The organism is Dyadobacter frigoris, assembly GCF_005280585.1.
Taxonomy (GTDB): Bacteria; Bacteroidota; Bacteroidia; order Cytophagales; family Spirosomataceae; genus Dyadobacter; species Dyadobacter frigoris.
On sequence record NZ_SZVO01000019.1, the window covers coordinates 57,672 to 115,342 of the forward strand.

The 57,671-nt window shown below is 39.7% G+C and carries 43 protein-coding genes (2 of these 43 cut by a window edge); 12 read left to right on the plus strand and 31 right to left on the minus strand.

Translation table 11 applies throughout. The features are described 5' to 3' along the window. Positions 1-1,921: the 3' portion of a response regulator gene (locus tag FDK13_RS29545; protein ID WP_137343627.1), read on the plus strand. Its footprint begins 2 nt before the window's first position; only the last 1,921 of its 1,923 coding nucleotides appear in the window; only part of the start codon is in view: it crosses the left edge, with 1 base visible at position 1; its stop codon occupies positions 1,919-1,921. A gap of 147 nt (positions 1,922-2,068) precedes the next feature. Continuing rightward, entirely contained in the window at positions 2,069-2,836 is a 768-nt protein-coding gene (locus tag FDK13_RS29550) for a hypothetical protein (protein ID WP_137343628.1), read from the plus strand. Between the two features lie 62 nt (positions 2,837-2,898). On the opposite strand, the gene FDK13_RS29555 is transcribed toward FDK13_RS29550, so the two are convergent. The 7 genes from FDK13_RS29555 to FDK13_RS29585 form a co-directional block, all read right to left on the minus strand. After that, positions 2,899-4,161, minus strand: coding sequence for an SAM-dependent methyltransferase (locus tag FDK13_RS29555; RefSeq protein ID WP_137343629.1), 1,263 nt, complete (start codon positions 4,159-4,161; stop codon positions 2,899-2,901). A 22-nt stretch (positions 4,162-4,183) separates the two neighbouring features. Next, a complete protein-coding gene (locus FDK13_RS29560) occupies positions 4,184-4,996 on the minus strand; it encodes a DUF1365 domain-containing protein (protein WP_137343630.1) in 813 nt (270 codons plus the stop codon). A 24-nt stretch (positions 4,997-5,020) separates the two neighbouring features. Next, a complete protein-coding gene (locus FDK13_RS29565) occupies positions 5,021-6,295 on the minus strand; it encodes an NAD(P)/FAD-dependent oxidoreductase (protein WP_137343631.1) in 1,275 nt (424 codons plus the stop codon). Next, complete coding sequence (locus FDK13_RS29570; RefSeq protein WP_137343632.1) at positions 6,292-7,425, minus strand: alpha/beta hydrolase; 1,134 nt, start codon at positions 7,423-7,425, stop codon at positions 6,292-6,294. The genes FDK13_RS29565 and FDK13_RS29570 overlap by 4 nt, the downstream gene beginning before the upstream one ends. Positions 7,426-7,427: 2 nt before the next feature. After that, a complete protein-coding gene (locus tag FDK13_RS29575; protein WP_137343633.1) occupies positions 7,428-8,459 on the minus strand; it encodes an SAM-dependent methyltransferase in 1,032 nt (343 codons plus the stop codon). A gap of 97 nt (positions 8,460-8,556) precedes the next feature. After that, a complete protein-coding gene (locus FDK13_RS29580) occupies positions 8,557-9,348 on the minus strand; it encodes a DUF1295 domain-containing protein (protein ID WP_137343634.1) in 792 nt (263 codons plus the stop codon). Further along, a complete protein-coding gene (locus tag FDK13_RS29585) occupies positions 9,341-9,676 on the minus strand; it encodes a DUF1475 family protein (protein WP_137343635.1) in 336 nt (111 codons plus the stop codon). Before FDK13_RS29585 ends, FDK13_RS29580 begins: the two co-directional genes overlap by 8 nt. 213 nt (positions 9,677-9,889) lie before the next feature. Between FDK13_RS29585 and FDK13_RS29590 the strand changes: the two genes are divergently transcribed. After that, positions 9,890-11,737: a chloride channel protein gene (locus FDK13_RS29590; protein ID WP_137343636.1), complete on the plus strand. Its 1,848-nt coding sequence runs from the start codon at positions 9,890-9,892 to the stop codon at positions 11,735-11,737. Between the two features lie 88 nt (positions 11,738-11,825). On the opposite strand, the gene FDK13_RS29595 is transcribed toward FDK13_RS29590, so the two are convergent. The 6 genes from FDK13_RS29595 to mgrA form a co-directional block, all read right to left on the minus strand. Continuing rightward, positions 11,826-12,665, minus strand: a complete 840-nt coding sequence (locus FDK13_RS29595; protein WP_137343637.1) for a DUF4097 family beta strand repeat-containing protein — start codon at positions 12,663-12,665, stop codon at positions 11,826-11,828. Between the two features lie 4 nt (positions 12,666-12,669). Next, positions 12,670-13,536, minus strand: a complete 867-nt coding sequence (locus tag FDK13_RS29600; RefSeq protein WP_137343638.1) for a DUF4097 family beta strand repeat-containing protein — start codon at positions 13,534-13,536, stop codon at positions 12,670-12,672. A 24-nt stretch (positions 13,537-13,560) separates the two neighbouring features. Further along, positions 13,561-14,382 carry a HEAT repeat domain-containing protein gene (locus FDK13_RS29605; protein WP_137343639.1) on the minus strand — a complete coding sequence of 274 codons (822 nt, stop codon included), beginning with the start codon at positions 14,380-14,382 and terminating at the stop codon, positions 13,561-13,563. Further along, positions 14,372-14,914 carry an RNA polymerase sigma factor gene (locus tag FDK13_RS29610; protein WP_137343719.1) on the minus strand — a complete coding sequence of 181 codons (543 nt, stop codon included), beginning with the start codon at positions 14,912-14,914 and terminating at the stop codon, positions 14,372-14,374. Before FDK13_RS29610 ends, FDK13_RS29605 begins: the two co-directional genes overlap by 11 nt. Positions 14,915-15,354: 440 nt before the next feature. After that, complete coding sequence (locus tag FDK13_RS29615; RefSeq protein WP_137343640.1) at positions 15,355-15,708, minus strand: hypothetical protein; 354 nt, start codon at positions 15,706-15,708, stop codon at positions 15,355-15,357. A gap of 90 nt (positions 15,709-15,798) precedes the next feature. Continuing rightward, positions 15,799-16,785, minus strand: coding sequence for an L-glyceraldehyde 3-phosphate reductase (gene mgrA, locus FDK13_RS29620; protein ID WP_137343641.1), 987 nt, complete (start codon positions 16,783-16,785; stop codon positions 15,799-15,801). A gap of 353 nt (positions 16,786-17,138) precedes the next feature. Here mgrA and FDK13_RS29625 point away from each other — a divergent pair, with 353 nt between their 5' ends. Genes FDK13_RS29625 through FDK13_RS29640 form a run of 4 tightly spaced genes read left to right on the plus strand, consistent with a single transcriptional unit; the run spans position 17,139 to position 20,587 of the window. Beyond that, positions 17,139-18,509, plus strand: coding sequence for a sensor histidine kinase (locus FDK13_RS29625; RefSeq protein ID WP_137343642.1), 1,371 nt, complete (start codon positions 17,139-17,141; stop codon positions 18,507-18,509). Between the two features lie 34 nt (positions 18,510-18,543). Further along, positions 18,544-18,924 carry a response regulator gene (locus FDK13_RS29630; protein ID WP_137343643.1) on the plus strand — a complete coding sequence of 127 codons (381 nt, stop codon included), beginning with the start codon at positions 18,544-18,546 and terminating at the stop codon, positions 18,922-18,924. After that, positions 18,914-19,960: an adenylate/guanylate cyclase domain-containing protein gene (locus tag FDK13_RS29635; protein WP_137343644.1), complete on the plus strand. Its 1,047-nt coding sequence runs from the start codon at positions 18,914-18,916 to the stop codon at positions 19,958-19,960. Before FDK13_RS29630 ends, FDK13_RS29635 begins: the two co-directional genes overlap by 11 nt. A gap of 42 nt (positions 19,961-20,002) precedes the next feature. Further along, positions 20,003-20,587 carry an HD domain-containing protein gene (locus FDK13_RS29640; RefSeq protein ID WP_137343645.1) on the plus strand — a complete coding sequence of 195 codons (585 nt, stop codon included), beginning with the start codon at positions 20,003-20,005 and terminating at the stop codon, positions 20,585-20,587. Positions 20,588-20,705: 118 nt separating this feature from the next. Here FDK13_RS29640 and FDK13_RS29645 read toward each other — a convergent pair whose 3' ends face one another. After that, positions 20,706-23,939, minus strand: a complete 3,234-nt coding sequence (locus FDK13_RS29645; RefSeq protein ID WP_137343646.1) for a cyclic nucleotide-binding domain-containing protein — start codon at positions 23,937-23,939, stop codon at positions 20,706-20,708. 180 nt (positions 23,940-24,119) lie between these two features. Between FDK13_RS29645 and FDK13_RS29650 the strand changes: the two genes are divergently transcribed. Then, positions 24,120-24,488 carry a VOC family protein gene (locus FDK13_RS29650; RefSeq protein ID WP_137343647.1) on the plus strand — a complete coding sequence of 123 codons (369 nt, stop codon included), beginning with the start codon at positions 24,120-24,122 and terminating at the stop codon, positions 24,486-24,488. A gap of 163 nt (positions 24,489-24,651) precedes the next feature. Here FDK13_RS29650 and FDK13_RS29655 read toward each other — a convergent pair whose 3' ends face one another. The 9 genes from FDK13_RS29655 to FDK13_RS29695 all read right to left on the minus strand — a co-directional run bounded on the left by FDK13_RS29655 (position 24,652) and on the right by FDK13_RS29695 (position 39,881). After that, positions 24,652-26,136 (minus strand): mandelate racemase/muconate lactonizing enzyme family protein, encoded by a 1,485-nt coding sequence (locus tag FDK13_RS29655; RefSeq protein ID WP_137343648.1) that lies wholly within the window; start codon positions 26,134-26,136, stop codon positions 24,652-24,654. 56 nt (positions 26,137-26,192) lie between these two features. Next, positions 26,193-27,125 (minus strand): RraA family protein, encoded by a 933-nt coding sequence (locus FDK13_RS29660; RefSeq protein WP_137343649.1) that lies wholly within the window; start codon positions 27,123-27,125, stop codon positions 26,193-26,195. A gap of 81 nt (positions 27,126-27,206) precedes the next feature. Next, positions 27,207-28,751: a SusD/RagB family nutrient-binding outer membrane lipoprotein gene (locus tag FDK13_RS29665; RefSeq protein ID WP_137343650.1), complete on the minus strand. Its 1,545-nt coding sequence runs from the start codon at positions 28,749-28,751 to the stop codon at positions 27,207-27,209. Between the two features lie 18 nt (positions 28,752-28,769). After that, a complete protein-coding gene (locus FDK13_RS29670) occupies positions 28,770-32,186 on the minus strand; it encodes a SusC/RagA family TonB-linked outer membrane protein (protein ID WP_137343651.1) in 3,417 nt (1,138 codons plus the stop codon). Positions 32,187-32,449: 263 nt separating this feature from the next. After that, on the minus strand, positions 32,450-33,532 hold the full coding sequence (locus tag FDK13_RS29675) for a FecR family protein (protein ID WP_137343652.1): 1,083 nt from the start codon (positions 33,530-33,532) through the stop codon (positions 32,450-32,452). Positions 33,533-33,714: 182 nt separating this feature from the next. Further along, complete coding sequence (locus FDK13_RS29680) at positions 33,715-34,326, minus strand: RNA polymerase sigma factor (protein ID WP_137343653.1); 612 nt, start codon at positions 34,324-34,326, stop codon at positions 33,715-33,717. A gap of 176 nt (positions 34,327-34,502) precedes the next feature. Next, complete coding sequence (locus tag FDK13_RS29685; protein WP_137343654.1) at positions 34,503-36,497, minus strand: plastocyanin/azurin family copper-binding protein; 1,995 nt, start codon at positions 36,495-36,497, stop codon at positions 34,503-34,505. Positions 36,498-36,541: 44 nt separating this feature from the next. Continuing rightward, complete coding sequence (locus tag FDK13_RS29690; protein ID WP_137343655.1) at positions 36,542-38,266, minus strand: 3-keto-alpha-glucoside-1,2-lyase-like domain-containing protein; 1,725 nt, start codon at positions 38,264-38,266, stop codon at positions 36,542-36,544. 292 nt (positions 38,267-38,558) lie between these two features. Then, positions 38,559-39,881, minus strand: a complete 1,323-nt coding sequence (locus FDK13_RS29695; RefSeq protein ID WP_137343656.1) for a sugar porter family MFS transporter — start codon at positions 39,879-39,881, stop codon at positions 38,559-38,561. Positions 39,882-40,590: 709 nt separating this feature from the next. On the opposite strand from FDK13_RS29695, the gene FDK13_RS29700 reads away from it, so the two are divergent. Both FDK13_RS29700 and FDK13_RS29705 read left to right on the plus strand, forming a co-directional pair. Then, positions 40,591-41,499, plus strand: a complete 909-nt coding sequence (locus FDK13_RS29700) for a LysR substrate-binding domain-containing protein (protein WP_137343657.1) — start codon at positions 40,591-40,593, stop codon at positions 41,497-41,499. Between the two features lie 67 nt (positions 41,500-41,566). Next, positions 41,567-42,757 (plus strand): threonine synthase, encoded by a 1,191-nt coding sequence (locus tag FDK13_RS29705; protein WP_137343658.1) that lies wholly within the window; start codon positions 41,567-41,569, stop codon positions 42,755-42,757. A gap of 116 nt (positions 42,758-42,873) precedes the next feature. Here the strand turns inward: FDK13_RS29705 and FDK13_RS29710 are convergent, their stop codons facing one another. The 3 genes from FDK13_RS29710 to polA all read right to left on the minus strand — a co-directional run bounded on the left by FDK13_RS29710 (position 42,874) and on the right by polA (position 51,328). Next, positions 42,874-44,454, minus strand: coding sequence for a SusD/RagB family nutrient-binding outer membrane lipoprotein (locus FDK13_RS29710; RefSeq protein WP_137343659.1), 1,581 nt, complete (start codon positions 44,452-44,454; stop codon positions 42,874-42,876). A 23-nt stretch (positions 44,455-44,477) separates the two neighbouring features. Then, the gene (locus FDK13_RS29715; protein WP_229216272.1) at positions 44,478-47,831 is read right to left on the minus strand and encodes a SusC/RagA family TonB-linked outer membrane protein; all 3,354 of its coding nucleotides are present in this window, start codon (positions 47,829-47,831) and stop codon (positions 44,478-44,480) included. Between the two features lie 617 nt (positions 47,832-48,448). Continuing rightward, positions 48,449-51,328, minus strand: coding sequence for a DNA polymerase I (gene polA, locus FDK13_RS29720; protein WP_137343660.1), 2,880 nt, complete (start codon positions 51,326-51,328; stop codon positions 48,449-48,451). A gap of 160 nt (positions 51,329-51,488) precedes the next feature. Here polA and FDK13_RS36460 point away from each other — a divergent pair, with 160 nt between their 5' ends. Together FDK13_RS36460 and FDK13_RS29730 are read left to right on the plus strand one after the other, a co-directional pair. Next, on the plus strand, positions 51,489-52,037 hold the full coding sequence (locus FDK13_RS36460) for a hypothetical protein (protein ID WP_137343661.1): 549 nt from the start codon (positions 51,489-51,491) through the stop codon (positions 52,035-52,037). Between the two features lie 103 nt (positions 52,038-52,140). Then, positions 52,141-54,291, plus strand: coding sequence for a S9 family peptidase (locus tag FDK13_RS29730; RefSeq protein ID WP_137343662.1), 2,151 nt, complete (start codon positions 52,141-52,143; stop codon positions 54,289-54,291). 57 nt (positions 54,292-54,348) lie between these two features. Here FDK13_RS29730 and FDK13_RS29735 read toward each other — a convergent pair whose 3' ends face one another. The 5 genes from FDK13_RS29735 to FDK13_RS29755 all read right to left on the minus strand — a co-directional run. Beyond that, positions 54,349-54,945 (minus strand): beta-class carbonic anhydrase, encoded by a 597-nt coding sequence (locus FDK13_RS29735; RefSeq protein ID WP_137343663.1) that lies wholly within the window; start codon positions 54,943-54,945, stop codon positions 54,349-54,351. A 171-nt stretch (positions 54,946-55,116) separates the two neighbouring features. Continuing rightward, complete coding sequence (locus FDK13_RS29740; protein ID WP_137343664.1) at positions 55,117-55,671, minus strand: NADPH-dependent FMN reductase; 555 nt, start codon at positions 55,669-55,671, stop codon at positions 55,117-55,119. A gap of 19 nt (positions 55,672-55,690) precedes the next feature. Beyond that, positions 55,691-56,656: a hypothetical protein gene (locus tag FDK13_RS29745; RefSeq protein WP_137343665.1), complete on the minus strand. Its 966-nt coding sequence runs from the start codon at positions 56,654-56,656 to the stop codon at positions 55,691-55,693. A gap of 56 nt (positions 56,657-56,712) precedes the next feature. Continuing rightward, positions 56,713-57,006, minus strand: a complete 294-nt coding sequence (locus FDK13_RS29750; protein WP_137343666.1) for a DUF3861 domain-containing protein — start codon at positions 57,004-57,006, stop codon at positions 56,713-56,715. A gap of 41 nt (positions 57,007-57,047) precedes the next feature. After that, positions 57,048-57,671, minus strand: partial view of a helix-turn-helix transcriptional regulator gene (locus FDK13_RS29755; RefSeq protein ID WP_137343667.1) — the 3' portion only. It continues 327 nt past the right edge of the window; the window shows 624 of its 951 coding nt (coding positions 328-951); its start codon lies beyond the right edge, outside the window — the gene reads right to left on this strand; it ends in the stop codon at positions 57,048-57,050.

Here is a 57,671-nt window from a genome sequence, read left to right on the forward strand (position 1 = left end):
GGAAAAAACTAAAATTCTGCTTTTAGACGACAGAGAAGAAAATCTAATCTCTCTGAAAGCTGTACTGGACAGAGATGATATATCCATTTATTCCACCACTTCTCCGAATGAAGCTTTACGCATTGTCTGGGAAAATGAAATTGCCGTGGCTTTGGTTGACGTTCAGATGCCGGGAATGGATGGATTTGAATTTGCCGAAACGCTTGCTTCAAATCCTAAAACGAAGGATATTCTGATAGTTTTTGTAACTGCTATTTCCAAGGAAACGACTTACGCTGTTCGGGGACTGAAAACCGGTGCGATTGATTATTTATACAAACCGCTGGATCCCTATATAACAAATGCCAAAGTTGATTCCCTGATCAGGCTTGCCAGAAGTCAGCGGGAAATTCGTGAGAAAAATAAACTGCTTGAAAATTATGCAACCATTGTTACGAATTCTCCGGATATTATAGCAACAGTGGAGGCAGACTCCGGGCGGATTTTGTCCATCAATCCATCTGTTTTTATAATACTTGGATTGCATCCGTCCTCGCTGTTAAATGTTTCCATGCTTGATTTGCTGGTGGAACCTAATCGTTCAGGTTTGCAGGGAGTTTTGGTCGACCAGACTTATATGGGCGGAGAAACGATCGTTGTGGAAGACCGGTTTCATGGAAAACTTCATCAGCCGGTTTGGCTTGAATTACGGATTATGTATAAAAATAAACTTTTGTTTATCAATCTGCACGATATTGAAAAACGTAAAGCGCATGAACTTGCTCTGGTAGAAGCACGAAGCCTGGCCGATAAATCCCGGAAAGTGAAAGAGGCGTTTCTTGCTAATATGAGCCATGAAATCCGTACGCCTTTGAATGGAATAATTGGTATCGGTAATTTGCTGGAAGCTACGGAATTAGAACCCAATCAGAGGGAATTGCTCGACATGCTGCTACATTCTTCTGGTTCTCTGCTCAATATTCTGAATGATATTCTTGATATATCCAAAATCGATGAAGGTAAATTTTCCATACTTCCCACGCCCACTAATTTACAAGCATTAGGAAAAGGAATTATTGACCTGATGCGTTTTAAAGCCGACGAAAAGCGACTGGAGTTATCATTGATTGTAGCAAAAGAAATTCCTGAAAGCGTTTTGGTAGATGGTATGCGCCTGAATCAGATACTGATGAATCTGGTTGGGAATGCTTTGAAATTTACACATACAGGTTATGTTAAACTCCGGATAGAATACGGGGGCGTGGAAGGAGTTCACCATCGGATAAGATTGGCGGTTGAAGATACCGGAATTGGAATTTCAGAGGATCGTCTTCAATTTATCTTTTCAGAATATGGACAGGCTACTGCCGAAACCTCACATAATTATGGAGGCACAGGTTTGGGGTTGACCATTTCTCAAAAACTAGTTTTGCTTATGGGGAGCGAGTTGAAGGTTACCAGCCAGTTTCACAAAGGAAGTGAGTTTTATTTTACTTTGCTGGCGAAAGATGTGAATCAGAAAACAGAAAAGAAGAAGCCGGTTGTTTCTTTCAAAACGCTCAGCCCGTTTTTTGGAAAAAGATTGCTGGTGGCTGAGGATAATCAAATCAATGCATTGCTGATCAACAAATATCTTACAACCTGGCTGATTGATACAACTTTGGTAGTAAATGGAAAAGAAGCCGTTGAAGTCCTTCAAAAAGAGGAATTTGATCTGATTGTTATGGATACCCGGATGCCCGAAATGGACGGTTATGAGGCGGCGCAACGTATAAGGAAATTGGGTATTAACACGCCAATTCTTTCACTTTCGGCAACGGTATTAGAGGAAGATACCAGGCAGGCGATAGATTCAGGCATGAATGATACTTTATCAAAACCGTTTGAGCCGTCGAAACTTCATGAGAAAATTGGTGAGCTGCTCGCTCAGCAGGTTTATTGACTAAATAATCAGGATTTACAGTGTCTAATTTAAAAGTTGATTGTATTAAAGTATCATTAGATGCAACGAATTTTTCTAATTAATCGTAATGATTTATAAATGATTTCGTTTAATTAAAGTCGAAATTTAGTGTACTTAAATAATAAAATGAAAAGTAAATCAAACCGCTGGTTTCTCCTCTCGTTAGTAGTGCTGGCAGGGTGTAGTTCATCCAAAACTATTCCTGTTGAATCAAAATGGAATGCCCCTTTTACTTATGTTGACGAAATAAAACCGGATCATAAAGACCAGGCGTCCAGACTTGCCTATGGCATAATAAACGATGATCACTATCTCTATTTGACCATGTCAACACGCGATCCGCAAACGATTCAGAAAATTCTGGGTAGCGGATTGAAAGTTTCTTTTACTCCTGAGGGACAGAAAAAAGATTCGTATTCCTTAATGTTTCCGGTTGTTTTAAAAGAAGATCGGAAGGCTTTGCGCCGTATTGATACAGATCTGCCAAACAGTCTTGGACTTAATCTGCTGATGGATTCTTATAACAAAGAAGCCGTTTGGAAGGATAAACAAGGTCAGCATTTTATTAATCTGGTTGAAGCCGATGGTAGCATCAAATCTCGTATCAGTATGGATCAAAACGGTGAACTTACCGAGCAAATTGCAATTCCTTTTAGTCTTCTGGCTTTAAACACAAAGGAATCTTCAATGCTTGGCATTAATATAAAGATAGACGGCGCCTCATCTCAATCGGGATTTTCACCAAGAATCGGGATTGGTTTGGGCGGTGGCATTGGAATGGGAGGCGGAATGGGTGTTGGGATTGGTACCGGAAGCGGTTATGGCCGTTACGGCAATGCTGATCGCGGTGTGGATATCCGTCTGGCAGTTCAGCTTGCCCGTGGAAACGGTTGAAAAATAAAAGACATAAAAATTTAATAAACATGCCCGCTGGTTAAATTCGGCGGGCATGTTTATTATAGCAAATTTGAATTATTGGGTCTGGTATAAACCAGCTGCATTACACTGATGTTCCGGCTTGCAAAAGCTGCTTCGCAGTAACATAGATAGTAAGTCCATTTACGGACAAATGAATCATCAAAACCGAGCTGCTTTATTTCTTCAAGTCGCTCGATGAATTTGCCGTACCATGCATTTAGTGTGTACGCGTAATGCAGTCCCAGCTCTTTCAGATCCACCAGGCTCATTTCACTGGTTTTGTTAACTGACTGATTTATAGCGGCCACAGAAGGAAGTAATGATCCCGGAAAAATATATTTTTGAATCCAGTCGACGCCGTTTCTTAAACTATCATAACGTGAATCCGGGCAAGTAATTACCTGAATAGCCAGAATTCCATCCTTTTTCAAAAGTGAATTACATTTGCTAAAATATAGGTCAAGATATTGGTGGCCAACGGCTTCCAGCATTTCAATCGAAACTATTTTATCAAATTGCCCCTGAACGTCACGATAATCCATTAACAATACCTGAACCCTTTCAGATAAACCGGCTTCCTCTATACGTTGTGTCGCAAGTTGCTGTTGTTCTGTGGATAAGGTCAGAGAAGTTACTTTGCAGCCATAATTTCTTGCCATATAAATCGCATTCCCTCCCCAGCCGCTACCGATTTCCAACACATGGTCGGAAGGTTGTAAATGAAGTTTTTGACAAAGACGATCATATTTTTCCAATTGGGCATCTTCCAGGCTCATTCCTTCATGCCGGAAATAAGCACCGGAATAAGTCATTGTTGTATCCAGAAAAGTAGCAAAAAAATCATTGTTCAAATCATAATGCTCCGAGATGTTTTTTCTTGATCCTTCCAGCGAATTGGATCTCATGCCGTGCGTCACTTTGTTAAATAATCTCAAAATATTTAAAGCAAAATTTTGAGATTTACTGCCTGAAACGCCCGGAGCATTTTCAACATTTAAAAGTACCCAGCTGATTACATTGGTGATATTGTCCGTTTCCCAAAGCCCTTCAACATAAGCTTCGCCAAACCCAATATCGCCAAATAGAGTCAGTTTTTTGAAAAAATCAGTGTGTGTAATGGTGATACAGGCAGTCACATCATGACTTCTGTCACCGAAGAATTCTGTCTTGCCATCTGGCAAAGTCATTTTTAGTTGACCCAAAGTCATTTTCCTTAACTGACTGAAAACGAGTTGCTGATATAAGCCAGGTTTTGCGTCAGCCAGTTGTGTGCGATTTAGTTCTGAGCGGGTTCTTAGCATAATGATGATAGTGTCTGGCCTATTAAGATTTATATGGTCTGAAAACTTCCGTTTGCAATTCAGGGTTATTTGCTTTTTTGTAATATTTGATTTTTTTCGACCACAGCTTAAATGCTTGCCAGTGTATCAAAAAAGTTATCTTTATGGTAATCAGCGGTATACTGAAAAAATATCGAATCATATTCCTGTCTGTCAGCTCTTCCCGTTTGCCGAAAAGTTTACTTAGAAAAAATAGTTTACCCAATTCATTATGGTCATTAACGGCAATATTTAAATTCTCCTGAGGGATTTTTAAATTAAAATCAAAGTAATTATCAAGCTCCGTAAACGGTGAAACGTAAAACTTCTTAAAGGTGTAAAGATGAAAATGATCCTTATTGAAAGTTTCCGCCCCCATGAAATACAATTTAATTTCCTTATAGGTATTACAAATTTCTGCAACAGAACAAACGGGATTGTCATTTTCATCAAAACAGAAATAAAAACAAACCGGATTAAACTGATAACCCAAAGTACACAAATTGGTAAGAAGCATAATTTTACCGATACCGATTTCAACTCCGTTTTCCGACAAAAACCGGGTAATATGTTCTCTCGTACTTTTGCTTTTATCAGGCTTTTCGCGCGGTAGCTGCATGTGATCGTTGTCCCTGAAATTGAACAGGTTAAAACGATTATAGCTCAGCCATTTGAATTTTGCAGTAATCACATCCAATTCAGCAAGGTCAAGGTAAAACATAAAAATGTCATACTTGAACTGATGCTTTTTCGGAAGAATCCTGTGATGCATGACACTAGCCCTGTACATGCAGGAATTTAGCGTATCCTGTTTCATACAAGGATATACGACAAAATAATTTCAATAGATTGTCGTGCCCGAAATTTTTACCTTCTTCAAGCTATCACACAATTCTACTGCACTGGTATATGCGTCTTCGTGGAAACCATATTTGAAATAACTGCCGCAGAAATAAACCGGCCCGTTTTCGTTTAACAATTTCAAACAAGCCTGGGCATGAATAGCAGGCACGTCAAAAAGCGGATGGTCGTAATCGATTTCTCTGATTATTTTTTTCTCATCAAGATCGTCATGCGGATTGATCGAAACGAAATAATTTTTCTTTTCAGAAACCTGTTGAAGCATATTCATCCAATATATAGTGCTTGGGATCAGCTCATTATTTTTTTTCTGAATATGATAATTCCAGCTGCTCCAAGCCAGTTTTGCTTTCGGCATAATGCTTTCATCGGTATGCAAAACCGCTTTGTTATATTGATATTTAAATTTTGATAAAATATCCTGTTCCAGATTCGACGGATTTTCCAACATCAAAAGCGCCTGGTCAGCGTGACTGGCGATTATAACGCGGTCAAATATTTCGGAAGATCCATCCGCTGAATAAACCGTTACTTTATCATACTCACGGCACACTTTTACCGCTTTTCGGTTTAAATGAATTTTATCTTTGAATGGTTTGATTAGTATTTCTCTATAAGCCTGGCTGCCTTTATCCAATGTATACCATTGATGCTGTGTATCCAGCCCCAGAAAACCATGATTTTTGAAAAAACGTATCAACGTTACAGCGGGAAAATCAAGCATTTGTTCCATAGGTGTGGACCAAACCGCCGAGCTCATCGGAACCAGATATTTCCAAAGCATATCCTCACTAAACCGGAACTCTTTAATGTACTGTCCGATAGAATAATTGGCGTAATGCGGATCATCCAGAATTTTAATACTTTCCTTATTAAATCTTGAAATCTCCGAAAGCATTTTCAGATAAGAAATATTGAAAATGTTTTTTCTTTGGGCAAACAAATGATTCAGGCTTGATCCGCTGTATTCCAGTCCGGTAGGTTTGTGCTGAACACTAAATGACATATCCGTTTTTTTGATCGGAGCGCCAATTTCTGTGAATAATTTGCAAAGATTAGGATAGGTTTCAAAATTGAAAACCATAAAACCTGTATCGATATAAACCGGTTTGCCGTCTTCATCAACGGTCACCGTATTGGTATGTCCGCCAACGTAATCGTTTTGCTCATAAAATGTAAGGTCATGTGTTGAATGCAAAAAATGGCCGCAGCCCATTCCTGCAATGCCTGTTCCGATAATTGCTGTCTTAGTCATGGCTGTTCTGTTACAGATTTTAAAAAATACATGATAGCGTATGTAGAAATTTGTCCGCCGGGGCCGTACAAATTATAATCAAAAGCATGTGTTGCCCAAGGAAGCGTTATCAAATAATGCTTGACACCATTTTCTTCAAGCTTTGCATTTAACCGCTTACTATGCTCGTAGGCGACCAAAACATCGTTTTTCCCATGAATCAGAAGCGTAGGTGGCGATTGTTTTGTTACAAAAAGAAGAGGAGAACTCTTCTCGAATTTTTCCGGATGTCCGCTGTAACCTCCTCCCAAATAATCCTCCATTACCTTTCTGGAATCCATAATGAGTGGATTTGAAGGAATGGAATATCCCCAAACCATATCTGCCGGGCCATATAAATCTACAATGCCTTTCAGTCCCGGTTCTTTCAAAGAATATCCGGCGAGCAAAGCGATTTGTGCACCAGCGGAACGACCCAGCAAAATAAAATTAGTGGTATCAATATTCCACTCAGTTGATTTTTCTTTCAAAAAACGAAATGCATTACTAATATCTTTTACCGGCGCGGGACTTTGAAATTCGGGAGCCAGACGATAATTAATAGCTGCTACATGGTAACCGTTTTTAGCCAGATAGCTGTTAAGTTCTGGTAATTGCTGGCTGTCACCACTTTTCCAGGAACCGCCATGAACAATTATTACGCACGGTTTTTTACCTTTTATTTGTGAAGGATAGAAATCAAGCTTTAGATCTGTTTTGCCATTTTTGTAATAACTAACAGATTGACAAGGCGTTTTTTCTTTTGGTTTAAACATTTGCGTATATGAAAACGGACGGAATTCAAACGCACCTTTTTTAATTTCTTTACCGAAAGCAACCGCCAGGTTTTTCTCTAATTCCCTTCCCACCAAATAAGATCTGAACACGGGCGAAAGGTATAAGCCAAGTGAAATGATAGCCAGAATCATCGTTGGCAACTGATATGATGACGACCTGAAATTTATAAAAATAATGACCAGAATAATGGCAGCGAAAATCCAGGGGAATTCATCAACCGCAATAGCAAGCAACCATAAATAGAATGCGGGAGCCGGTAAAACGGTCAGTAACGAAATCAAAAAAAGGATAATCGTTAAGATAAGCTTTACCATATTTATGGCGTTTTATGGAAAAGATAATGGCTTACCATCCACTCGTTACCATGATTGAAATTCCATAATTCTGCGCACGACATGAAGAATATACGCCAGTAAACCCACCATTTTACAGCCTGATCTTTTCCGTAAGTTGTTTCAAAAAGAGGTATTATTTCTGCTTTGTGTGCATCCATGTTATCCAGCCAGGCTTCGGATGTTTTGGCATAATGCGTTCCATTTACCAGCCATTGCTGTTCGATCTGCATATCTTCATTAAAATAAAGAAACAAATCGTTGCTTGGCATAACCCCTCCCGAAAAGAAATATTTACTCATCCAGTCGGTTTCATCTTTTACTTCAAAAAGATAGGCATATTGTTTGTGTGTGAAAATGTGAACAAACAACTTTCCATCATCTTTGAGGAAAGAAGCTACTTTTTTCATAAGCAGCTGGTAATTACGCATGTGTTCAAACATTTCGACAGATACCACGCGATCGAATTTTTCATCGATCTCAAAAGTATTCATATCCGCCGTGATCACTTTCAGGTTTTTGATATTTCTTTCAATCGCCTGCTGATCAATATATTCTTTTTGGGTACGCGAATTGGAAACGACTGTGAAAGAACTTTCAGGATATTTTGCCGACATGAAAAGTGACAACGAGCCCCAGCCGCAACCCAATTCCAGCACTTCCTGACCGTTTATGAGTTCAGCTCTTTCACAGGTTATTTCCAGCATATCCGTTTCAGACGTGTTGATATCGGTAATACCTTCTTTCCAAAAACCACAGGAATATTTCAGATTTTTACCAAGACAATACTGGTAAAATGGAGTCGGTACTTCGTAGTGTTGCTCGTTGGCGTCGGCTGTATTAACGGCTATTGGAAAGGTTTTTAATTTTTCGACAAAATTCAATAAATACAATTTTTGAGAAGTTGCATCTCCGTGATTTTCATCTACCAGACGCTGCTTTAAATATTTTCGAATTCCTAAACGTATTAAAAAATCGGGAATTTGGTCGTTTATTAATAACTGATCGTACCACATGGCAAATAATTAACGGGTTATAAAGGGAATTTGAAGAATGTACGTCTGTGGTGCCCCCTTGGATTTATACCAATAAAATTTATTCGGGGAATTGTAATTATTTCCTTTTAAACCAGGGAAAAAAGGCACTTGTAGTCTGCTGATATTGAACGTATAATTCTCCTTTGGACCGAATGGATTGTTCCTCTGTTGCAGGAATTCCTGTTACTTTAAAAAGTAAATAAAGGATAATGGCAGGACTGATAATGGCGAGAAATCCATAAGGCGAACCCAGTGCAAAAATGAAATAAGAAATCCAGATCAGCCATTCGAAAAAGTAATTGGGATGGCGTGAATAATGCCATAAACCGGTATCACAGAGTTTCCCCTTATTGTCAGGATCTTTCTTAAACTGATCCAGCTGCCAGTCGGCTCTTGCTTCGCCGAGGATTGCAATAACCCACAGACCTAATCCGACAAATTCAAATATGGACAATTCCGGTTCTTTATTTTGTGTAATGATAAAAAAGGGAACAGATAAAAAGACATTGGACAAACCCTGTGCCTGGAAAAATGTAAAAAATTTCTGATCCGCCTTTGGCGCCCACTCTTTTCGAAGTTGTGTGTAACGGCCTTCTTCTTCATGCAAATGTTTAATAACTCTCCGGCCCAGATGAGTACCCAGGCGACTTCCCCAGATGATAACCATTCCGCATATCAACCATTTTCTTGTTTGAAATCCGTCCGCTAAAATGAGAAGTAAAAGAGCAATTACAGGAAAATTAAAAGACCAGAAAATGTCAACCACACCGGCATTATTAATTTTTTTTGCCCATAACCAAACAATGCCCATAATAATGACACAGACAATGATACATATTAAAATGGTCAACAGGAGGGAATTAAGCATGTTTTTTAACAAATAAATCCGTAAGTCCTTCACCCGGTTTCAGACGGAAAAGTTCGATTAATATATAAACGCAGCTAGCTATACTTCCCAGAAAAAACATAAGCAAAAGCCACAGGATTTTTAAGAATATGCTGGATTCTTTATAAAAAATCCATAGATAAATGATGAGCGCATTGGTGTAAAAATCCCAAAGTGTTGCACGCATCCAGGGAATTGATCCCAGAAAATCCCATTCTGTAAAAAGATTACTTTCAAGGCTTGTACATATCACCACATAAATCATCCGGATCAACAGGACTGTGAAAATTATTTTAAGTGAAGCAATCATAGGTCTTGGTTTGTTGATGAAGTGTATTTATAAGCGATTGACCGTCATTGGAAGTAAAGTGAAAATTAATCGACAATACAACCCGGTTTAATCAAAAGAATCGTTGTTAATGAAATGCCTTATAATTTAGTAATACGTTTTTTTCGTCAAAACGGATTGAGCGATGGCTGTTTTGCTTTAAAAAGATGTTAATTTGGCCACAAAAGAATCAGAGTGAAGAATCGAAACATTAAAAAATATTACAATTTCCTAAAATTCAAGCGTGACTTTACGCGGTTCAGTTTGGATAAAGTCAAGAGTTATGAAATTGTAATGTTCTGGCTTAAAAGTCTGTTGACACGTAGTCAGTTTTTGATTCTGTCGGGTATTCTGGTAGGCTGCACGGCTGGTCTTGCCGGCGTGGTTTTAAAATCACTGGTGCATTATATTCACTATGTTATCACCTACAAAGTTCATTTTGAAGACCAGGTTTTTTTCTATCTGATATTCCCTTTTTCCGGGATTGTAATTACTTCGCTTGTTGTAAAGTTTTTTTTCAAAGGGCTTGATAAAAAGGGAATTCCGGTAATCTTGTATGAAATCGCGCAGAATGCCAGCAATGTTTCTCCTGTAAAAATGTACTCCCAAATCGTCCAAAGCGCTATAACGGTTGGTTTGGGAGGTTCGGCCGGTTTGGAAAGCCCAATTGCTGTTACCGGCGCTGCCATTGGTTCAAACTTTGCACAAACTTATAAACTGGACTACCGCGAGCGGACTTTGCTGCTTGCTGCGGGAGCAACCGCAGGTATTGCATCAGCCTTTAATGCACCAATTGCGGGTATGATGTTCGCTTTTGAAATATTGCTGACTGGAGTAGTATTTTCAGATTTTATCCCGCTCGTAGTAGCGGCGGTTTGCGGGAGTTTAATTTCCCGCATTTTATTAAAAGAAGAGGTTCTTTTTCTTTTTCATACCCGCGACGCTTTCAATTATCATAATCTCCCTTTCTATTTTATCCTGGGCATTTTTTGCGGCTTGTATGCCCGGTACTTTCTTGTAATCACGCGCTACATCGAAGAGTTTTTTCAGGGTTTGAAAATGTCAAGGCTGCAAAAAGCAATGCTGGGCGGAGCGATTTTGTCATTTCTTTGTGTACTTTATCCGCCGCTATTTGGTGAAGGATATGAGACTATAAAATCCTTTACCAACGGCGAAATTAAAGAGGTCATTTCAAACAGTTTTTTTAGTTTTATAGCCTATCGGGAATGGGTTGTTATCGTTTTCGTTGCAGTAATTTGTCTGTTAAAAGCCTTCGCGACTTCAATTACCATTTATAGTGGAGGTAATGGCGGGAACTTCGCTCCTTCACTTTTTGCGGGAGGTTCACTTGGTTATGTGATGGCATTGCTTTGTACACAGGCGGGCATTACAGATGTACCTATGACGAATATGATCCTGGTTGGCATGGCTGGTGTGATGAGCGGTGTTTTATATGCGCCTCTGACAGCTATTTTCCTGATCGCTGAATCAAGTTCGGGATATGATCTCTTCATTCCTCTGATGGTGGTTTCGGTAATATCGTTTTTAATGGCAAAATGGTTTTCACCCATTTCTCCTGATTTGGAAAAGTTGGCAAATCAAGGAAAAATCTTTACCAGAGAGCACGACAGAAATCTGCTTTCACTTTTGCATACACTTGATTTACTCGATAAGGATGCTCAGGTTATCAATGAAAATGCATCTTTCGAAGAATTACTGGAAGTCGTAAAAAATGGTAAAAGGAATCTGATTGCCGTTTTAAATGATAATCTAACGTTGGTAGGAATTATAACTTTGGACGATTTAAGGCCAATTCTTTTTAACAGGGATTTGGATGGGACTATGACGGTGGGTAATTTAATGAAAGATCCAAGAGCTGTAATCGTGGAAAATGATTCTGTGGTTACTGTCGCCAGGAAATTTGATGAAACCGGTTCCTGGCATTTGCCGGTGATTAAAGAGTCCGGGAAATTTGCTGGTTTTATTTCAAAATCAAGTGTCCTGAATAGTTACAGACAATTGTTGCAGGCACATTCAGGATAGGTTTTCTTTCAAATCGTTTGTAACTAAAGAATCCTGTTAAAGTTTGGTGTCAACTTTAACAGGATTTATATTTTATATTGACTGACAATTACTTAGCTTTTCTTACATAAATATTGCCATTCATATTTTTCATCATTACTTCTTTTCCACCTCCGTTAACTTTTCCCTGAACCCAGTCAGAAATACTTATTTTGTACAAACCGTCTTTGGCTGTTTTGACAGCTTTGGGCTGGGTTTTATCGACGTCAACATCATAGTCACTAAAAATCTCTCCGCGGTCAGATTTCAATTTAACATCAAATTTTGCAGCAGCAGGAAACGTAATGTCCACATTACCATTCAGTGTAGAAAATGCCATCGGAGATTCCGGATTTATGGATTTGAAAATCGCTTTCACATTCCCATTGACCGTATTGGCCACAACCGACCCGGAAATATTTGTAAGCATAATGGCACCATTGACGTTTGAAATTTCAAATTCACCGTTTACGTTATCAATCACAATATCTCCCTCATTGATAGCACCTACTCTCAAAGTAAAATTTTGAGGCACTTTTATGGTGAGATTAATAGGGTATCGCGGCATACCAGGTTTGATTCTCACATTATTTTTCTCTTCTTCAATCGTAAGATCCAATCCGTTTCTACCAGAACTTATCCTTTTCATTCCTTTGGCAGCTTCGTCTTTGGGCTCTTCATTTTTTTCTACTGCACCTTTGCTTGTTGCGTCAATGATCACTTCTTTTCCCGCATAGCCAACGATGTGAATAGATCCCCGGATCAGTTTTACTTCAAGTGATCCGCTTTTTGACGGGTCGGAAAGAGGAACCGTAATTTGTTCTTTAATGTCGTTCTGAGCGAGCAAGGGAAGTGTTTTTGTACTTGCAGCCATCACTAACAAGATGGCTAATACTTTATGGGTTTTCATATAATCAGGATTGTTTTTTAAGATAAATATTTCCGTTAAAGGTTTCGAATTTGAAGATTTGGCCTCCTTTTCCGATCCTTATGGCAGTTTCTGCGTTTACTTTATAAGTGGTTTTATTATGATTGGTTTCCTGGTTTTTGACCAGTTTTACCGGCAAGGTTTCTGTATCAGGAAAATCGGTATAAAATTCGCCGTTGAAACTTTTAAACTGACAGTCTGCCGACAAACTTTGCGGGTAAGTGATCGTAATGTTGCCGTTCAGGGTTTTGAATTGTGATTCGCCCGGAGGAACTGCCAGATAATTTGCATCCACATTTCCGTTAATCGTTTTTACTTCCGCAGCGCCTTTTGCATTAGTCAGTTTGATAGCGCCATTAACGTTCGAAACATGCAATAAGCCTGCGATGTCTTCAACAAGCACATCACCGTTGTTAACCGTAGAAACCCGTAAATCCATGGCAAAAGGCACTTTTACCGTATATTCCAAATTGTAGTGATATTCAATTTTCTTTTCATTATTCCAGTTGTGGTTATTTCTGTTCGGCCGGGAATCGAATGGAGCAGAAATATAGGCGAGCACGCTATCCCCCTTTTGTTCAAAATTTACCTTGAATTCATTTTTTCCTTCATCCAAAGTTTCTTTATCGTCTGCTGTGATCGTTTTATCAACTTCAATAACAACTTTGTCGCCATTGTAACCTTTTACTTTTATTGATCCGAAAATATTATAAATGGCCAGCGTGTTTTTTGCAGCGCTTTCTTTAATGGTGAATTCTTTGCTGAGATGTTCCTTAAATTCCAGTTTTTGTGCTGGCGCCTGGGTACAAGCGAACATCACTCCCGCCAAAAGGGGGATTATAATTTGTTTCATGGCTAATTGGGATTAATTGATTGTTTAAGAGAGATCTTTGATTGTCTGTTCGATTTTATTTTTCACCAACTCGTTCAGGTTTTCCTGCCGGAGCATTTTTCTGAACGTTTTGATAGAGCGTTTTTCCTGCAATTTTACCATCACATCCGCCAATGCAACCTGAACCATCGGAGAATCCTGCTGTGCCAGTGACTGAACCAGTTTTTCACGAACCAGCGGATCAGCGGCAAATTGTGTGATCGCTTCAAGTGTCACCAGGCGGACATTTACATTCGGGTCGTTATCCAATGTTGAAAATAGAGCGTCAATAACTTTATCGTTTGCATCCGTAATATCATTAGTATAACTCACTGCCCTAAGGCGTTCCGTAGCCGATGGATTTTCGATCAGAGCAAGCATCATCGTCTGGCGCATTTCCTGAATTTGTGTTGCCAGCGTGTCAATTTGCTGTGTATAAGCTGTTTCTGCATGTTCGCTTCTGTTCATTCTGAATCCGATAATCCATCCAAGTCCAACCAGTAAAAGGCTGAAAGTCAACTGAATAGTCCATTGCGGAAGTACAAATTGCCGGATTGCATCAATCAGATTATCTAGTGAATATTTATCTTTTGTTCTGACTGTTTCTTTAAATTCACCAAGCATCGCGTTGAAATTAACACGCATTTTCTCCGTCGGAACTTCCACCTTCACCTGGCCCATCATTTCCCAAAGTTGTTTGCTGGAAGCAAATTCTTCCTGGCATTCAGGACATTCGGCAAGATGTTTGTCGATCCGGATACGTTCCGGGTCAGCCGGATCTTTATTTAACCAATCCGTAAACTGAGCTTTTGTATGTTCACAGGTCATGTGCTTTCTTTCGGTTTTCACTTGTCAAAAAAACTTTCTTCAACTCTCCTAATGCCCGGTGTACCCGAACCTTCACGGCTCCTTCTGTAATGTTCAGTATTCCAGCGATTTCATCATATTTCAATTCCTGGAAACGACTTAAAACCAGTATTTCACGATGATCTTCACTTAATGTTGCCATGACTTTGTGAAGTAAATCGGCATCCTGTTTTTTCTCAAATTCAAAATCAGCAGGAATTCCTCCTCCGATTTTATCAGCCAACTCGTTCACATTTTCATGATACTTCGACTTATTCTGCTTGATCGAGTCGTTCAGCACATTTCTGGCTAAATGATACATCCACGTTCTGAATTCACCTTCACCGGTGAAGGTATGTCGGTATTTCAGCATCCTGTAAAAAACATTTTGAACCAGATCTTCACTCGCATCAGTGCGGCCCGTCATGTGATAAAGGAAAGAAAACAGAGGCCTGTGGTACCGCTCAAAGAGCAACCCCATTTTATCCAGGTCTCCGGATTTCACCCGAAGCATCAACGAATTATCGGTTAGTGCGTTCAAGAATCTGTTCTTTTTTTAGTGATCTTGTAGTGGAAACTGCAAGGAAGAAAAAAGGTTACAGAAAAACAGAAAAATATTTTATTTTAAAAATATTTGATTGATAAGGAAGTGATTATGACAAAAAAAGCAGGGAGAATTGCGCTATATTGAAGATGAAGTTATGATATGAACTGAAATAAAAAATCCCTAACATGCGCCAGGGACCTTTACAAATATTTCTCACCTCAAAGGCGTTAACACGTCAATGATTAACACAAAGTTGAGAAATTTAAATAACTTAAATTATGACGAAGATCAGTTTTTTGAAATAATAGAAAATAATATCAAACCTCTGTCGGTTTTGGCCTTATAATCATAATACATTTTCATTGAAATGCGAATTATATTACGATTGTAAGGCGTATTTCCTCTGATCATTTCTTTCTAAAATATAAGAAATTGTCAGATTCATTTCCTGCAATAAGTGATTGAGAGTCATAATGTACCCAGCCGTTATTTTCCATAAAATTAAGGACATGGCCCAATGAATTAAATCTTATTTTTTCACCGGTCGCTTTGTTGGTTATCCTGTTTAGAGCCTTCTTATTAGGCTGTCCATAATCAAGTGTAACAGTATTAGGAGATGCGAGATTGCGAAAAGAAGAAACTGTAACCTGGCAGACTTTTACGGAATCCATTTCATTAATATTCACGCCCGAAACAAAGACCTGGGCAAAAGAAAATGTCGAACAAAACATAAAGAATGCGGCAGCAATTGAGGTTTTCATTTGTCAGGATTACGTATTAAATAATAGTTACAATTTTCTCCTTTATCACAACTACGCGTGGCATAACCCCTATGCCACGCGTTATTTTATTTATAGAATGGTTATAATTCTTTCGAGTTCATCGTCTGAAAACGACAGATTTTCAAGACAGGCCAGAGAATCAAGTAGTTGCGGAACTTTGCTCGCACCGATTAAAACAGAGGTTACTCTTGGATCTTTCAGCAACCATGCCAATGCCATTTGTGCAAGTGTTTGTCCACGTTCGAGAGCGATAGTATTCAGCTGTTTTATTTTTTCGATCACTTCCGGCGTTACCTGATTTTCCTGTAAAAATCCTTCCGGTTTTGCTGCCCGTGAATCAGCTGGAATTCCGTGTAAATATTTATTGGTCAATAAACCCTGGGCAAGAGGGGAAAAGGGAATACAACCAACGCCTTCACGTTCAAGGACATCCAATAATCCTCCTTCTGCCCAGCGCTCAAACATGGAATATTTGGGCTGATGTATCAGACAAGGTGTTCCAAGATCATTCAATATTTTTATCGCTCTATCGGCTTCTTCGGCCTGATAATTCGATAATCCTACATAAAGCGCTTTTCCCTGACGGACAATTAAATCCAGAGCAGCCATGGTTTCTTCAAGAGGCGTATCAGGATCCGGGCGGTGATGGTAAAAAATGTCGACATAATCCAGACCCATTCTTTTCAGACTTTGGTCAAGACTGGCCACAAGATATTTTTTCGATCCCCATTCTCCGTAAGGTCCCGGCCACATCAAATAACCCGCTTTGGAAGAAATAATCAGCTCGTCGCGGTATGATGCGAAATCTCTTTTCATCAGCAATCCGAAATTCTCTTCGGCGGAACCTGGAGGCGGCCCATAATTATTGGCAAGGTCAAAATGGGTAATGCCGTGATCAAAGGCTGTTGTGATGATGGCGCGGTAATTTTCATAGATATCTACGCCGCCAAAATTGTGCCATAGTCCAAGAGAAATAGCGGGTAATTTGAGGCCGCTTTTGCCACAACGGCGGTAGGTCATCTGATCGTAGCGACCAGGATTTGCCAGATAAGTCATTTATTTATAATCGGATTTAGTATAAAATCAATTCGAATGGAAAAGATAATTGTTTTATTTAAGCCGAAAAAATTACATCCAGCACAGTGGTAGTAATAAAATATAAGTGGCTGACAGTGATCAGATTTTAAGTTAATGAAATAACTACCTGGAAAAGTTAATGTTTTAATGATTCAGCTTTTTGGTATTTCCCTTTTGTTTTCAGTATTGAATCAAGCTATTTTAGAAGAAAATACATACATTGTTCATTGATTCCTGATATTTGCGAGGCAGATAACGATTCGAATTAGTAGTGCAATCTCATTTATTTAATTTATTCAGAACAACGCCGTTTAAAATCTCCTTTTCCGTATATGGAATTTTTTTTACTCACTTTCTTCCTGATTCAGTTTATTCGCAAGAGGCTGGAAACTGCCACTAAACTGCCGGAATGGGATAAATTATTGATTGGTGCACGGTACGTATCCATAGGCTTAATGGCGGCTTATTATGTTTTGGATGAATCAAAACTGGTTAGTTGGCTGTGGTATCCTTTTGTAGGTTATATTTTATGGATAATTTTCACGAAGGACGAGTTTAAACCCGTCCGTTCGCTTGCCCAGGGCTCATTTCCATTTATTGCTGTTGCACTTTTTGTGAGTTTTGCTGAACTGATCGTTCCGGCAAAATTATATCGCCAATATAGCGACTATCTCGTAACAGCGAAGGTTTTTGCTTTCATCTGGTTGTTTGCTGTTTGGTATAATTCACAAAAGCAGCAACGACTTTTGGATAAAGAACGAGAAGCACAACGAGTAAAAGATGAAATAAATCAGGCTAAAAAAGAAGCACTGGAATATCTGGTTACCGAACGGACAATTGAATTGACCAGACAAAAAGAAGAATTGCAGAAAACGCTGGATGAGTTAAAATCGACTCAGGCACAGCTTATTCAAAGTGAAAAAATGGCGTCTCTTGGAGAACTTACTGCAGGCATTGCACATGAAATTCAAAATCCTTTAAACTTTGTTAATAACTTTTCGGAAGTCTCCGTTGAACTTTGTCAGGAGCTTGAAGAGGAAATTCAGAAAACGTCTATTCCGGATGCTGATAAAGAATATATCGCTGGAATTATTAGTGATTTAAGTCAAAACCAGCAAAAGATTACGCATCACGGAAAACGTGCGGATTCCATTGTAAAAGGTATGCTGCAACACTCGCGCACGTCGTCCGGACATAAGGAGCCGACTGATATTAATGCGCTTGCTGATGAATATATGCGGTTGGCATATCACGGTTTACGTGCTAAGGATAAAGAATTCAATGCGTCTTTGGTAACAGATTTTGACCCGACAATTGGAAAAGTGGATGTTTTGCCGCAAGATCTTGGCCGTGTTTTTCTTAATCTTTTTACCAATGCTTTTTACGCAGTAGCAGAAAAGAAAAGGCTGAATAAAGAAAATCCTGCGATGCCAGATTATAAACCGGAAGTAAAGGTAATTACAAAATTATTTGCTGGTAAATTGTATATCCGGGTAATAGATAACGGAACTGGTATGCCGGAAAGTGTGAAGGCGAAAATTTTCCAACCGTTTTTTACTACAAAACCAACGGGGCAGGGCACAGGTCTTGGTCTTTCAATGAGTTATGATATTGTCACAAAATCTCATGATGGATTGCTGGATGTTAGTACGGTGCCTGGAGAAAGCACGGAATTTAAAATTACGATTCCTGTTAATGGATAAAGAAGTTTAATTGAAAAATAGTTGAAGCTCCTATATGAAAATACTTGTCGTAGATGACGAAACGGATGTTCAGGCACTTTTTGAACAAAGATTCCGAAGAGAGATACGCAACGGAGAATTCCAGTTTTCCTTCGCTTTTTCGGGAGAAGAGGCATTGAATTATCTGGAAGGGCACGCGTCAGAAATTGTCATGATACTGTCCGACATTAACATGCCGGGAATGAGTGGTATTGAATTGCTGAAAACAATCAGAAAAGGCCATCCGCTGGCTCCGCCGGTTGTGATGATGATTACCGCTTATGGCGATACTGACAATTATAGCCAGGCTATGAAATTTGGTGCAGATGATTTTTTGACGAAACCGGTGAATTTCACAGAACTGAAACAAAAATTACAAGAACGTTATGAAGGCTAAAATCCTTGTGGTTGACGACGAACCGGATTTGCAGTTACTGATAAAACAAAAATTCCGCAGACAGATCCGTGAGCAGCAATACGACTTTATATTTGCAGAAAACGGTGAAGTTGCCCTCCGGATGATTGCAGAAAATCCCGATGTTGATATGGTGTTGAGCGATATCAACATGCCCGAAATGGATGGTTTGACGCTGCTCATCAAAATTAGCGAAGTTAGTCCGCTGTTAAAATCTGTCATTGTTTCGGCCTACGGTGATATGGAAAATATCCGTATGGCGATGAACCGCGGCGCTTTTGATTTCGTATGCAAACCAATCAATTTCCAGGATCTGGAATTGACAATGGAAAAGACGCTTAAATACGTTGAGCAGTTGAAACAAACATTGAAAGCAGTCAGGGAAAACGATATTTTGAGAATGTATGTAGATTCCTCGGTACTGCAATTTATGACAAAAGAAGCTTTTGAAACGTCACTTACTTCCAGTGAAAATATTGAAGCGACGGTTGTTTTTATGGATATGTGTGGTTTTACCTCCATTTCTGAGCGTGAGCCAGCCGATCAGGTTGTTAAACTTATCAATAAGTATTTTGATATCATGGTGAAAGAAATCCTTGCTCATGGCGGCTTGGTTGATAAGTTTATGGGCGACGCCATTATGGCTGTTTTCAAAGGCGAATATCATCTGGATCGCGCGATTGAAGCCTCACTAGCGGTAAGAAACCAGATCAATGGATTTAAGGAAGAACTTCATAATCAGACTGAATATTTTCCCAATGTTTCAATAGGAATTAATTCGGGAGAAATGGTGAGTGGAAATATTGGTTCTGCTACTTTACGGCGACTGGATTACACTGTAATCGGTGACGCTGTCAATGTTGCACAGCGTTTACAAAATGCGGCCGGACCAGGGCAAATCATCGTGCCGGAGTCAGCTTATCAAAAAATTAAGGAAGCATTTCAGTGTAAAGTGATTGGTGAAGTACATTTAAAAAACAAACGTGACGCAATGCAGATTTATGAAGTTATTGAATAAGGTATTTTGATAATTTATTAGTAATTAGCTATTTAAGAAAATATGGATAGTGCCGCGTCAGAAAATTACATTTTAGATTTACTGGGTAAAGAATTATCAGAAACACTGTTTTATCATGGGCTTCACCATACGTTGGATGTTGCAAACGCGGCTTTAATTTTGGCGAAAGAAGAAGGAATTGAGCACGAGGAATCATTTGGGTTACTGAAAACGGCAGCTTTTTTTCATGACAGCGGTTTTATCAATACTTATAAAGATCACGAAGAAGAAGGTTGCCGGATTGTCCGGTCTTCACTTCCTCTATTTCAATATACAGAAGAACAGATTGAAATAATTTGTGGTATGATCATGGCTACCAAAATACCGCAAAGTCCAAAAACACATCTTGAAAAAATTATTTGTGACGCGGATCTTGATTATTTGGGCCGTGATGATTTTGAACTCATTGCGGGAACTTTATTTCAGGAATTATTCATTAGAAATCTTATTCCAGATGAGAATACCTGGAATAAGATTCAGGTTAAATTTATAGGTGCGCATTATTATCATACGAACTCTGCGATAAAAAAAAGAGAAAGTAGAAAGCAGGAACATCTAAATAGCTTACTGGCCTTAATCAAGATATAAATCAAAATGCCATCGGGCATGACCGACATTGTAGCCCCGGGTTGAAAACCCGGGGTTTTGTGTTATCAAACGTATTGATAAAATGCCATCGCCATGACCGATGATATTAATTTCATATCTAAACCGCAGCCCTCATTTTTTCATTCTGAACCCGTATCCGCTGACAAAGAATCCGTAAAACGTTTCTTAAAATTTCATCACGTTCTTCCATAAGCTCGAAGAAATCTTCCTGATCAACACGGAATAATAATACATCCGATTCTGCAACGGTTGACGCAGAACGCGGCTCAGTATCAAGCAACGCCAGTTCACCAAATATTTCACCTTTATCAAAAAGTGCCAGTTGTTTTGGGCCATCGTAAATCCCGATTTCACCGGAATAAATGATAAACATACTATCACCCGGATCGCCCTTGGCAAAAATTTCCTGGCCTTCCTGATAGATTACTTCCTTCATAATCGGCGCGATCGAACTAAGTACATTTTCAGGCGTTTGGGAGAAAAGTTTTGTATTTTTCAATACAATAACTCTTTCCATTTCAGAAATTTGCTGGGCATTTTCGGCGTGTTTCATTGTATTTAATGCTGTGGTACTGAATGAATAATTCGGGAATTTCAGATAAGCTCTTTGCACGGCTTCACGAAGCAGGCGTACAGGATGACCTGCAAAGGTTTCGAGTGTTGCGATCTCAACGTTTTGCGGCGTCCATTTTTCAATGGCAAGGGCGATTGTCCAGGAAGTGAAATAGTTTTCTTTTTGTTTTAAAACATAAGAAATAAAAGATTGACGACCGTCCTGGATGTTCAGATACTGCCTTAATGCTTCCAGTTTTTTCGCTAGCGGAATGTCTTCGAAAAGTGCCCTTAATGACGGATACAAATCGCGGGGAAGAAGACTTTCAATCATTTCCAGCGAATTGGCTCGTTTTTCCTGAGAAGCATGTTTTATACCTTTCCACGCATTTTGAACAGTATCCTTGTCGTACAAAAGCATGAATAGATGGAACAAACGCTGATTGGTCTGTTGTAATTCATATTGCAATGATGATTGCCAGATCAGGTTTTCTGTTTCATTTTCTGTCGCGCTAAGAATCTGGTACGCATGACTTAATTCAACTTCCATAAATTCCTGAAGAGGAAGTTTGTATTCGTCATTCAAAATATAATGCGTCAGCGTACGCAAAGCTGCGGTATGAACCCGAAGTGTCAGCGGCGAGCCTGCGTTTGAGTTTTCTTTGCTTTGATAAATACGGGTGAGCAAATTAAATAATACCGGAAGTATTGCAGGATTCGGCTGTTTCTCGGCTGCTTTCAAAAATGAAAGCAGATCTTTCTGAGAACTTGTACGGTTTAGCCATTCCAACAAAATCATGGTGCCCGTTTCACCGGATTTCACCAATGCCAAACTTGTTGTTTTGGACAAAGAACCTGTGAGAAATGGTTGCAGATCATGTACCATCGCTTTGTCACCACTTATTCCTATTACTTCGATGGCTCTTTTTTGAATGCGTAAATTATCCTGTTTCAGCGCATTTTTTATTTGAATCCGGTAAGGTTCAATGTCAATTGATTCCACACAATCCAACGCCGTTAGACGAGCATCTTCGTTCAGTGAAAGAAAAAGATCGTTAATGGTCTGGCGTAAAAGTGTCGGTGACTTACCAGATTGGCGTGCACCCATGACTGCACCTCTCACAATATCCAGATCGGAGTGAGAGAGGTAATGAACTAATTTTTCACTTGTTAAAGAATCCGAAGCTGCCGCAATTTGTACCGCAAGCGTTTGGGAAGGCGTATCCGTTTCGTTTTCAATGTAATTGTAAAAGGACTCCGTTGGCTGGTATTTTCCGGTTTGTACAAGCGCTTCCAAAGTTTTCAGCCTCACAAGTTCAGACGGATTTTTTAAAAGAAAGTCTGTATTTTTTGAAAATGTTGAAGGTTTATTTTTGACAAGCCAGGCTATGGCATTAATAACTTCTTCCTTCTTTTCACTTTTGAGATTTTCTCTGATAATCGGGAGCGCCTCGCCAGGCGAAGCCATTTCTCCGCTTTTGAGGAATCGTTTACTGATCGCGCTTTTCAATTCCAGCACATATTCCCCGTAAGCCTTTCTGAAAATCAGCAGAGCAGCAAGTGAGAAAAATAATGACAAATCAAATGTCAAGCCAATATTTGACCACTTCATCGTATAAATCACCCAAAGCAAAATTCCTGCTATTAACATACCAAGCGGTTCATAAAAGCCTTTGGCAAGCGTGTGTCCTTTTAAACGGTTTTTTGTAGAAAGTGGCTGGAAGAATACCAGAAAAACCGGATCGAAAAGTGTACGACGAACGAGTTCAAATAGTAAATAAGCAATACAATAATAAACCAGTAGCGATGGTTCGTCAGTTCGGAAGTAGGATGATATAATTAATCCAAGCGACGTGAAAACCGTTGTCAGTGGCAAAAGGTATAAGGTAAGTTTTACACCAAAACGCTCAACTATTTTTCCGGAAAATAATAATTTTACAAAAGTTGAAATAACATAAGTAGCCGTTAAAAGCGAACCGATGAAAATAATCGTGTCGTGTTGACTATGAAATTTATATTTTACATTGACAAAAAAGTGATATTCGATCCAGGTAGCGGCTGCTGCAATAGCAATAGTTCCAAGACATAAAGCGGTTAGAAGACGATTCCCGCTAAAATATTTCTGAACAAATTTTGAATCCGACAAGCCCGATTGTCTTGGTCTGGCGTGGTGCGGATTTGGAATAACGGTATACTTGAAAGTCAGTTTTTGGGTGTAAAATGCAAGGGCAAAACACACCAGCGAAACGCCAAGCAAGATCATCAAAACTGATGGCGAATGAATAATTACAGCCAAAACCGCCCCAAGCGCTTTCGCAGGCATATCACCGGAACCGATTACACTAAACAACCTTTTACTCTGCCGAACATCAAAAACGATCGCAGATAATCCCCAGAATTCGAGGTTGATAAGCAAATAAATAATCCGGTAACCAACCATAATGGCAATAGCTGTTGCCATTCCATGTCCCGCCCATAGCAAAATCATTACGACCAAAACCATGAACAGAGACGACAACATGGTACCCAGACTTAGTTTTTCAAGTACCAGATGATGTTCGTAATGTTCATAAATTTGTCCGGCAACCATCACCGCAAGAGCGGCTGCAATGTAGGCAAGAGGCAAAGAAGATTCAGGATGATTTTCAAGCAATAATATATTGGACGAAACGTAAACAAGGGTCGTTCCGACATTGATAAAAAAGTTATGAAAAAAGAAGAGAAGCGTCTGTGGGTTTACTGTATTAAAAAATCTACTTTTTGTAATGGCTGATATCATATTTGTTGAAAAGCTAGTCACTCATGTAAAATAAACACTTATTCTGCCTTTTAAAAACAGAAACTGTTCAGGAAGTCATGATTTTTGCAGAAATTTGAAATTACGGATTTTCACTTCTATAAAAATTAGAAACTGTTTAGCAGGATTCTGATGAAAAATTGAATTAAAATATACCCAGTTATGAAGATTAGTTTCAAACGGATTGATCACGTTATGCTTTGTTTTCCGGAAGGGCAGGAAAAAGAAGCGAGAAGATTTTATGAAGAAGTTTTAGGTCTGGAAGAAATCATTGATCCCGACCGGCCACATTTGAGAGGAGCAATTTGGTATCAAATGGGAAATATACAGTTGCATTTAATGACAGATCATGGCAGCAATTCTTCGGAACGTCATCCTGCTTTTGAAATTGATAATCTGGAAGAATCACGTCAGCTATTGGAAAGCCATGGTATTGCTGTAAAAAATTTAACACCAATCCCAGGCAGAAACAGATTTTCATTCCGTGATCCGTTTGATAATAGAATCGAATTTCTGCAATACGTGGACTAACTGTTGGCTGTTAGCTACTAGCGTTTAGCATGTCGCCCGGAGAAATGAACTTGATAAAAGAATTTTGTTTTTCTTAACAAAAAATGCCGAATGAGGGAACTCATCCGGCATTTTTCAATTTTTAACCATTAACCATTAACCATTAACCATTAACCATTAACCATTAACTCCATAAACGGTCGTGAGAACGTTTGTCGTTCCATTGATCAGTAGGGGCGAAGTAGGATTTGTCTTTTGGTGTAAGATGTTTTTTGACTTCTTCATCTACCAGCTCAATGCCTAATCCCGGTGCTTCCAAAGGAACATTGGCATAACCTTTTTCAATCAGTTTTCTACCGTCTGTTGTTTTAACAATACTTTCCCACCACGGCACATCTACCGAGTGATGTTCAAGGGCAAGGAAATTCTGTGTCGCAGCAGCGCAATGTACGTTGGCCATAAAACTGACAGGAGAGCCTGCAAAGTGCATTGCCATCGCAATGCCATGATCCTCAGCATAATCGCCAATTCTTTTTGTTTCCAGAAGTCCGCCTGATGAGGCAAGATCCGGGTGGATGATGTCAACTGCACGTGCTTCAATCAAGGGTTGGAAACCTTCTTTCAGGAAAATATCTTCGCCTGTAAGTGTCGGTGTATCAAGCGCTTCTGAAATTTGTTTCCACTGATCAGTATATTGCCATGGCACCATATCTTCGAGCCATGCCAATCTGTATTTATCCAAAGCTTTTCCTAGACGAATGGCGTTATTTAAGTCAAAGTGACCGTAATGATCGGATGAAATCGGCATTTCGTAACCAACAATACTACGGACATCTTCCACTACTTTTGCCATTTCTTCCAAACCTTTTGGTGTGATTTGAATGGCGGTAAAAGGATGTTTTGTATTAGCATAAGAGTTATAGTCACCCGACCATTGTGAAAATCCACCGCCCCATACTTTATTATTTACAACCGAACCCTCTTTACCTTTCAGCATACCAATTGAAATATCCATTTTCAACCAGGTATAACCTTGTGTTTCGGTACGGAATTTTATCTTTTGTTTGAATTCGTCCAGACTTTCAAATTCCGGGGTATCAGCATATAATCTTACTTTATCACGGTACCGACCGCCAAGTAATTGCCAGCAAGGAACGTTATAAGCTTTTCCGCAAAGATCCCAAAGCGCCATTTCTACACCGCAAACACCGCCAGCCTGGCGACCGTGCATACCAAACTGTTTGATGGTTTTGAATAGCATTTCCACGTTGCATGGATTTTCGCCTAAAAGTCTGCTTTTCAGCATCAGCGCATAACGTTCATCCGCACCATCACGAACTTCACCCAAACCATAAATTCCCTGATTTGTATCAATACGGATAATAGGGGTACGTCCAACGTTTTGAATAACACAATAGCGGATATCGGTTATTTTTAGTTCAGAAGGTTTTGAAGCACGGTTTACTTTTGAAGTAGCCTGTGCGACAGTATCTTCAATCGACATTGACATGAAACTGCCCAGCGCAATGCCGCCAACGGCTGATTTTCTCAAAAAGTTACGGCGACTATCCTTCGTTGCCGGATTACTTATTTCAGTTTGTACTGCAAGCTTTTCAGCTTTTTCAACTTCTTTGTTAGATGCAATGATCTGCTTTAAGATACTCTTCATGATATAAGATATTTAGGAAATTAATATTTTAAAAGTCCGAAAGCCGATAGCTTTTTTTAATAATTGCGTTCTTTCAGATAATCGTCAAGTTCTTTTTTGCTCATTGGAAGGCGGCCCGGATAGGAATTAACCCATTTCAGGAAATCTTTTGAAATAGCGTCAGTCCATTTGGTATCGATTTCACCCGGTGTATATTTTCCTTCTCTAAGTCTTTGATGACCAAATTCATCACGAAGCGCAGTTACTTCGGAAGTCAAAACCAGTTCTTCTACCAAATGCGCGGGGATGAAAATAGTACCATATTTTTTTGCCAGAACAACATCGCCTGGTAACACAATTGCGCGGCCAATTCTGATAGGAACGTTAATCCCCGAAAGCATCATTTGCTGGATATACGAAGGATCAGAACCCTTAATCCATGCATTATATCCTTTGATTTCGCTTAGACCTTCCACATCACGAACCGAACCGTAGAATATGGTTCCTCTTTTGGATTTGGCATAAATGGAATTCCCAAGATTATCTCCGATCAGCGTTCCGTCTGCAATTTTTCCGTAGCCGTCGGCTACGTATACGTCGCCATTTGTAAGCACATCAATAGGCCAGGAGTTTGTTCCGCCCGCAGGATTGCGGCCTTCCTTTTTACCGGTTTCCTTGATGTAATCCTGCAAATCAGGACGAAGCGGTACATATTGTGCAGTCACAACACGACCAGTCATGGAGCTGTCAGGATGAATTAATTGCCAGTCACCTTCGTATTGATTTTGATAACCTTTATTCCGTAAAACGCCCCAGGCTTCTTCAATGGAGATGTTTTTCAAACGGGCCAAGATTGCATCAGAAACTTTTGGACGGCCATCTGCGGACCGTTCACCTTTCCAATTTGCAGTTAAAGCTTTAATCTGGTCAGCGGTTGGAGAAATGGGTTGTGCATGACTTAAAAAGGAAGCAAATAAAAGTGCCGGCAACAGCATTGTTTTTTTTAACATAGGTAAGGTAGGTTTAAGTAAAAATTAACTGATCAGGAACACAGGCGGTTTTGGACACCGCCTGTGTTAATTATTGCAAGATTATTTATCCCAAAAAATATGAGTGCCCAATTCATCAGCACCCTGACGAGCAATTGCTTCATTATAATTTACCGTATTCACAGATTTTTCACGAACCGGATAAACCAGTCTGCGAATAAAATCTTTCACCGAAGGATCTGCTCCCGGATATGGATTTTTAGTAAGTGCCGGGAATCCACTTCTGCGGAAATTTGCCCAGGCTTCCGCACCATTCAGGAATGAAGAAACCCAGTATTGTGTGTTAATCAGGCTTAATGCATTAGCCGCATTAAATGGATTGGAGACCAGATAAGCATCCTGGCTGGTCGTTGGAATGACGGCGGAAACATCAAACTGCGCCATTTGATTCATGTGAGCTCTTACACCTGCCTCGTAATACGTTTTTGCATCACCCGAAATATATCCTCTTGTCGCAGCCTCAGCTAACAGCAGCTGTGTTTGAGAATATGTAATTAAGAATTCAGGAGCATCAATTTTACCTAGTGTCCGACGGTTTATTTGTGAGTAATTGAAAGCAGAACCTGTTTTCCCCGGAAATCCGGGTGCAGTCGCGATCGTTGATTCGTTATAGCCGTATGGCATGCCCAACTGATCGGCTGGCTCGGTATTTTCAGCTCCGGCAGTTGCCAATGGATTGGCAGGAATTGCATATTTTACCGAAAGAACTCTTATCCGGGGATCAGAAGTTGTTTTTAAATAATCGATAAATGGTTTTCCAAGATAAACGTTTGCTCTTTCAGTTCCCTGGAAAAAGTTTGCATTCGGATTGTTGAAAGTAGTGTTGAAAGCAATGTAAGCGTTATCTGTGTTAGCAGTCATTACGCCGCCGTTTGCGGGATCAACAGCTCTTGTGATATAAGATTTTGCTTTTGTTTCATCCACTTTTATCAGGCGCATCGCGGCACGGAGTAAAAGCGAGTTCCCAAGTTTTTTCCACTGGGCTATGTTTCCTTTGTAAAACAAATCGCCGGTTTCAATACTTTTTGTAGCGTCCAAAGCTTTTGTTGCTTCATCCAATTCTTTCAAAATATCATCGTAGATCAATTTTTGATCGTCATATTTCGGAAGATTTATTCCATCAGAATAACCTTTTGCAGAGTCAAAATAAGGAACGTCACCATAAGTATCAACCAAAACCATAAACACATAAGCTTTCCAGATTCTTGCCATTTGATAAATGTTGGCCCGAAGAGGATTATCTTTTGTTAACGTCATAATCGTTTTAAGCAAATTCACTGGTCCGCTTCCTGTGTTTGTTCCGATATACATCGAATTGAACAAAGCATTGGTGTTTGGATCATAAACGATATTATGATTTCCACCTTCCAGAACGCCTGTATATGGCGTATTGATTTGCTGAACAATTTCACTCTGATAGTAAAAAGTAGGAACCGCAGCGCTGAATTGTGCATTGGAAAAAAGATAGGCCGGATCGGTCGTCGTTGCCAGTACCGGGTTTTTATTTACATCTTCAAAACCGCTGTCGCACGAACTTGCGCCAAACAACAAGCCCACCACTGTAAGGTATATTTGTATTTTTTTCATGTCGGTCTTTTAAAAAAGTTATAGCTTGATGTTCAGGTTTAATCCGTAGCTTCTTGTTGTAGGAAGCGTGTGGGTTTCAATTCCCTGAAGATTATCAGATGAAGAAACTTGCGCCTCAGGATCAAGGTTATCAATATATTTCTTGATCAGCCAGACGTTGTTTACCATTGCCGAAATTGTCAATCCTTTGATAAACGATTTCTTAACATAACGGGAAAGATCATATCCGACAGAAAGTGTTCTCCATCTCACAAAGCTTCCATTGTACATAAAAGGCGTTGCAATGTTTGTACTGCGGTAAGCGGTGTAGAATTGTTCCGCTTCAACTTTCGTCGTATTAGGCGAGCCATCAGCATTTACACCATCAAATAAAACACCGCCATCACGACCAACCAGGGAAGGTTTTGACAATCCTTCACGTAAAAAGTTAAGGTTGGAGTTCGACATGATTTTGTATCCAGCCTTGAAATCAACCTGTGTTGTAATACGGAAGCCTTTCACATTGAATGTGTTAAGCCATGCGCCAACCCATTTTGGAATAGCACTTCCAAAGGTTGTCAGGTTACCTTGCTGAGGCAAACCACCAGCGGTCAGAATTCGTCCCTGTGCATCACGTTTGTAGTCAAATCCTCTTAGAGATGCCAGCGGTTTCCCAACTTCGTGAGAAACAATTCCAAAAAATTCACCCGTCCCAACGTCAAAACGTGGCTGGCCTTGTGCCAATTCGATTACCTTACTGATGTTATAACTTGCGTTAAAACTGGTTTCCCAGATCAGATTTTCTGTTTTAACCGGCACGATGGTCAGCAAAAACTCAATCCCTTTATTTTGAAGTTTACCAATATTTACTTTGGTACCTGAGAATCCGGAAGCATTTGAAACGTCAACATTCAGGATTTCATCCACAGTGTTTTTACGGTATACCGACATGTCAAGATTTAATCTGCTGTCAAAAGTTTTGAATTCAAGACCCATTTCGAATTCTTTTACTTTCAGCGGACGAAGATTTGCATTCGGGCTCACGTTGCTGGAAATACTTCCCAAAGCCACGCCGTTGAACGAGTTCGCATTCAAGGCATAGTATAAGTTGTTCGAATAAGGATCTGTATCACCGCCCACTTCCGCATAAGCCGCACGAAGTTTACCATAATTCAACCACGAAGGAAGCTGATTAAATGCCTGGCTGAAAACAAAACTCGCACTAACCGAAGGGTATAAATAACTGTTAGATTGAGGATTCAATGTTGAGAACCAGTCATTTCTTCCTGTTACGTTAACATAAAGAAAGTTTTTGAACGAGAATTCCGCCGCTCCATAAAGTGAGTTAACTTTCTTCTTGCTGTAATTGTAGTTTGGACTTTTGATTTGTCCGTTTCCAATTGTGTACAAATCACGGATATAAAAGTTGGTAACTGCTGTTGAAATATTGTCGCTCACCTGAAGAAGCTGGTTTCCACCTAATGTTACATCAATTCCGAAATCACCGAAAGTATGATTTCCACCAATCAAAAAGTCCATATTTCTTTCCCGGAAAGTAGAAACATCCTGATAGTAGTATCCGTTAAATCCTGTTGTTACAGCACCAATAGAACGCGTTCCTGTTGGTCGGTCATAATTGTATGGTCTTGTGTAATAATCTTGTCCGATACGGGCCTGGGCATATAACCACTTTGTGAACTCATAGCGCACGGAAGTATTTCCAAAAATCCGGTCGCGTCTTACATTTTCGAAGCGATCATAGGCAACCCAGTATGGATTATTTCTATTGGTGAAACGGGAAAGTGGTGCTTCATTGCCATTGGCATCTTTCCGTTGTTTAAGCCATGGAACCGCAATACTGGTTGCCAAGGTGTAAATAGTAGTGTTGGCATTCATATCCTGAAGCCCGATTTGCGGAGGATTATGATTGTATTCGTTTGAATAATTGGCGTTTAATTGAACTGAAAGTTTTGGCGTGAATTTATAATTCAAACCCAGGTTAAATATTTTTTTATGGTAGTCAGAATTTGGGACAATTGCGTTAGCGTCCGTATTGGCGAAAGATAAACGGAAATTTCCCTTTTCATTGCCTCCTGAAAGTGCCACAGAATTGGTAAAACTTGTTCCGGTACGGTAAAAATCCTTGATGCGGTTTTTGTTTGCTACATAAGGCTGCATGGAACCGTCAAATTGAGGCGTCGCTTTGCCATCCATTTTTTCTCCAAAAGAAAATACGCCTGAGCTTTGTGCTTCAGCAGTAGTGGTTGGTCTTTTTCCAAATTCTCCCTGACCGTAGTCATATTGAAAATTTGTGTAATCCAAAGCCTCCTGTGCCTGGAAATTTGAATTGACTTCTACACCGATACCCGTGCTTTTTGTACCTGTTTTTGTTGTTATGATAATCGCACCATCCTTCGCACGAAATCCATAAAGCGCAGCGGCCGCTGCACCTTTCAATACAGTCATCGATTCAATATCATCCTGATTGATACTTTGCAAACCATCACCTGCATCCGAAGACCCACCTGTTGGGTTACCCGTACCATTTCCGGCTGATCCACCCGCGGATACACTTGTGTTGTTAATCGGTACACCGTTAACAATAATCAAAGGTGAGTTGTTTCCACCAAAAGAAGACTGGCCGCGAATACGGATTTTGGTAGATCCACCGGGTCCACTCGCTGGCGGTGAAACGTTCAAACCGGCAACTTTTCCCTGCAAACTGTTACCCAGGTTGGTCGTGCGGTTTGTTTGCAATTCTTCTGTATTTACAGTGGCTGTGGAGTAACCCAGTTTTTTTGCATCACGTTTGATACCCAAAGCCGTTACCACAACCATTTCCAGATTTCTAACATCCGGTACCATAGAAACGTCCACATTTGAGCGGTTGCCCACGGTAACTTCCTGCGGCGTATATCCAACATAGGAAAAAATCAAAACCGCATTATCATCCGGTATGCTTAGCTGATACGTTCCTTCTGTGTTTGTTGCCGTACCGTTTTTGGACGATTTCACGACCACACTTACACCCGGCAGAGGTTCTCCTTTTTCGTCAATTACTTTTCCGCTAATGTTTCTGTCAATCGACGAAGGAGTTGTCGAAGACGCTTCATTATTGAAACTGCTGGGTGGGTTCGCGCCTTTAACCAGAATTACCTGTTTTCCATCCAGCTTATATCCAAGGTTCATCGGGCGTAAAAGCTCGTCCAGAACATCAGATAGAGGTTTTTCAACCGCTTTCAGAGTCACTTTTTTTTGCGTATTTATTACTGCGGAACTGTAAGTAAAACGTATTTGCGTTAATTTATTAAGTTTGTTCAGGACACTTTTCATATCCTGGTTATTTACTTCAATGGTTACTTTCTGATTGAGTATTTCCTGAGCGTCAACCACCGTAGCGGAGGCGATACTAGAGAAGATATAGGCCAACATTAATTGGTAAAATGATATTTTCATAACACTACATATTAGCCGAATCGATTGTCGGTTTTTTTTCATAGTTTTGATTGTTTTGTTCTGGATTCGTGAAAAATTTGGACAAAAAGTTCCCCTCACATCTTTTATCGGATGATGCCTGCAAGCGTGGGGACGCGTAGAGTCAGTGATGGCGCAATCATCGCTGGCTCTTTAAATATATTGGAGGTTCATTTATTTCATAGGCACTCTCAATTGTTTGGATTAGTTACTGGTACCAGGTTATTGTGATTTATTAATTTCGTTTAGTGGCTGCAACCTTTGCTGTTTAATATGATTTGACCATCAACAACTTCATAAGTCGCTCCGATTGCCTGACAAATAGCATTCATCCTTTGTTTAAGATTTTCTTCTTTGAAAATGGTACTGATAGGGCATTTTGAAAGACTTTCCTCGTCAAATAAAATAGCAATGCCGTACATTTTTTCCAATGTCCGCAATACCTCTGCTACCGGCTGATCATCGAAAATTAATTCCTGGCTTTGTGCAGATTCCGAAAGCAAATCTGGGTTTTCTACTATACCTTTTTCCAGCCGGTTTTCTTTTTTATTAAAAACAACCTGCTGATTGGGATGAAGAATCACGCCGGAAACTTCATGGTCATCTTCATCGGCTAAGGTTTCATACTCTTTTTTTGGATAAACAGACACCTTCCCGGTCTTTACAAAAACCATTACTGTGTTTGCTCCCTCAGGTGCTTTTATACGAAAACTTGTTCCTAAAACTTTGGTAACTGTCTCGTTGGCAAAAACCAGAAAAGGTTTTGTAGGATTTTTTGTGACGTCAAAAAAGGCTTCTCCTGTCAGAAACACTTTCCGTGTGTCGCCTGAAAATTTATTAGGAAATCTCAAAGTGCTGCCTTTTTTCAAAGTAGCCACACTTCCGTCACTGAGCAGGACAGTCATTTCCTTATCAGTAATATTTCTTTTAACAAGCATCGAAGCGTAAGAAGCCACTTCTGTTTTTTCGGCTAAATGATTCCGGTTATAAAAATATCCAAGTCCTGAAATCAATGTAATTATTGCAGCGATCCGCCAGAAAGGATTATTTAAAAAGGAAAGTCGGTTTTTGTTTTTGCTGAATTCTGCTATTTCAACCATTGCGTTGATTTCGGCCTGAATACTTTCCTCACTTAAATCGTCTTTGTATCTTTCATGAACACTCAGAAGCAATTCTGTTGCCTGGTTAACCGCATTATGACGATCCGGGTTTTGTATCAGCCAGTTTTCCCAGAAAAGGATTATCTCGCCGGAGGGATCAAGAATCCATTGCCGAAATTTTTCATCGGTAGCGAATTCTTCAACAGAATAATTACGATAATTGATCATAAAATTTTAGCATTAGGAATTATTGTCAGGTTTGGGAGTTGTGTGAATAGTGCAAATGAAAATTTACATTTCACAATTCTTTTGATGCTTTTAGTATGTATGTCTGATTTTTGGTCATGGATAACCAAAAAAATCAAAATATTTTTTGAAATAATACTATAAAGTTTGTGAGAGGTTGAAAATCAGCAGAATGCGATGATAATAAGTCCCCAGAAAAATTCTGCGGGCATCCAGATATCCTTGATTTCCTTGATGGTACGGTATAAAAGATTGGCCACACTTTGGCGGCCCAGGCTCATGATCTGAGCGATATCTTCATTTTCCAGATTTTGATAAAAGCGCAGATAAATGATTTCCTGCTGTCTTTTCGTAAGGTGAGAAACGATTTGGTTTAACCGTTTGATCTGATGTTTCAGATGTTCATTTTCAATGATGAGCGACTCAATGGAAAGATCGGCTTCATCAGCATCAAAAGATAATTCTTTCGGTTCTTTAAAGCGTTTTAAACGAACACTTTCTTTAATCAGTTTGTGGCGTAAGGCTTTTAACAGATATGATTTGACAAATGCGGTTTCAGATAAAAACGACCGGCGTTCCCAGAGTTCCAGATATAATTCCTGAATGCAGTCACGAATAAATTCAGGGTCGGAAGAGAACTTTGTAGCATAATTGTATAACGCACGGTAGTGAACCTGTGCCAGTTCACCAAAAGCGGCCGCGTCACCCGACTTGAATTTTAGCCACAGGTTTGCATTTAGATCTGAGTTGCCGGATATGTTTATATCATTATTCAAATTAAAGTCTGATAAGTAATGTTTAAATAAATCAGCAAATTGTCATATTGAAAAAATGGTACTTCTTTATCTTCTTTTGTTTTTCATTTACTTTAAAATAGATCGAAATATTGGGGCAGGGGGGTAATCAAAATAATTTCCCTGCCGTTTGACCGGTCAGGGAGATTAGGAAATGTTTACTTAACGACTTTCAATTTTCCCTGCATCAGCATGTAATGTCCCGGGAAAGTGCACAGGTATTGATAAACACCAATTTGCTTCGGTGCTACGAAATAAATGGATTCTGTTTTTTCCGGTTCAACAATATTCGTATGGAAGAGTACGTCATTTGTTTTTGGAACGTAATTCATTTCTGTTCCTTTCAAACCAAGATTTAATCCCAGTTCACCAACCGTATTGGCTGTACCTGGTTTTACAACCACCAGATTGTGCAGCATATCATCATTGTTGTTCAAATTAAGTCTGATCTTGCTTCCCGCTTTTACCTGAATTTCAGAAATATCGAATTTCAATCCTGGAACCGTTCCGATATTAATTACCTGATCAGGGCCATTTGTCCAGGATGCAGGCATTTCAGTAACACGTTTGGCAGAATTGGTTTCAGTACCTTTTGAGTCGGAAGCCGTCATTGCACCCATATCATGTGACATAGTAGGTTTTGAACTTGCTGTGTACTGAGAACTTGTCAAAGCGGCACCACCTGCAATTTCATTTAAAGTATAATAGCCGATGTTGTGTAAAAGCGAGAGTCCGTCTGTTGACTGGACACCTTCTGCTTTTAATTCGTGAATATATCCTTTTCTTAAAGCAGCTGGATCAAGCACAATACGTGCGCGAAGTCCGTCTTCTGATACTGCTATTCCTTTGATAGCCAACTCATTTGTATTGATGATCGGGCTGCCGTAAATATGGTGGTATTTGTAAGTGAAGCTGCTCAGTTTGTAAGATTCAGATTTAGAAGCCGTTGCTTTGTCAACCGGAGAAGTGAAAGTTACTTCAAAACCATCCGGCATTGAACGTATGTTTTTCATCTCGAAAGGTGTTTGACCCGTCCAAACCAAACGCTGAATACCAAAATCTGCTTTCCCGGTTGCTGACCAGCCACGACTTGTTTGGCCAACAAACATAGAACCATCCAAGCCCCAAACCATACGGATAATACCGGATTCAAAACCTTCACGGAAAGGGAAACATGCGCCTTGATAAACGCCATTTACTTTTTCCATATCCACACGCATCACCTTGCTATGGCCCTGATCACCAACAAATACTTGTCCGGCAAAAGGTCCGAAAGCTCCGCCTGTGGTATCTTCTTTAAAATCAGATGTTGAAATTCCCATCAAAGTATGCGGAAACCATACGGCTGGTGGCTTGATACCAGGGACACGTTTGGCGGCATCATAAAGTGGTTCTCCTGTGTCCGGAATATCTTCGGGTTTCAATTTTACGGGTGAACCCGGTTCGCTGCTCCATCTTAAACCAGCAACGTTTCCTGCAAAATCACCTTTTTCCAAATGCGTCATACGACCTGAACCAACCCAGTCTCCCTGGTTTTCAGTATAAAAAATATCACCTTTATAAGAACCAAATCCGGCAGGGGAACGAAGACCCGTTGCATAAGGAGTCAGTGAGCCATCTTGTCCAAGTTTCAGCATCCATCCTCTCCATTTGGATTGACTTGCACCACGTCCGATCCAGTCCAGGTTAAGCGTTACCAGCATTTCTCCGTTTGGCATTGGAATAGGTCCATAAGAATACTGGTGATAATTTCCCGACAATGGCCAGCGTGCAAAGGAATCATAAACATCCGCAACGCCATCGTTATCTGTATCAACCAATCGGGTTACTTCTCCGCGCTGTGAAAGCAAAATATCTTTTCCCCGGTAAAATAATCCCAAGGGCTCATGTAATCCGGAAGCAAAACGGTGAAAAGTTGGTTGTCCGTCGCCTTTCATATAAGGATTTGAAATCATCCATACTTCTCCGCGGCGTGTTGAGGCGGCCAGTCTGCCATCAGGCAAAACGGCCAGTCCGCCTACTTCCATCTGGATATTTTGTGGAATCGGCATTGTTATGATCCGATAATAATCATCTTCGGTTTTTGCTTTGCTCTGCGCCTGTGCAGCAAGACAGCCAAGAGAAAGCAGTGTTGTTAAAACTATATTTTTCATTTACTACGATATAAAATTTTTAGACAAAAAGATAAAAAGAGAAACTACCAGAACATGGAGTAACTGCTTGCATTAGAAACCGGCAGCAGTAATTCCTGTCCGTCGCCGGAAGTTCTCAAAATCACTTTTGCCTTTTTATCAATTTGTATATAACAACGGTTATCGATCTGATACAGACCTTTTTCAATCATCTGAATTTCTTTTCCGCTGGCAAGCAAAGAATATAACGAACCGGCTGGCGTACCTTTTACATCATACGTAACAGTAAGCGCATCATTGGTTGCCGTGATGTGATCGCCCACTGTAGCAGATGCAATAGCATAACGGATTGCGGGATATCCCTGTGCATCAAGTGTATAACCAAGATAATTCACATTGGCGGAATCAGGCCAGGCTGCTTTTTCATTTTCAAGAATGGCAAGATTGCTTTTTCCTGAAACAGGAACTTTCAAACCGGCTGGTTCAAGTAATTGCGGTTCGCCGCGTTCGTACCACATTTCGGTAACATTGGCAAATTGTCCTCTCCATGCTTGTAATATAGCACCGCGGTTAAGATCCATTGTGTAGCTCCATCCGGTAGGACTTCCCACAGAAATGCAATGGGTACGTTTGTATTTTTCGCCATCCAAAAGAATAAAAGAACGAACCATTTCAGGACGTAAATCAGGATTTACACCGATGTATGGTTTTGGCTCAGGCTCAGGCAGTGAAGAAAGTACATGCAGGTCATAAGTACGAATTCCTGCTTTTTGAACTCTCAGACCCAAAGCTGGTTGGCGCCATGGGAAACGTGAATAATGAATTTTGAATTTATGCGTGCCTTTGGTAAGATTCACTGAACCTGAATGCGATTCCTGAGAAGTGCTTTCTCCGGCAGTTACGATCGCTTTTCCGTCGATGTCAAGTGTAAAAACATTACCGGAATAAATCGATGTAAAAACATAATCGCCATCTTCTTCGGCCAGCATTTCACCTTCATAGATCAGGTGAAATTCGCGCATTCCGTTTGTTACTTCCTGAGTCAGACTGCTTGTTTTATCTTCCTTTTCGAGTTTCGAATAAGTAAGAGCGTCCCATTTGTCAGAATACAATTTATAACTCAGATTATGTAAAGTCAATGGCTTACGGTCATTCAAAAGCTGGTAGCCGATATTACGAAAGGCAATGGTGCCTTTTGTAACTTCCAAACCCACCGACTGAGCATCGCTAATCGATTTTGACAAGGGCAGATAGACGCTTTCCAAAACAATAACGTCGTTCAGTTTCAGGGAATTTAAACGGGCAGAATTTTTTACCGTTGCCACAGAAGCATCATAAGCAAGTTCTATGGTTTGCCATAAACCTGGTGCTTTTGAAGCATTTTGAATCGGAAATTGTCCGATATAACCACTGGTAAGTGCACTGGTTTCCAGTTGCTTATTGTCGGCAAGACGAACGCGTTGTCCGCCGGGAAGAATTATATTTCCTTCTGCTCCCGGAGAAAGCATAAATTCCGCATAAAAACGCAGATCCTTTGCTTTCACTTTTGTAGTAATGGCTGCACCGGCCGTGCCGACCAGCGTACCTTCACCATTTTGGGTTTTGGCAGCTTCGGTTTTTACCGGATGCATTGAAATATTTCCTTTGACGGACCAGTTTGAGCCGGTATTCTCGAAAGAAGATAAGTCTTTTAACGTAATGGGCGAATAATTTCCCTTTCCTGTTTGGGCTGTAACCGCGAGGGGAAAAGCAAGGAGGAAAAGACAGAGTTTTTGAATGGTTGAACGCATTTTAAATATTAAGTGTAATGTTCACATTTAAAAAGCGAAGTACGGGTTTTTTTCTACTATTATATTATGATTTATTATAAATTTTTTTAAACTGAATATTCTTAAAAACAAAATGGGCAGATTGATATTTTCAATCTGCCCATCTTAAAATGATATTAATATTTATTCTTGTTTTCACATACCGAGTTCCGGCATTTTTATTTTTATCCTTCCTGGTTTTCTAAAATCAAAAGGTTAATCGAATTCAAAATTAAATTTCCGCAGACGTTATGCTGTCTTTGGAAATTTAATTTCAGTGCATAATAAATGTTTTATCAACATGTTCAAGTGAAGTCCCTTTGGTTTCAGGCATAATGCGCCAGACAAATATCAGTTGCAAAACCATCATGAAAGCGAAGAACGAAAAAGTAATTCCGCCTCCGAGATATTCTGCGATGATCGGGAAAGAAAATGCGACAACGGCTGCCATAAACCAATGTGTAAAACTGCCTAATGCCTGACCATTCGCCCTGACTTCGTTTGGAAATATTTCAGAAATGAAAACCCAGATAACGGCTCCTTGTGAGAATGCAAAAAATGCAATGTATACAAAGAGGAAAATTGGAACGCCGGTAAAATCCTGAATGAAAAAGGCACGGGCAACCATACTTAGTGTGATAATCAATCCAACAGAACCAATCAGCATTAAGGTACGTCTACCGAAACGGTCGATGAAATTGATAGCCAATAAGGTAAAGGCAAAATTGACAAATCCGATTCCGGCAGAAGATAAAAACGCTGACTTGGTACCAAGTCCGGTCATTTCAAAAATCCTTGGACTGTAATAGATAATGGCATTAATTCCGGAAACCTGGTTGAAAACCGCAAATGTAATAGCAAGCCCGACGGGTGATTTATATTTCGCAGAAAATAATCTGGCTTTTGGCTCATTTTGAATATTTTTTGTTGCGGTTAAAATATCAGCGAGCGTTTCTTCACTGGTTTCTTTATCTATAAGTTTGAGAATTTGTAGTGCTTCATCTATTTTACCTTTTTTCATAATCAGCCAGCGTGGACTTTCCGGAACAGATAAAACGGTAAAAAGGAAAATGATGGAAGGAATTGCTTGGACGCCTAACATCCAACGCCACGCATTATCGCCCAGGTCCTGCATGAAATAATTTGAAAAATAGGCGATAAGAATTCCGAAAACGACATTGAACTGGAACAATCCAACCATTTTTCCACGGGATTTTGCAGGAGAAATTTCGGAAATATACATTGGCGCTGCAACCGAGGAAGCTCCAACACCCAGACCGCCAAGAAAACGGAAAATCAGAAATAAATACCAATCGTTAACCAAAGCTGAACCGAGAGAGGAAACAAGATACAAAACAGCGATCCAGACCAAAGTTTGTTTTCTTCCCAGGCGATCAGCCGGAATTCCACCTAACATGGCGCCTATAACGGTTCCAATCAGGGCAATGGAAACTGTAAAACCGTGTTCAACAGCTGTGAGCTGCCATAGAATTTGAATCGCTTTTTCTGCTCCTGAAATTACGGCTGTGTCAAAGCCAAAAAGAAAACCTCCAAGCGCAACGACAATCGACCAGATCAATACTTTACTGTTTTTCATTCGTAGTTTAAGTTTTTTGTCAAATTACGAATAAAATTGACTTGGAAAAGTAAAATTTAACCTTGTCAAAATTCAGAGATTAGGTTGTAAGCTATTTGATACAAGATTTTATTTGAAATAACAGTTGCAATCACAAACTGCCGGATCCTGATTGTTGCGAAAAGTATAATTGATTAGAGAAGAATCAGCGGGAGCAGTATAATTAAAAGTCAATTCCTGACCGTCTTTTGATAATTTACCGCTAACAAAAATTGGCAAATTTGTTTCTGATTTTCCTGATCGTGTATAATAAGTGTAAGAACCGGCGACTGAAAAAGAAGTGTTTTTGGTGAGGTTGAATTTTTGAATTGTAACATATTCGCAACATCTTCCAGTATGGACAAATTCTTCTCCTTTTGTTTCAAAAGTAGCACAGGTACCGTTTTGAGTCCAAAAGACAGGAAATACAAAATCAGATTTGCAGGAAATAGTAATGAATAGGTAGAGAAAAAGGCTTGTAAAAATTTTTATGGACGTTGAGGGTGCTTTAAGAATTGAATAAAAGCAATGGGAGAAATAACAATGAAAGATACAAATTTTCATGTTTTTATTGTGATAATATATTATTGAAATGACACAGAAACCGGATATTACGTTGTAATCCTTTTACATTTTTACTTCTTTGATCAGCTTAAAACAATACCTTTGAAAAACTGATTTTGAAAAACAAATGATCTCTTTCCGGCATGAAGTTTTTTTTGAGGTTGCTATTCATCTGAGCTTTACAAAGGCAAGTCAGGTGCTGAATCTTAGTCAGCCTGCAATCAGTCGCCATATCAAATCATTGGAGGAACTATATAAAACCAGCTTGTTTGAGCGGGTTGGAAATGCTATTAAACTGACTTTGCCCGGTAATTTATTACTTGATCATTTAAGGCAGGCAAAAGAAGTACAAATCCGTTTGTCGTACGCACTGAGTACCCATCAGGACGAATATAATGCTAAAGGAGAATTGCGTTTAGGAGCCAGTACCACCGTTGCTTTGTACATCATTCCTGAAATTTTATCAGCTTTTCGCCAAAAATATCCCAATGTCAGGATCACACTTTTGAACCGGAATTCTGAAAATGTTTTGAAAGCTTTGGGGAATAATGAAATTGATCTGGGTATTATTGAAGGGCAGACCAAAACAACTTCTGTGAGTTACCGGTACTTTCTTTCGGATGAAGTAATTGCCGTTTGTTCACCAAAAAGCGAACTCTGGTTTCGGGAATCTATTACTTTGGAAGAATTGAAAAATTATCCTGTTGCACTAAGAGAGCGAGGTTCCGGAACGCTGGATTCGGTAAAAGCGGCTTTGGCAGAAGTGGGAATGAAAATTACGGATCTCAAAAATAATATATCACTGGGCGGAACTGAGGCTCTGAAAAACTTTTTACTGGTTGATAATTGCCTTGGGTTTTTACCGTTGCGATCTGTTCAAAAAGAATTAATGTCCGGCACTTTGAAGCAGGTTTTGATTGAAGGACTGCATGTTCAGCGGCAATTTTATTTTATACAGCGACATGGTTCTGAAAGCGATCCGTTCGGTCAGGCTTTCGTACGTTTTGCTTTGCATGGTCATAACAATACGTTATAGCGTATATTAAAATAGCATTGGTTTTGCTATAATTGAAACTATACTTTTGATAAAAAAAATCAAAAGCATGGAAAATACGATGACGCTAACTTCGCATGTAACACACCTGGAATGTGCAATAAGTAAAAAGAAATTTGATAACCGACAGGTACAGACTTTCTGCTCCAATGAGGCCGAAGGCTGGAAGGCTCCCCTGTTTGCCAAATACGATTTTTTAAATTATGTTGATAAAGAAGTTCTTTTAGACAGAGAAGCTTCTTTATGGCGATATTTTGAATTCCTGCCTGTTCTGGATCCTGCAAATATTGTAACGCTGGGCGAGGGTATGACGCCGCTTTTGCATCTGGAAAATCTTGCCAAAGAATTCGGGATCAACAAATTACTTTTAAAAGACGAATCCCTAAATCCTACCGGATCTTTCAAAGCACGCGGCCAGGCTGTTGCCGTTTCGAAAATGAAAGAATTGGGAATCAAACAATGTATTGTACCAACCGCGGGAAATGCTGGTGGAGCTTTGGCTGCTTACGGAGCAAAAGCAAACATTGAAGTTACAGTTGTGATGCCGCGATTGACTCCTGAAATCTTCAAACAGGAATGCCGTTATTTCGGTGCTGAACTTATTCTTGTCGATGGTTTGATTAACGATTGCGGGAAACTGGTTGCAGAAATGAAAGCCGAAAATGGCTATTTTGATGTTTCTACAATGAAAGAGCCTTACCGTTTGGAAGGAAAGAAAACGATGGGTTTTGAAATTGCAGAACAAATGAACTGGGAGTTACCGGATGTCATTTTCTATCCAACTGGTGGTGGAACGGGATTGATCGGTCTTTGGAAAGCGTTTGAAGAAATGAAACAAGCGGGCTGGATCACCGGGAAATTTCCAAGACTGGTTGCGGTTCAGACAGAAAACTGTCAGCCTATTGTGTGGTCTTATGAAGGCAAACATAAAAATGCTTCTGCTTACCAGGCTAAACCTTCCATGGCAAACGGCTTGGCCGTTCCGTCTCCTTTCGCAGAAAGACAAATTTTGGAAATCCTTAAAGAATCCAATGGGTTTGCCATTTCGGTAAGTGAGCAGGAATTACTGGATGGTGTTAAAACTTTGTCAAAAAGAGAAGGATTATTTGTAGCACCCGAAGGAGGCGCGTTAATTCCGGCTATGAAAAAGGCACTTGAAAACAAATGGGTCAGCCGTGATGAAACGATTTTACTATTAAACACAGGAAGCGGCTACAAATACGCCGAAAACCTGCTATAACATTCCTATTTCTAAAACCTGTCTTTGAAAAGCAAAAGCGGCCCAGAATATTTCTGCGCCGCTTTTGCTTTATTAGCCTGAGAGTAAATAATCACAATAACTCTCAACTGAAATAACTATTTCAAAATCCACATTACCCCATTAATATCATCATTACCAGCAAACTGACTTGTTAATGCTGCTTTGTAATTAACGGTATTGGCAGTTCTTTCGGTCGCAATGTATTGGAAGCGTTTTGCGATACGCTCGCTATTTCCTGTTCCTGGTCCGGTTGTAAAATTAGGAACGCCTGTACGACGATAAGTGAAATAAGATTCCAAACCGGAATGGCGGAATAAAGCCAGATAACGCTGGTTCAATATTTCAGTCAAACCCGCAGAACCTGCTGCATACTTCACAGTCGATTGAGCATAATAAGTATCGAAAGGCGTGTTGACCGGATAGCTGTTGTAAACCGCCGTACTTCCAGGACTTCCGGAACTAATGAAATATGCAGAAAAAGATCCCGACGCAGGAATGCCATAAGCAGCCCAGGAAGCCAGGATTCCCGCTTTGTAATAATCCTCGGCAGTTCCTGATGCGCCTTTAGTTGCCCAACCTCTGTTGATTGCTTCGGCAATGTTGAAACACATTTCAGGATATCCGATCTGAACACTTGGTTCACCGGTATAAGTCTCGTAATAATGCTTGCGGTTGATAAGAGAATACTCACCAGCGTTTGCTTTTACATACATAATACCCAAATCTTCACCCGGATCAGCACCAAGAAATGCATTGAAACTTGTAGGACTTGTACCGGCAGAAACCTTCGCAGAAGCAGGTTCGGTTGTAACAAAAACCCGTGGATCCATCAATTTTGTCAGCAAGCCAACGTAGGTTGCCGATGAGTTTTCGCGCAATGCGTTAAAACCAAAAGAACCAGGATTTTCAGGATATTTATTCGTTGGGTTGATGTAAGTATATTGAAGATTATCATCCGTACTTGTCATCAAAGGATATTTTGTCGGATTTCCTAAAATGGTTGCGAACTGAGTTTTGATATTCAAATCCGTATCACTTTCTTTTTTGCTTAAATGTACCAAAAGTCTAAGACGGTAGGCATTGACCGTTTTCTGCCATTTGGCTACACTATTACCGAAGTAAATATCACCAGCCAAACGGCTGTCAGACTGCGCAACCAAAGTTCCGAGCTGCGTATTTGCTTCGTCAAGCCATTTCAAACTTTGGACAAAAACGGTTTTTTGAGAATCATAAACAGGATTCAGGTTTGTACCTCCCAAAAGTGCTTCCGTCATAGGGATATCTCCCATCTGAAGGCTCATTTGTGTGAAAAAATAAGCTCTGAAAAATTTCCCCAACGCAGCATAAGGATTGATGTCCGTTGTATAAAGTTTCGCCGCTTCTTCTTCCATTTTGATCACGTTTTTCAAAGTGGAATACTTATCCTTGCCTTCTCCAAATACGTATTGGTTATTCCCATAATAATCATAATTGATCAGGAAATATTGGTCCCATTTCTCATAATCATCAGCCGGAGCATCGTATAAATCATTCAGGATACCTGTCAGAAGTAAAGAAGGCGGAACAGTTGTAGGTTTGTTGGAGTTTAGGTTGAGTTCGTCAAAATTCCCTTCACAACCTGCCAGCAGGATCAGTGCCACCAGGGGCAATAATCGTTGAAGTGCTAATTTTTTCATTTTTTTAAAGTCTATGATGTTAATTAAAATAACATGTTCAGATTGAAACCATATCTGCGTGTAGTTGGTGACTGCAAACTTGTTCCCGTTTGAGAATAGTTGTACTGGTCAAGATCAACATCTTTGAAGCGTTTATCTTTGTAGAAATAAAGCAGATTACGTCCAACCAAAGAAACAGTTACTTTTTTGATAAATGAGTTACCAAGCACTTTTCCAGGAATGGTATATCCGAAAGTTACTTCGCGAAGTTTGGCATAAGTTTTACTCATCAGGTTAGCTTCTGTAACGCCGTAATAAGAACTTACCCACGATTGTACGGATTTGACACTGGTATTAGGCGAGAACTGTAATTCGCTGTAATTTAATATTTTACCAGTTTGAGAGTCAATATTGATTGCTTGTCCGTTGGCGACAACAACGCCATCCCCAACATAACTACCTTTATAATTAGGATCTCCCGCATGTTGATCGTCCAAATCACGCGCAACACCCAGAGCACCAGAAGCAGTTTCAATATTTCTGCCTCCACGCATTGTTTTATTATGCATGTAATCGGATGTTTTTCCACCAACACGGCCGTCAAACTGGAAACCAAGTGAGAAGCTTTTGTAGACAAACTTGTTATAAACACTCCATGCAAATTTTGCATTCAGGTAACCAAGGAACTGTTGTACCGAGTTTGCCAAAGGAGATCCGGAGCTGTTGTAAATTACTTTACCATCATCTGTTTTCAGGAAAGCGCTTTCATAGAATTTATCAACGCGATCTCCTTTGTGGAAATATGTTTTGTAAACAGATTGTCCTTCCGGAAGTTCATTATATACTTCTTTGAAAGAACTGTAATTGACAAGAATGTCCCAGCTGAAATCACCTGTTTTGATAGGCGTTCCTGTAAGCGAAACTTCGTAACCGGTTTTCTTGGTTTTTAATGCATTCAGGTAATAATAGCTATATCCCGTTGCAGAAGAAATAGGGTTTTGCAAAATCTTCGGACCATCAAGATATTGGAAAGCAGTAAGGCTTAGTCCTAAACGATTTTGTAAAAACTTGGCATCGATACCACCTTCAAAATTTACACGGTTGAATGTTTTAATCCCCGGATCGTAAATATTGCTGGTGTAATATGCCGCAGTCTGGCTGTTGTAAGGCTTGGCAGTAGAGTAAACCGAAGACAAAGAAAAATCCGGCCCGCCATATGGTGACTGATAATTACTTCCGTAACCTAACGGATAATCAAACAATGAATTTCCGGTAGGACTTGCGCCAAGAGCGGTTATGGAATTGAAAGGCGCAACACCAACATTTGGATCCGTAGCATCTCCGTGAATTGCAGCAAAAGATCCTCTTACTTTAAGGAAAGAAATAATTTCCGGAAGTTTGATATAATCAGAAATTGGAGAAGCAACAGAAACACTTGGGTAAAAATAACTGTTTTTGCCGCTTGGCAAAGCAGAAGATTTGTCAACACGGCCTGTAAGTGCAAGTGTAGCATATTTACCAAAAGATGCATCCATAGAAGCATATCCGCTATAAACTCTCATTTTGGAATCGAAACTGCTTGCCTGAATTGCATTCAGCGAATTACTGAAACTGTAAACACCCGGAACACTCAGATAATCGGTTGAGGTAAAGCTTGAATTATAAGTGAACAATCTCGCATTTCCACCCACAAAACCGGTAAGATTGAAAAACTTACCAATGTTATAGTTGTAGTTAAATTGTGCGTCCGTATTGTTTTCAAACAAGTTTCTGCGGTCTTCACGATAATCACCTTTGTTTTGGTCACGTCCGTAAGGGTGAGCAGAATAAGGCATTTTTTCTGTCCGGAGTAAATTGTATGTTGTTACCTGGGTGCGGGCATTAACGTTAAGGTGTTCGTTGATTTTGAAATTCCCCGAAACATATCCGAAAATATCAGTTTTGTAATGACCTCTTGTCCATTCTTTAACCTGGAACCAAGGATTGTGATAACGTTGATATTCAGCAAAAACAGACTGTGTTCCCACTTTTCCTTCCTGCCAGATTCCTTTAATATCCGGAGATTCAACATCCCAGTCAGCACCTGTCCAAACGGCAACGTTGTATATCAAACTGTTAGGGCCGTAATCAACATCCGGAAAGTTTGGAGAATATTGACGGTTCAGGTTTAAGTTAGCATCAATTTTCAAACGTGTAGTTGGGTTAAAAGACCCGAACATATTAAAGTTCGTGATATTAACCGCATTGTTTGGGATAATGCTTTTCTGTGTAGAATGCGAAGCTGAAAAACGCAGGCTGTAATTATCACCGCTTGTACTCAAAGAGATATTATTTGTGCTTTGGAAACCTGTTTGTAAAAAACGTTGCAGGTTATTCTTTCCACGGGCTACATAAGGCGTAGGCGTGACGTGGCCTTTCCATTGGTAACCACCAGGAAATGTTGTTACAAATTCCGAGTTAGGGTCATATTTTCCATCGTATTGGGGTATTAACTGTCCACGGAATTTCGGCCCCCAAACATCATAATCATTGTCATTAAGTCCGCCGCCTTTTCCGTCACCGAATGCATAAAGCTGATTTTCACCACCGCCGTATTCATCCTGAGTTCTTGGGAAAGCAAGAAAACCTTTGTCGATAGCATTCGTTGAATTGAACTCAACATTCCATCCTTTTTTCTTGTTACCTTTTTTAGTTGTGATCAAAATAGCTCCGTATTGTGCACGGCTACCATAAAGTGCCGCAGCAGTAGGACCTTTCAAAACAGTATAAGTTTCGATGTCATCCGGGCTCACGTTCCAGGTGTCTGAGCTAATTGGCACACCATCAACAACATAAAGGCTGATTTCGTTACCTCTCAAAATAACGGTTGGCTTTCTTAGCATTTCGGCAGAAGCTCCAACAGACAAGCCAGCCACTTTCCCGATAAGACCTGTGATCGGGTTCTGGTCACGAGCCATGGTAAGGTCTTCCCCTTTTACTTCCTGTACCGCGTAGCCCAGCTTCCTTGTTTCTTTTTTGATACCAAGGGCAGTGACAACAACTTCCGATAATTCACGGGTGTCTGTCGCTAAATCGATATCCATTACCGACTTATTACCAACCGCTGTTTCCTGTTTCAGGAAACCGATCGCTGAAAACATAAGTGTGCTGCCACCATCGGCAACACTGATCTTGAAATGCCCGTTTTCGTCTGTATTGGTTCCGGTTGTAGTACCCTTCAATACAATGGAAGCTCCGGGAATAGGCTGGCCGTCGGAAACTGATTTTACAGTTCCCTCAACAGTACGCACCTGAGCGAACAAATCCGGGACAAAACACAGCTGGATCATAAGCAAAGCAACCAGGACCTGCCTCCAGGGCAAGAGCATCCTGTTTCGCAATCGTAAAGATCGTTTCATAAAGTGGAATTGTTAAAAAGTGAAAAATTTTGGGTAAAAGATTTTAGGACATAAAAAAGACTTGAAAGGGCCTGAATTATGAAAGCGTAAACTTACTTGTATAGTATTACTTAATTATTAATGAATTATTAACAAACCAAAATACGGGTAATATTTAGATAATCAAATTATTATTTCGTTATTTTTTAATTGCAAAGAATTAATAATGAGTATTATATGGAAAGGTGTATTAAGTAGATAATTTAAAATCATAAGCTGAGAAATCAAATCCCAGTGCTAACTTATGTTTACAAATTTTCAATAATTTATAAAAGCATAAAAATTTCGGGAAATTCTATAACGCAACTTTATTTGTAACTAAATGGTGATTTAATTTTCAATTTAATGAAGCCGGAAATTCATGGCGAAACCTATATTCCGTAATTGAAAAAGAAAGTATAAATTGAAATGCGTGGAAGCGTAATAGCTGACGGGAATATTGGCAGATAATTGCTTTGCAACAGAAGCTATATACTGGTGCAGGCTTAAACCTGATAAATATTTGTCACAAAAAAGCCTGGTTTGTACTGTAAATACAAATCAGGCCTTTTATTTTTATTATAATTTTGAAGCTTAAATTAATGTGCCTCCAGCCAGTTGGCTCCGATACCAATACCTGTTTCCATTTTAACCTTTAATGGAATAGCGGTACGCATAAGTTCGTCTACCTTTTCTTTCAGGAAATCAACTTCATCACGATGCACATCAAAAACAAGTTCATCATGGACTTGTAAGATCATACGGGATCTTAGCTTTTCGTTTTTGATAAAATCGTGAATGTTAATCATCGCGACTTTTATCATATCTGCCGCAGAACCTTGTATGGGTGCATTAATCGCATTTCGCTCAGCAAAGCCGCGGTTCGTTTGGTTGCGGGAATTGATATCCGGCAGATATCTTCTTCTTCCTAAAATGGTTTGTACATAATGAAGATCACGCGCGTCAAGAACCACGCGGTCCATGTATTGCTTTACAGCCGGGAATTCTTCAAAATAAGATTTTATAATTTCAGAAGCTTCACCACGAGGTATTGCAAGCCTTTGTCCAAGACCAAAGGCAGAAATACCATAAATGATACCGAAGTTGACCATTTTCGCTTTGCGCCGCATATCAGAAGTCACATCCGCCAGGTCAACTTTGAATACTTTACTAGCCGTTGTAGCATGAATATCCCTGCCTTGGTTAAAGGCTTCGATCATACTGGTATCTTCACTGAACGCTGCCATTATACGCAATTCAATCTGTGAATAATCCGCTGATAAAATCTGAAAATCATCATTATCCGGAATGAATGCCTTGCGGATTTCCCGTCCTCTCGGCGTGCGGATTGGAATGTTTTGAAGATTGGGATTTGTTGAACTTAATCGCCCCGTTGCCGCAACTGCCTGATTATATGAGGTATGAATTCTTCCGGTACGTGGACTTACCAGCGTTGGCAATGCATCCACGTAGGTCGATTTCAACTTTTGAAGCTCGCGGTAATCCAGAATTTTTCGTGCAATTTCAAACTGCCCTTCCAGCTCCGAAAGTATTTCTTCGCCGGTAGCATATTGTCCGGTTTTGGTTTTCTTTGGTTTGTCAATCAGTTTCATTTTATCAAACAAAACCTCACCCAATTGTTTGGGAGAACCAATGTTGAACGACTGACCTGCAATTTCAAAAATTTCAGATTCCGTTTTACGTAAATCACCTTCCAATACCAATGACATATCAGCCAAAGCACCAATGTCAAGTCTTACACCTTTATTTTCCATCGCAGCCAAAACCTGAACCAAAGGCATTTCTACATTTTGGAATAACTTTTCAGCATTGTATTTAGGAAGCTCTTTAACAAAAATATTATTAAGCTGTAAAGTGATGTCAGCGTCTTCTCCTGCATACTGCGTTGCTTCGGGAATAGAAACGTCACGCATATTTCCCTGTTTCACACCTTTTTTTCCTATTAAAGATGTAATGGAGACCGGCTCATAATTCAGGTAAGTTTCCGCCAGAATATCCATTCCATGACGTTTGTCCGGTTCCAGCAGATAATGTGCAAGCATAGTATCCTGCAACTTTCCTTTTACTTCAATATTATAATTTTTCAATACCAGAATATCATACTTTACATTCTGACCAATTTTCTCAATATTTTCATTTTCAAAAACTTCCCTGAAATATTCCACGATTTCCTGCGCAATCACTTTATCGGCTGGAACCGGCACGTAGAAAGCCTCGCCCGGAAGATAGGCAAAAGATAATCCCACCAGTTCAGCATCAATTGTTTCCAGTGCCGTTGTTTCAGTATCAAAACAAAAAGCAGATTGAAGGCTCAGATAATGTGCCAGACTTTTTAAAGTTTCAGGTGTGTCAACTGTATGATATCTGTGGAAAGTATTGTCAATCGTCTTTTTTGCAAGAAGTGGAATATCAGATTCTTCTCCTTCAAAATTACCAGATGAGGAAGCTTCAAAATTTGTAATATCGGTTGTTTGCTGTGTTATAACGGTTTCTGCAACAGCATTTCCAAACAAATCATACTGACCTTTTTTGTCAACAACTTTTGTCTGCGGAGCCGGAGCGGAGGCCATCGCGCTATCATTCCCTAAAATCCGCTGACGAAGTGTTTTAAATTCCAGTTCATCAAATAATGCATTGACTTTATCGCGATTTGCTCCGCAAATAGTGAGGTCTTCTGCATCAAAAGGCACAGGAACTTGTATGTCGATCGTAGCCAGTCTTTTGCTCAAAAGTGCCTGTGCGCCATGTTTACGTACTTTTTCACCCAATTTTCCTTTTATTTCATCCGCATGAACAAGAAGATTTTCTATCGTATCATATTCAGCAATAAGCTTTTGTGCTGTCTTTTCTCCTACGCCCGGAATACCCGGAATATTATCAACTGCATCACCCATCAACCCAAGCATATCAATAACCTGGTCAATACGTTTGATTTGCCAGCGTTCCAATATTTCATTGATGCCAAGTTTTTCCGCGCCTTTGCCCATGAACGCAGGCTTATATATATGTACATGTTCCTCTACAAGCTGGCCAAAATCCTTGTCGGGCGTCATCATGAAAACTTCGAAATTTGCTTTGGAAGCTTCCTTTGCGATGGTGCCAATAATATCGTCGGCTTCAAAACCATCCAGAATCAAAATTGGAATACACATGGCATCCAATAATTTCTTTACATAAGGAATGGCTATACTGATATCCTCTGGCTGTGCTTCGCGCTGCGCTTTGTAAGCAGGATATTCAATATGCCGGAAAGTGGGTGCAGAAGTATCAAAAGCTACACCGATGTGCGTTGGTTTTTCCTTTTGCAAAACTTCCAGCAAGGTATTTGTAAAACCAAATACCGCACTGGTATTCAGCCCTTTTGAAGTAATTCTGGGCGCTTTGATAAAGGCAAAATGAGCACGGTAAATCAACGCCATGGCGTCGAGCAAAAATAGCTTCTGGGTGGGTTTCTCCATAAGATTCTTTTATAAACGAAAATCAAAGATAATGTAACGCAGACTATTTTGTCACTTCCTGACGTAAATGCGGGTCAAATTTTGCTTATGATTCTGCAAATTGGCATCTTCGCCTTATTTTTTAGGCAAGACTTATCAGTAATTAGAGAAAATGGAAGCAATGAAAAAACAATTTACGTTAGCAGTTTTGTGTTTTGGTTTGATAATGATGCAGGCTTGTAAAGGACCGGAAGGCCCAGCTGGGCCAGCGGGCGTGGGAACAACAGGTGCTACCGGAGCAACTGGCGCGGCAGGAGCGGCAGGAACAGCCAATGTATTTTATTCAAGCTGGGCAGCTGCCGGCGCATGGACTGGAATAAATTTTAACAGTGTTCAACGTTCTTATATTGATATTCCGGTTGCGCGTATCACACAGGATGTTCTCGATAAAGGTGTTGTACTAGTTTATGCAAAACTGAACCTGGGAGATACCCAGATCCGCCAGCTTCCGGTAACTGTTAAATCAGGTTTTACAGAGGAATTGATCGATTTTTCGCTGGCATTGAACACATTAAGAATTTGGTCAACTCCCTTTGATGGAAATGCACAGCCATCAGCAACGTATCAATTTCGTTATGTGGTAATCCCTGGCGGACAAGCGATTCGTATGATGAATTATGAAAACCTGTCTTATGAAGATGCTGTGAAATTGTTTAATATCCAGGATTGAAACCTGATTTTAAATAAGCAGAAGATTAGCTGAAAATATAAAAGCTGCCGTTCGTATCACGTGGACCGGCAGCTTTCTTTTTTGTTTTTAACCCCAAATTATTATGCAAAAACGAATTATTTTACTCATTTTCGCCGTTATCTTTTTTTCCTGTAACCATAGTAAAGAAGTGAATCAAATATACAAGTGGCCTGATGTAAAACCTCCTGTTGCAGATCAAAAACCGCACGAAACGGGAATGCACGGTGATAAAAGAAATGATGAATATTACTGGATGGCTGATTTTTTTACCAAGGGGCCTGATAGTGACAAGGTAGTGGAGTATCTGAAAGCAGAAAACGGGTACACAGATACGATGATGGCTGCCACAAAACAATTTCAGACGAACCTTTTCGGTGAAATGAAAGGACGGATTAAGGAGAAAGATGAATCTGTTCCGGTCTTTAAAAACGGTTTTTTCTATTATACCAGAAGTGAGGAAGGAGAACAGTATTTTAAATATTGTCGTAAAAAAGGTAGGTTGGAAGCTGCTGAGGAAGTTTTGCTGGACGTTGATGTCATGGCGAAAAATCATCCTTATTACTCTGCATCCGGTTTTAATATCAGTCCGGATAATAAACTTTTGGCCTATGGAGTTGATACGGTTTCAAGACGACAATACACGATTTATGTCAAAAATCTTGAAACTGGCGAAACATTTAAGGACGCGATATTTCCAACAAGCGGCGGTTCTGTCTGGGGAAATGATAACAAAACTTTGTTTTATACGGCAACAAATCCCAAGACTTTATTAAGCGAGGAAATCAAAAGACATACGCTCGGTGATGATGATAAAAAGGATGTTGTTGTGTACAAAGAGAAGGATAACAGCAATTATATTGGCGTAGGGAAAACCAAATCCGGGAAATATATTATCATCGGTTCATCGGCTACGGTTTCTTCGGAATACCGGATTTTGGAGGCAGATAAACCGGAAGGGAAATTTGAAGTTTTCCAGCCAAGAATGAAGGATGTTCTTTATGACATTGATCATCAGAATGATAAGTTCCTGATCGTTACCAATAAAGATGCGCTTAATTTCAAATTGATGGAGACACCGTTGAACAAGACCGGCGTTGAAAACTGGAAGGAAGTGATTCCGACAAGCAAGGATGTTTTAATTGAAGGGGTTGAAGTATTTAAAAAATTCATGGTTGTTACAGAACGGAAAAACGGTCTTCTGCAATTAAGGATTAGAAATATCGAATCAAATTCAGAATACTACGTCGATTTTGGCGAACCGGCTTATGCAGCTTACGTTGGCGCTAACCCGGAATACAATTCCGAAACATTACGTTATTATTACACTTCGCTCACTACGCCTGGTTCTACGTATGACTACGGAATGGTGTCGAAGGAAAAGCAATTGCTGAAACGCCAGGAAGTAGTGGGTGGTTATGATCCGGAACAATATGTTACGGAAAGGTTATATGCAACTTCCCATGACGGACTGAAAATTCCGGTCTCTCTGGTGTTTAAAAAAGGAACCAAACTGGAAGGAAACGCTCCGTTATTATTGTACGCTTACGGTTCGTATGGAAATAGCATGGATGCAGGTTTTAGTACAAACCGTTTGAGTTTGCTTGATCGTGGATTTATTTTTGCGATTGCGCATGTCCGGGGTGGTCAGGAAATGGGGCGTCAGTGGTATGAAGACGGAAAGTTGTTTAGGAAGAAAAATACCTTTACCGATTTTATCGATTGCGCTGAGTTTTTGATCAAACAAAAATATACTTCCACTGCTCATTTGTACGCGGAAGGCGGAAGTGCAGGTGGTTTATTGATGGGGGCAATTTCAAATATGCGTCCGGATTTATGGCACGGTATTATCGCTGATGTTCCTTTTGTTGATGTTGTTACTACAATGCTTGACGAAAGTATTCCGTTGACTACCAATGAATTTGACGAGTGGGGGAATCCGAAAAATAAAGATTCATATGATTATATGAAGTCTTATTCTCCTTACGATAATGTTGAAAAAAAAGAGTATCCGAATATGCTGGTAACAACCGGACTTCATGACAGCCAGGTTCAGTATTTTGAACCGGCCAAGTGGGTAGCGCGTTTAAGAACACATAAAACGGATAAGAATATTTTACTGTTGCAAACTAATATGGAAGCCGGTCACGGCGGTGCTTCCGGGCGGTTTGAATATCTGAAAGAAATTGCCCTGCAATATTCTTTTATGTTTGCATTAGAAGGAATTGATAAGTAAAAAACAAATTGCCGGGATGCTTTTGCACCCGGCAGTTTGTTTAAAATAACGCTGAGCTTAGTAACTAACTCCAGCCTCGGTTGCTTCTTTTACTTCAATAAGTTGTCCTGATTTTACGTCATATACAAATCCGTAAACGGGAATATCTTTTGGTACAAGTGGATGTGATTTTATTCTTTTCACATCTTCTGTTACACTTTCTTCCAAATTTGTAAAAGTTAGAAAAGGAATAAAACGAGCTTCGTCAGATCCACCTTCTTCCTGTACATTATGCCAGCCATTTTCGTCAACAGCTGCTGTTTTTAAACTTTTTGATAAAAGATCACGAATGATTTGATCTGTAAATAATACCATTCCACAATCGGTGTGATGGATTACAAACCATTCTTTTGTTCCCAACAATTTATGCGAAATGATTAAAGAACGAATGGCATCGTCACTCGCACGGCCACCGGCATTTCTGATTACGTGTGCGTCTCCTTCCGCTAATCCTGCGTATTGGGCCGGATCCAGACGTGCATCCATACAAGTAAGTATAGCAAACTGTCTTGCAGGCGGAAGTGTTAACTTTGATTTATCTCCAAAATTCGAGGAGTATTTTCTGTTGGCCGAAAGTACATCCTGAAAAACCGTACTGTTTGGTAATGCTGACATAAGATTGTTGTTTGGAATAATGATTACTTATAGAACTGCATTATGGAAGAGCGGGTAATTTTTCAAATGTACTAATAAGAATATTATGTATATAGAATTTATAGTCTTTTATTCTGAAATATTTTTTTCATACCAACAAGGAAAACAACAGGCAAAAGCGATTACGGAAATTTAATTGTCGTAATCGCTTTTGTTGCTGATTTGTTCCAACAAGTTATTCAAAATCAGCTCTAATTGATTTTGAAGCACGTTGTCAGTCAGTTTTCCTTCGGGACTGATCTTCTGTTTGATATTCGGGATCGATAGATATGATTTTTCATTTTTCAGCGTGCCCAGCGCGGTTAGCGTGAGCAGGAGAGAAGCAAGCGCCTTGTCTCCGCCGGTATTCAAAGGAGATGCGCTGATGGCGGCAACAGGTTTGTCATTAAATTCTCCCGAGGAAACCGTCCAGTCCAGGGCATTTTTTAAAACACCCGGAACACCAAATGCATACTCCGGCGTACTGAAAATTACTCCGTCCGCTTCTTTGATTTTACTTCTGAAAAGAGCCACATTTTCATTATTCTCATCAACGCCCGGGTTGAAATGCGGAAAGGTATCAAGTCCTTCTAAAATTTGAAAATCAACGGATTTAGCACTCATTTCACCTATGATTTTCAGAATATTTGTATTGGTTGAACTACTTCTCAAACTGCCGGAAATGGCTAAAATCTTAATGATTTTCATGTTTTTTAAAATTGATAATTTATCTATCAGTGTTCAGATTATTCAATTCTGACATCAAACTCTGCATATCCTGATTAATAGAACGGATTGTGGATTGTAACTGATTAAGCATGGTTGCTCTTGTATGGAGATTTTCGGCATCATAAATTCCTCCGTTTTTAAACAAAATATTAACTGTTGTACTGTCAATATCCTTATTCAGCTCAAATTTATTCCAACGGTTTTTGATGGTTTGTACTAACGGTTCTTGCTTATTATTACTGAATCTTTTTTCTTTTAGCATATACCAGATAAAAGGCGGATAAACTGTTGATTTTTCGGGGGCAAACCAGATATCTTCCAGTACATTACGCTCATGTGTATAGCTCATTTTTTTGCCATGCGGTTTTATGGTCAACACAGCGAGTCCGGCAGAAAGAACACCACCTCCAATAGTTATTCCGTTTTGTAAACCGTTGTTGTTGACCATGACGGCAGCTACCGTTGCAAGTGCGGCAATCACGATTGAAGCGCCTGTCAAACGGGCTGTCTTTTTATCGTTCAGATCGTCCAGATAGCCTGCGAAAAGGTCTGCGCGTTCGCCTTCGCAGTCTAGTTCCGCAGCAATTCCTGAAATTTCAGTTGTTAGCAAATGCAGATGATTTTGAATTTTATTGCTGATTTCCAAACGATTTATTCGTCCGTTCAGCGTTGTATCTTTTTTTGAATCAATAAGCTGATTTACAAGAGAAAGTATACCGGTTGCATTCGCCATCAGGATATCATGTTCGGACAATTTTCCCGATAAAGTTTTACTGTTTACCAGGATGGAATCAGTATTGTAAGAAGGTATAAACTCAGGATTGTAAGTGTACGCTATCGTTGGGGCGCAATATTGACTGGAAACATTTAATTTTAAATGGCTGATAATGTTGGTATTGCGACATGATAAAAATTGGGAAGCAGCAATAATTACATAAATAATTCCTGATAAAGTTTTTTTCATTATAAAAAGATGAAGTGATTAACTCTCAATATAATAATTCATTAACTATTACGAAATCAGGACGATTTCAGCTTTTTCATGAATGTTCCAAAAGCCGGAAAAAACTCCTCAAACAAAGGTGTATTTTTATTTTTGATCATCACTTCACTGAATAGTTTCAGTCCGATCGCAAATTCGGTGGCCTGGCTTTCTTCACTAAAAAGATTCTTCTCTTTTAGAGTTTCAATGATCGCGAAAATATTGTCATGATTTTCGAAGTCAATTTCGATTGGTTCCGGTAAAATTGCGTCTTCTTTGGTGCTTGAAAGATATTGCAGATTTAACCGGTATTTGTTGGTGCGTTTTTCCATTATTTAATAAATTTAACTGGATAATTTTGGTTTAGCAGAACTCAGGAAATGTTTAAGTGTTTGGCTATTTTACAAATATTTTTTTTGAGCAATTCCGTCAAGCTTGCCGGTTGCATAATCTCCCCATATTCGGCAAACATCATAAACCATCGTGAAAAACTATCCGGGTAAGCAGTCAAAAAAGTGAGTTCCATTTTATCTCCCTGACGCTTTTCGGAGATAAAACCATAGTAATATTTCTGGTTCTGGATGTAGGGCATAATGTGCCGTTCCACTTTGATTACGACTGTTTCCAGGTTTTCATATTTTGGCGCGTTCGCCAGATATTCTTTCAATGAAGCGTGTTTCTGGCTGAATGTTTTATCAGTCAATTCAATATTATTGATCCGGTCCGTCCTGAAATTCCTGTAACTGTTTCTCAGTAAGCAATATGCGATAACATACCAGTAATTATTTTCATGATAAATTCCAACAGGTTCTATGGCTCTTTCTGTAATTTCTTCTGATGCAAAAGTAGCGTAATTGATTTTTGCGACTTTTTTTTCAGCCACACTTTTCAGTAATATTTCGAGTGTATTGTTTAATGTTGGATTGAAAAGTGTATATCTCTGCCGGATTTCAATATGCTGTTCCATATCTTCCACCAGATCTTTTTCAGTACTTTT

What these genes read in the sequence shown, in the direction of transcription:
- FDK13_RS29550 (WP_137343628.1), top strand. Translation starts at nt 2,069, where the DNA reads ATGAAAAGTAAATCAAACCGCTGGTTTCTCCTCTCGTTAGTAGTGCTG.
- FDK13_RS29555 (WP_137343629.1), bottom strand. Translation starts at nt 4,161, where the DNA reads ATGCTAAGAACCCGCTCAGAACTAAATCGCACACAACTGGCTGACGCA.
- FDK13_RS29560 (WP_137343630.1), bottom strand. Translation starts at nt 4,996, where the DNA reads ATGAAACAGGATACGCTAAATTCCTGCATGTACAGGGCTAGTGTCATG.
- FDK13_RS29565 (WP_137343631.1), bottom strand. Translation starts at nt 6,295, where the DNA reads ATGACTAAGACAGCAATTATCGGAACAGGCATTGCAGGAATGGGCTGC.
- FDK13_RS29570 (WP_137343632.1), bottom strand. Translation starts at nt 7,425, where the DNA reads ATGGTAAAGCTTATCTTAACGATTATCCTTTTTTTGATTTCGTTACTG.
- FDK13_RS29575 (WP_137343633.1), bottom strand. Translation starts at nt 8,459, where the DNA reads ATGTGGTACGATCAGTTATTAATAAACGACCAAATTCCCGATTTTTTA.
- FDK13_RS29580 (WP_137343634.1), bottom strand. Translation starts at nt 9,348, where the DNA reads ATGCTTAATTCCCTCCTGTTGACCATTTTAATATGTATCATTGTCTGT.
- FDK13_RS29585 (WP_137343635.1), bottom strand. Translation starts at nt 9,676, where the DNA reads ATGATTGCTTCACTTAAAATAATTTTCACAGTCCTGTTGATCCGGATG.
- FDK13_RS29595 (WP_137343637.1), bottom strand. Translation starts at nt 12,665, where the DNA reads ATGAAAACCCATAAAGTATTAGCCATCTTGTTAGTGATGGCTGCAAGT.
- FDK13_RS29600 (WP_137343638.1), bottom strand. Translation starts at nt 13,536, where the DNA reads ATGAAACAAATTATAATCCCCCTTTTGGCGGGAGTGATGTTCGCTTGT.
- FDK13_RS29605 (WP_137343639.1), bottom strand. Translation starts at nt 14,382, where the DNA reads ATGACCTGTGAACATACAAAAGCTCAGTTTACGGATTGGTTAAATAAA.
- FDK13_RS29610 (WP_137343719.1), bottom strand. Translation starts at nt 14,914, where the DNA reads ATGCTTCGGGTGAAATCCGGAGACCTGGATAAAATGGGGTTGCTCTTT.
- FDK13_RS29615 (WP_137343640.1), bottom strand. Translation starts at nt 15,708, where the DNA reads ATGAAAACCTCAATTGCTGCCGCATTCTTTATGTTTTGTTCGACATTT.
- mgrA (WP_137343641.1), bottom strand. Translation starts at nt 16,785, where the DNA reads ATGACTTATCTGGCAAATCCTGGTCGCTACGATCAGATGACCTACCGC.
- FDK13_RS29625 (WP_137343642.1), top strand. Translation starts at nt 17,139, where the DNA reads ATGGAATTTTTTTTACTCACTTTCTTCCTGATTCAGTTTATTCGCAAG.
- FDK13_RS29630 (WP_137343643.1), top strand. Translation starts at nt 18,544, where the DNA reads ATGAAAATACTTGTCGTAGATGACGAAACGGATGTTCAGGCACTTTTT.
- FDK13_RS29635 (WP_137343644.1), top strand. Translation starts at nt 18,914, where the DNA reads ATGAAGGCTAAAATCCTTGTGGTTGACGACGAACCGGATTTGCAGTTA.
- FDK13_RS29640 (WP_137343645.1), top strand. Translation starts at nt 20,003, where the DNA reads ATGGATAGTGCCGCGTCAGAAAATTACATTTTAGATTTACTGGGTAAA.
- FDK13_RS29645 (WP_137343646.1), bottom strand. Translation starts at nt 23,939, where the DNA reads ATGATATCAGCCATTACAAAAAGTAGATTTTTTAATACAGTAAACCCA.
- FDK13_RS29650 (WP_137343647.1), top strand. Translation starts at nt 24,120, where the DNA reads ATGAAGATTAGTTTCAAACGGATTGATCACGTTATGCTTTGTTTTCCG.
- FDK13_RS29655 (WP_137343648.1), bottom strand. Translation starts at nt 26,136, where the DNA reads ATGAAGAGTATCTTAAAGCAGATCATTGCATCTAACAAAGAAGTTGAA.
- FDK13_RS29660 (WP_137343649.1), bottom strand. Translation starts at nt 27,125, where the DNA reads ATGTTAAAAAAAACAATGCTGTTGCCGGCACTTTTATTTGCTTCCTTT.
- FDK13_RS29665 (WP_137343650.1), bottom strand. Translation starts at nt 28,751, where the DNA reads ATGAAAAAAATACAAATATACCTTACAGTGGTGGGCTTGTTGTTTGGC.
- FDK13_RS29670 (WP_137343651.1), bottom strand. Translation starts at nt 32,186, where the DNA reads ATGAAAATATCATTTTACCAATTAATGTTGGCCTATATCTTCTCTAGT.
- FDK13_RS29675 (WP_137343652.1), bottom strand. Translation starts at nt 33,532, where the DNA reads ATGATCAATTATCGTAATTATTCTGTTGAAGAATTCGCTACCGATGAA.
- FDK13_RS29685 (WP_137343654.1), bottom strand. Translation starts at nt 36,497, where the DNA reads ATGAAAAATATAGTTTTAACAACACTGCTTTCTCTTGGCTGTCTTGCT.
- FDK13_RS29690 (WP_137343655.1), bottom strand. Translation starts at nt 38,266, where the DNA reads ATGCGTTCAACCATTCAAAAACTCTGTCTTTTCCTCCTTGCTTTTCCC.
- FDK13_RS29695 (WP_137343656.1), bottom strand. Translation starts at nt 39,881, where the DNA reads ATGAAAAACAGTAAAGTATTGATCTGGTCGATTGTCGTTGCGCTTGGA.
- FDK13_RS29700 (WP_137343657.1), top strand. Translation starts at nt 40,591, where the DNA reads ATGATCTCTTTCCGGCATGAAGTTTTTTTTGAGGTTGCTATTCATCTG.
- FDK13_RS29705 (WP_137343658.1), top strand. Translation starts at nt 41,567, where the DNA reads ATGGAAAATACGATGACGCTAACTTCGCATGTAACACACCTGGAATGT.
- FDK13_RS29710 (WP_137343659.1), bottom strand. Translation starts at nt 44,454, where the DNA reads ATGAAAAAATTAGCACTTCAACGATTATTGCCCCTGGTGGCACTGATC.
- FDK13_RS29715 (WP_229216272.1), bottom strand. Translation starts at nt 47,831, where the DNA reads ATGAAACGATCTTTACGATTGCGAAACAGGATGCTCTTGCCCTGGAGG.
- polA (WP_137343660.1), bottom strand. Translation starts at nt 51,328, where the DNA reads ATGGAGAAACCCACCCAGAAGCTATTTTTGCTCGACGCCATGGCGTTG.
- FDK13_RS36460 (WP_137343661.1), top strand. Translation starts at nt 51,489, where the DNA reads ATGAAAAAACAATTTACGTTAGCAGTTTTGTGTTTTGGTTTGATAATG.
- FDK13_RS29730 (WP_137343662.1), top strand. Translation starts at nt 52,141, where the DNA reads ATGCAAAAACGAATTATTTTACTCATTTTCGCCGTTATCTTTTTTTCC.
- FDK13_RS29735 (WP_137343663.1), bottom strand. Translation starts at nt 54,945, where the DNA reads ATGTCAGCATTACCAAACAGTACGGTTTTTCAGGATGTACTTTCGGCC.
- FDK13_RS29740 (WP_137343664.1), bottom strand. Translation starts at nt 55,671, where the DNA reads ATGAAAATCATTAAGATTTTAGCCATTTCCGGCAGTTTGAGAAGTAGT.
- FDK13_RS29745 (WP_137343665.1), bottom strand. Translation starts at nt 56,656, where the DNA reads ATGAAAAAAACTTTATCAGGAATTATTTATGTAATTATTGCTGCTTCC.
- FDK13_RS29750 (WP_137343666.1), bottom strand. Translation starts at nt 57,006, where the DNA reads ATGGAAAAACGCACCAACAAATACCGGTTAAATCTGCAATATCTTTCA.